The organism is Paracidovorax konjaci (genome assembly GCF_900112675.1).
GTDB classification, from domain to species: domain Bacteria; phylum Pseudomonadota; class Gammaproteobacteria; order Burkholderiales; family Burkholderiaceae_C; genus Paracidovorax; species Paracidovorax konjaci.
In genome coordinates this window covers 339,566-395,261 of record NZ_FOMQ01000003.1, presented here as the reverse complement: position 1 = coordinate 395,261, position 55,696 = coordinate 339,566, and the positions used below count along the sequence as shown (strand labels likewise).

48 protein-coding genes (1 of these 48 only partly in view) are annotated in these 55,696 nt (G+C 71.8%); 17 read left to right on the top strand and 31 right to left on the bottom strand.

What is annotated here, in order from left to right; genetic code table 11:
- The 4 genes from BM144_RS06245 to BM144_RS06235 all read right to left on the bottom strand — a co-directional run.
- Positions 1-1,430 carry the 5' portion of a T6SS phospholipase effector Tle1-like catalytic domain-containing protein gene (locus BM144_RS06245; RefSeq protein ID WP_092950423.1) on the bottom strand. 310 nt of this gene lie to the left of the window's left edge, so the window shows 1,430 of its 1,740 coding nt (coding positions 1-1,430); it begins with the start codon at positions 1,428-1,430; its stop codon lies beyond the left edge, outside the window.
- 133 nt (positions 1,431-1,563) lie between these two features.
- Positions 1,564-1,863: a 2Fe-2S iron-sulfur cluster-binding protein gene (locus BM144_RS06240; RefSeq protein WP_092950422.1), complete on the bottom strand. Its 300-nt coding sequence runs from the start codon at positions 1,861-1,863 to the stop codon at positions 1,564-1,566.
- A 73-nt stretch (positions 1,864-1,936) separates the two neighbouring features.
- Positions 1,937-2,200 carry a hypothetical protein gene (locus tag BM144_RS22640; RefSeq protein WP_139225653.1) on the bottom strand — a complete coding sequence of 88 codons (264 nt, stop codon included), beginning with the start codon at positions 2,198-2,200 and terminating at the stop codon, positions 1,937-1,939.
- 58 nt (positions 2,201-2,258) lie between these two features.
- Positions 2,259-2,540, bottom strand: a complete 282-nt coding sequence (locus BM144_RS06235; RefSeq protein ID WP_092950421.1) for a DUF427 domain-containing protein — start codon at positions 2,538-2,540, stop codon at positions 2,259-2,261.
- Positions 2,541-2,695: 155 nt separating this feature from the next.
- Here BM144_RS06235 and BM144_RS06230 point away from each other — a divergent pair, with 155 nt between their 5' ends.
- Positions 2,696-3,616: an aminotransferase class IV gene (locus BM144_RS06230; RefSeq protein WP_245783556.1), complete on the top strand. Its 921-nt coding sequence runs from the start codon at positions 2,696-2,698 to the stop codon at positions 3,614-3,616.
- A gap of 22 nt (positions 3,617-3,638) precedes the next feature.
- Here the strand turns inward: BM144_RS06230 and BM144_RS06225 are convergent, their stop codons facing one another.
- From BM144_RS06225 to BM144_RS06215, 3 genes are read right to left on the bottom strand one after another with little or no spacing between them, the layout of a single operon-like run.
- Entirely contained in the window at positions 3,639-6,173 is a 2,535-nt protein-coding gene (locus BM144_RS06225) for a sensor histidine kinase (RefSeq protein WP_092950419.1), read from the bottom strand.
- Positions 6,170-6,985 (bottom strand): ABC transporter substrate-binding protein, encoded by an 816-nt coding sequence (locus BM144_RS06220; RefSeq protein ID WP_092950418.1) that lies wholly within the window; start codon positions 6,983-6,985, stop codon positions 6,170-6,172. Before BM144_RS06220 ends, BM144_RS06225 begins: the two co-directional genes overlap by 4 nt.
- Before the next feature lie 14 nt (positions 6,986-6,999).
- Positions 7,000-7,386: a response regulator transcription factor gene (locus BM144_RS06215; protein ID WP_092950417.1), complete on the bottom strand. Its 387-nt coding sequence runs from the start codon at positions 7,384-7,386 to the stop codon at positions 7,000-7,002.
- A 130-nt stretch (positions 7,387-7,516) separates the two neighbouring features.
- Here BM144_RS06215 and BM144_RS06210 point away from each other — a divergent pair, with 130 nt between their 5' ends.
- The 3 genes from BM144_RS06210 (at position 7,517) to BM144_RS06200 (ending at position 10,791) form a co-directional block, all read left to right on the top strand.
- Positions 7,517-8,149, top strand: coding sequence for a response regulator (locus tag BM144_RS06210; protein ID WP_092950416.1), 633 nt, complete (start codon positions 7,517-7,519; stop codon positions 8,147-8,149).
- Positions 8,150-8,153: 4 nt separating this feature from the next.
- On the top strand, positions 8,154-8,918 hold the full coding sequence (locus tag BM144_RS06205) for a response regulator (protein WP_092950415.1): 765 nt from the start codon (positions 8,154-8,156) through the stop codon (positions 8,916-8,918).
- Between the two features lie 223 nt (positions 8,919-9,141).
- A complete protein-coding gene (locus tag BM144_RS06200) occupies positions 9,142-10,791 on the top strand; it encodes a methyl-accepting chemotaxis protein (RefSeq protein WP_092950414.1) in 1,650 nt (549 codons plus the stop codon).
- Between the two features lie 43 nt (positions 10,792-10,834).
- On the opposite strand, the gene BM144_RS06195 is transcribed toward BM144_RS06200, so the two are convergent.
- Complete coding sequence (locus BM144_RS06195; RefSeq protein WP_092950413.1) at positions 10,835-12,865, bottom strand: esterase/lipase family protein; 2,031 nt, start codon at positions 12,863-12,865, stop codon at positions 10,835-10,837.
- A gap of 167 nt (positions 12,866-13,032) precedes the next feature.
- Between BM144_RS06195 and BM144_RS06190 the strand changes: the two genes are divergently transcribed.
- Positions 13,033-15,318 (top strand): FUSC family protein, encoded by a 2,286-nt coding sequence (locus BM144_RS06190; RefSeq protein ID WP_092950412.1) that lies wholly within the window; start codon positions 13,033-13,035, stop codon positions 15,316-15,318.
- Here BM144_RS06190 and xopZ read toward each other — a convergent pair.
- On the bottom strand, positions 15,315-19,481 hold the full coding sequence (gene xopZ / locus BM144_RS06185; RefSeq protein WP_092950502.1) for a XopZ family type III secretion system effector: 4,167 nt from the start codon (positions 19,479-19,481) through the stop codon (positions 15,315-15,317). The genes BM144_RS06190 and xopZ overlap by 4 nt on opposite strands.
- Positions 19,482-19,750: 269 nt before the next feature.
- Between xopZ and gshA the strand changes: the two genes are divergently transcribed.
- Positions 19,751-21,310, top strand: coding sequence for a glutamate--cysteine ligase (gshA, locus tag BM144_RS06180; RefSeq protein WP_092950411.1), 1,560 nt, complete (start codon positions 19,751-19,753; stop codon positions 21,308-21,310).
- A gap of 42 nt (positions 21,311-21,352) precedes the next feature.
- On the opposite strand, the gene BM144_RS06175 is transcribed toward gshA, so the two are convergent.
- A complete protein-coding gene (locus tag BM144_RS06175; RefSeq protein ID WP_092950410.1) occupies positions 21,353-22,150 on the bottom strand; it encodes a hypothetical protein in 798 nt (265 codons plus the stop codon).
- A gap of 109 nt (positions 22,151-22,259) precedes the next feature.
- Entirely contained in the window at positions 22,260-23,999 is a 1,740-nt protein-coding gene (locus BM144_RS06170; protein ID WP_092950409.1) for a thiamine pyrophosphate-binding protein, read from the bottom strand.
- A gap of 170 nt (positions 24,000-24,169) precedes the next feature.
- Between BM144_RS06170 and BM144_RS06165 the strand changes: the two genes are divergently transcribed.
- Positions 24,170-24,796, top strand: a complete 627-nt coding sequence (locus tag BM144_RS06165) for a LysE family translocator (protein ID WP_092950408.1) — start codon at positions 24,170-24,172, stop codon at positions 24,794-24,796.
- 39 nt (positions 24,797-24,835) lie between these two features.
- Here the strand turns inward: BM144_RS06165 and BM144_RS06160 are convergent, their stop codons facing one another.
- The 3 genes from BM144_RS06160 to BM144_RS06150 all read right to left on the bottom strand — a co-directional run bounded on the left by BM144_RS06160 (position 24,836) and on the right by BM144_RS06150 (position 26,697).
- Positions 24,836-26,101, bottom strand: coding sequence for a GAF domain-containing sensor histidine kinase (locus BM144_RS06160; protein ID WP_092950407.1), 1,266 nt, complete (start codon positions 26,099-26,101; stop codon positions 24,836-24,838).
- Between the two features lie 90 nt (positions 26,102-26,191).
- Positions 26,192-26,410 (bottom strand): oxidoreductase-like domain-containing protein, encoded by a 219-nt coding sequence (locus BM144_RS06155; RefSeq protein WP_092950501.1) that lies wholly within the window; start codon positions 26,408-26,410, stop codon positions 26,192-26,194.
- A gap of 26 nt (positions 26,411-26,436) precedes the next feature.
- Positions 26,437-26,697, bottom strand: a complete 261-nt coding sequence (locus tag BM144_RS06150) for a hypothetical protein (RefSeq protein WP_092950406.1) — start codon at positions 26,695-26,697, stop codon at positions 26,437-26,439.
- A gap of 178 nt (positions 26,698-26,875) precedes the next feature.
- Between BM144_RS06150 and ylqF the strand changes: the two genes are divergently transcribed.
- Positions 26,876-27,841 carry a ribosome biogenesis GTPase YlqF gene (ylqF, locus tag BM144_RS06145; RefSeq protein WP_092950405.1) on the top strand — a complete coding sequence of 322 codons (966 nt, stop codon included), beginning with the start codon at positions 26,876-26,878 and terminating at the stop codon, positions 27,839-27,841.
- Between the two features lie 50 nt (positions 27,842-27,891).
- Here ylqF and BM144_RS06140 read toward each other — a convergent pair whose 3' ends face one another.
- From BM144_RS06140 to BM144_RS06125, 3 genes are all read right to left on the bottom strand, one after another.
- Positions 27,892-28,122 carry a hypothetical protein gene (locus tag BM144_RS06140; protein WP_092950500.1) on the bottom strand — a complete coding sequence of 77 codons (231 nt, stop codon included), beginning with the start codon at positions 28,120-28,122 and terminating at the stop codon, positions 27,892-27,894.
- Between the two features lie 184 nt (positions 28,123-28,306).
- Entirely contained in the window at positions 28,307-29,536 is a 1,230-nt protein-coding gene (locus tag BM144_RS06135; RefSeq protein ID WP_092950404.1) for an MFS transporter, read from the bottom strand.
- 342 nt (positions 29,537-29,878) lie between these two features.
- A complete protein-coding gene (locus BM144_RS06125) occupies positions 29,879-30,334 on the bottom strand; it encodes a RidA family protein (RefSeq protein ID WP_092950499.1) in 456 nt (151 codons plus the stop codon).
- A 404-nt stretch (positions 30,335-30,738) separates the two neighbouring features.
- Between BM144_RS06125 and soxR the strand changes: the two genes are divergently transcribed.
- Positions 30,739-31,257: a redox-sensitive transcriptional activator SoxR gene (gene soxR, locus BM144_RS06120; protein ID WP_092950403.1), complete on the top strand. Its 519-nt coding sequence runs from the start codon at positions 30,739-30,741 to the stop codon at positions 31,255-31,257.
- 31 nt (positions 31,258-31,288) lie between these two features.
- Here the strand turns inward: soxR and BM144_RS06115 are convergent, their stop codons facing one another.
- The 3 genes from BM144_RS06115 to BM144_RS06105 all read right to left on the bottom strand — a co-directional run bounded on the left by BM144_RS06115 (position 31,289) and on the right by BM144_RS06105 (position 33,627).
- On the bottom strand, positions 31,289-31,879 hold the full coding sequence (locus tag BM144_RS06115) for an MgtC/SapB family protein (RefSeq protein ID WP_092950402.1): 591 nt from the start codon (positions 31,877-31,879) through the stop codon (positions 31,289-31,291).
- Positions 31,880-32,118: 239 nt separating this feature from the next.
- Entirely contained in the window at positions 32,119-32,919 is an 801-nt protein-coding gene (locus BM144_RS06110) for a pseudouridine synthase (protein WP_092950498.1), read from the bottom strand.
- Between the two features lie 42 nt (positions 32,920-32,961).
- Entirely contained in the window at positions 32,962-33,627 is a 666-nt protein-coding gene (locus BM144_RS06105; protein ID WP_245783555.1) for a complement resistance protein TraT, read from the bottom strand.
- Positions 33,628-33,752: 125 nt separating this feature from the next.
- On the opposite strand from BM144_RS06105, the gene BM144_RS06100 reads away from it, so the two are divergent.
- Positions 33,753-34,727, top strand: a complete 975-nt coding sequence (locus BM144_RS06100; RefSeq protein ID WP_092950496.1) for a DHH family phosphoesterase — start codon at positions 33,753-33,755, stop codon at positions 34,725-34,727.
- A gap of 34 nt (positions 34,728-34,761) precedes the next feature.
- Here the strand turns inward: BM144_RS06100 and BM144_RS06095 are convergent, their stop codons facing one another.
- The gene (locus tag BM144_RS06095) at positions 34,762-35,085 is read right to left on the bottom strand and encodes a hypothetical protein (protein ID WP_092950401.1); all 324 of its coding nucleotides are present in this window, start codon (positions 35,083-35,085) and stop codon (positions 34,762-34,764) included.
- A 157-nt stretch (positions 35,086-35,242) separates the two neighbouring features.
- Between BM144_RS06095 and BM144_RS06090 the strand changes: the two genes are divergently transcribed.
- Positions 35,243-36,250 carry a 2-hydroxyacid dehydrogenase gene (locus BM144_RS06090; protein ID WP_092950400.1) on the top strand — a complete coding sequence of 336 codons (1,008 nt, stop codon included), beginning with the start codon at positions 35,243-35,245 and terminating at the stop codon, positions 36,248-36,250.
- Positions 36,251-36,283: 33 nt separating this feature from the next.
- On the opposite strand, the gene BM144_RS06085 is transcribed toward BM144_RS06090, so the two are convergent.
- The 7 genes from BM144_RS06085 to BM144_RS06055 all read right to left on the bottom strand — a co-directional run bounded on the left by BM144_RS06085 (position 36,284) and on the right by BM144_RS06055 (position 45,814).
- A complete protein-coding gene (locus BM144_RS06085) occupies positions 36,284-37,558 on the bottom strand; it encodes a DUF1501 domain-containing protein (protein WP_092950399.1) in 1,275 nt (424 codons plus the stop codon).
- A gap of 124 nt (positions 37,559-37,682) precedes the next feature.
- A complete protein-coding gene (locus BM144_RS06080) occupies positions 37,683-39,368 on the bottom strand; it encodes a DUF1800 domain-containing protein (RefSeq protein ID WP_092950398.1) in 1,686 nt (561 codons plus the stop codon).
- 231 nt (positions 39,369-39,599) lie between these two features.
- Positions 39,600-41,000, bottom strand: coding sequence for an ABC transporter substrate-binding protein (locus tag BM144_RS06075; RefSeq protein WP_092950397.1), 1,401 nt, complete (start codon positions 40,998-41,000; stop codon positions 39,600-39,602).
- A gap of 119 nt (positions 41,001-41,119) precedes the next feature.
- A complete protein-coding gene (locus tag BM144_RS06070; RefSeq protein ID WP_092950396.1) occupies positions 41,120-42,106 on the bottom strand; it encodes an alpha/beta hydrolase family protein in 987 nt (328 codons plus the stop codon).
- Between the two features lie 5 nt (positions 42,107-42,111).
- Positions 42,112-43,746, bottom strand: coding sequence for a methyl-accepting chemotaxis protein (locus BM144_RS06065; protein WP_092950395.1), 1,635 nt, complete (start codon positions 43,744-43,746; stop codon positions 42,112-42,114).
- A gap of 120 nt (positions 43,747-43,866) precedes the next feature.
- Positions 43,867-45,171, bottom strand: coding sequence for an MFS transporter (locus BM144_RS06060; RefSeq protein WP_092950394.1), 1,305 nt, complete (start codon positions 45,169-45,171; stop codon positions 43,867-43,869).
- A 211-nt stretch (positions 45,172-45,382) separates the two neighbouring features.
- Positions 45,383-45,814 (bottom strand): thermonuclease family protein, encoded by a 432-nt coding sequence (locus BM144_RS06055; protein ID WP_092950393.1) that lies wholly within the window; start codon positions 45,812-45,814, stop codon positions 45,383-45,385.
- Between the two features lie 210 nt (positions 45,815-46,024).
- On the opposite strand from BM144_RS06055, the gene BM144_RS06050 reads away from it, so the two are divergent.
- Entirely contained in the window at positions 46,025-46,690 is a 666-nt protein-coding gene (locus BM144_RS06050; protein WP_092950392.1) for a hypothetical protein, read from the top strand.
- A 16-nt stretch (positions 46,691-46,706) separates the two neighbouring features.
- Here the strand turns inward: BM144_RS06050 and BM144_RS06045 are convergent, their stop codons facing one another.
- Positions 46,707-47,855 carry a tetratricopeptide repeat protein gene (locus BM144_RS06045; protein WP_092950391.1) on the bottom strand — a complete coding sequence of 383 codons (1,149 nt, stop codon included), beginning with the start codon at positions 47,853-47,855 and terminating at the stop codon, positions 46,707-46,709.
- Positions 47,856-48,025: 170 nt separating this feature from the next.
- Between BM144_RS06045 and BM144_RS06040 the strand changes: the two genes are divergently transcribed.
- Positions 48,026-48,853 (top strand): DUF6250 domain-containing protein, encoded by an 828-nt coding sequence (locus tag BM144_RS06040; protein WP_217644322.1) that lies wholly within the window; start codon positions 48,026-48,028, stop codon positions 48,851-48,853.
- Positions 48,854-48,984: 131 nt separating this feature from the next.
- On the opposite strand, the gene BM144_RS06035 is transcribed toward BM144_RS06040, so the two are convergent.
- On the bottom strand, positions 48,985-49,593 hold the full coding sequence (locus tag BM144_RS06035) for a pseudouridine synthase (protein ID WP_092950390.1): 609 nt from the start codon (positions 49,591-49,593) through the stop codon (positions 48,985-48,987).
- A gap of 120 nt (positions 49,594-49,713) precedes the next feature.
- On the opposite strand from BM144_RS06035, the gene BM144_RS06030 reads away from it, so the two are divergent.
- Genes BM144_RS06030 through BM144_RS06020 form a run of 3 tightly spaced genes read left to right on the top strand, consistent with a single transcriptional unit; the run spans position 49,714 to position 53,164 of the window.
- Positions 49,714-50,655 carry an AAA family ATPase gene (locus tag BM144_RS06030; RefSeq protein ID WP_092950494.1) on the top strand — a complete coding sequence of 314 codons (942 nt, stop codon included), beginning with the start codon at positions 49,714-49,716 and terminating at the stop codon, positions 50,653-50,655.
- 2 nt (positions 50,656-50,657) lie between these two features.
- Positions 50,658-51,833 carry a DUF58 domain-containing protein gene (locus BM144_RS06025; RefSeq protein WP_092950389.1) on the top strand — a complete coding sequence of 392 codons (1,176 nt, stop codon included), beginning with the start codon at positions 50,658-50,660 and terminating at the stop codon, positions 51,831-51,833.
- Complete coding sequence (locus BM144_RS06020; protein WP_139225652.1) at positions 51,830-53,164, top strand: DUF3488 domain-containing protein; 1,335 nt, start codon at positions 51,830-51,832, stop codon at positions 53,162-53,164. The genes BM144_RS06025 and BM144_RS06020 overlap by 4 nt, the downstream gene beginning before the upstream one ends.
- Positions 53,165-53,231: 67 nt before the next feature.
- On the opposite strand, the gene BM144_RS06015 is transcribed toward BM144_RS06020, so the two are convergent.
- The gene (locus BM144_RS06015) at positions 53,232-54,089 is read right to left on the bottom strand and encodes a peptidoglycan DD-metalloendopeptidase family protein (protein WP_092950387.1); all 858 of its coding nucleotides are present in this window, start codon (positions 54,087-54,089) and stop codon (positions 53,232-53,234) included.
- 241 nt (positions 54,090-54,330) lie between these two features.
- Between BM144_RS06015 and BM144_RS06010 the strand changes: the two genes are divergently transcribed.
- On the top strand, positions 54,331-55,614 hold the full coding sequence (locus tag BM144_RS06010; protein WP_175525961.1) for a phospholipase D-like domain-containing protein: 1,284 nt from the start codon (positions 54,331-54,333) through the stop codon (positions 55,612-55,614).
- The last annotated feature ends 82 nt before the right edge of the window (positions 55,615-55,696 follow it).

The window sequence follows — 55,696 nt, the reverse complement described above, 5'->3', positions numbered from 1 at the left end:
GCGGCATAGGCGGCGATCAAGGCCCAATCCCAGGCGATGGCGCGGTGCACGGCGTTGGCCGCGCAGGTGATGCCCCATTCGGCATGCCAGTGGGCGGTGAGCTGGTGGGCCGAGGGCAGCAGGCGCACCCAGGCGGGCGCGCCATCCAGCGCGCAGGCGCCGCGGTCGGCCAGGGCGGTGCCCACGAAGAGCGCCGCCACCACCACCGGCAGCACCCAGCCGAGGGCGCGCCAGGGCTGGGTGCGCGGCACGTGGTCCGCCGGCACGGCGGCCGCCACCGGCAGCGCGCTCGCATCGATGGTGTCGTTGGGGTGGCGCTCGCGCGCGTCGAGCCCGGCCCAGACCCAGTACGGGCAGTCGTAGGCCTGGTCGTGCATGGCCGTGAGCGGATCGCCGGGCCGCAACTGGCTGCGGTCCAGGCGCAGGCCCTGGGCGAAGGCTTCCTCGGCCATCCAGCGCAGGGTGATCTGGGAGAGGCCGTCGCGCGCGTAGGAGCCGCCCACGTCGCTGTGCACGCCGCGGAACCACCGCTGCGCGAAGCTGCGCTGCGGCCGCTCCTGCGCGGTGAACTGCGGGTCGGTGTAGCGGCGCGGGGTGTAGGGTCTGCGCGATTCGTACAGCGACATGGCGTGGCGCACGTGCACGAAGCGCTTGCGTGCGAAGTCGGTGGAGTTGGTGATCTTGATGCCGCCGAGGGCACCGCTGCCGATCGATTCCACCGTGTCCCACACGCCGACGAAATGCACCAGCGGCGTGCGGCCCAGGGAAAAGTTGTCGATCACGTCCCGCGCGAACTCCTCGCGCTGCCGCGTGCCTGCGCGGTTCCTGCGGCGCGGCGGCGCGAAGTACGTGCGCACCAGGCTGTCGAGCAACGGCAGCCCCTCTGGATGGATGAGCCCGTACATGTTGACCATGCCGGCCACCGCGCGCGCCGTGAAGGCGCCGCGGGAAAAGCCCAGCAGGTAGATGCGGTCGCCCTCGCGGTAGGTCCGCACGAGGAACTCGTAGGCGCCCGCGATGTTGGGGAACACGCCGCTGCCCAGCGCCAGCCCGGCGAGCCGTTCGGCGGTCTCGCGCAGTTCCGAGCCCGGGTTGGCCGCGGGAAACACGTTGGCCGTGCCCACGCCCGGGTCGTAGTAGACCAGTTGCTCGGGGCCCTGGCCATCCGCGGCGGGGCCCTTGTCCAGCATGCGCAGGAGCTTGACGACATTGGTATCCTGCTCGTTGCCCAGGATGTTGCCCGTGCCGTCGAAGAGCAGCACCAGGTTGCGCCCCGGCGCCGCGGCCCACCGCTCCTGCGCCTCGATGCACTGCCGCAGCACCTCGTCGCGCGTGGGCACCAGGCCGCCGGCCGCCGCCTCCTGCGAGGCTGCCGCGCGCACGCCGGAAATCCGCTGCGGCGCTGCCGCCGCGTGGATGGGTTCGATCATGGTCCTCTCCCTCGTTCTTGGTGGATGGACCATTCTGGCGAACGCCCCCCGGTGCCCGCAAGGGTGGCGCACCCGGGGCGGCATCGCACCGTTGCGCGGATGAGGCACCGCCCGGCGCCGGGGCGTGCGGGCGTCAGATGGCGGGCGCTTCGAGTTGCAGGTCGCTCGTGGGGTAGGCCACGCACGGCAGGACGCAGCCTTCGGCTTTTTCCTCGGAAGATAGCCCGGGCCACTCGATGGCATAGCGCACCGTGCCGTGGGCGAGCACGCCGATGCAGGTGCGGCAGGTGCCGTTGCGGCATGAACTGGGCCAATCGAGGCCGCCCTGTTCGATGGACTGGAGCAGCGTCTGCTCGGGCCAGGCGTCGCACTGGGTGCCGTCGTCGCCGATCCTGGCGACGAAAAAGGGAATGGCGGGAGGGGGAGAAGTCATCGGCAAAGCTGCGGGGATGGGTGATTGGGATGAAAACCGGTCCATGCCGCCGGATTCATTCAATAGTTTGCTATTAATTTGGTAGCAAATTTGCGGCCGGCCCGGCAGGCTGTCCACTGCTTAATTGGCAGGCACCGGGAGACAAATCCTTGTGAATCAACGACTTGCCGCTGCCATACAGCGCTTGTCCCGGGTTATCCACATGGTTGTCCAGCGCGGGGCGGGATAACCGCATGGCCGGAGCGCGGCGGTTGCCCAAAAAACAGGCATCGGGTTGCTTCTCCATATGAATCAAGCACTTGCGGTGGCCGTACAGTGTCTTGCCGGAGTTATCCACATGATTGTCCAGTGCCCGCAGGGATAACCGCGGCAGCCCGGACCTCCCGCGGCCGGGCTCAAGGCTGGACCTTGACGCCTTTCCAGAAAGCGAACCGCCCGCGGATGTTTTCGGCCTCGGGCAGCGGGTCGGCGTAGGTCCAGGCGGCGTCCGGGTTGAGTTCTCCGGCCACCAGCAGCGACCGGTAGGTGGCCTGGCCCTTCCAGGGGCAGCTCGTGCGGTGGTTGCTGAAGGTGAAGTGTTCCTGCTTGAGCGCGGCTTCGGGAAAATAGTGGTTGCCCTCGACGAGGACCGTGTCGTCGCTTTCGGCGACGACCACGCCGTTCCAGATGGCTTTCATGGGGATGTCCGTGGATGTGTATGTCGGTTGCGGTGCTGCCCGGGAGGGCGGGGCGCTGCAGACGCGGCGGGGGCGCCTGCAGCGCCGGCCGGTGAGAGGGGTGGCTGGCGCGGCAGCCCTTGCGCGGATGCGGCGGTGGGGCTGAAATGCCCCGCATGAACACCTTACCCGACTTTTCCGACGGCGCCGCTTTCGTGCAGGGCCGCTATCTGCCCATCGCCGAGGCGAGCATTCCGATCACCGACTGGGGCTTCCTGCGTTCCGATGCCACCTACGACGTGGTGACCGTGTGGGAGGGCGCGTTCTTCCGCCTCGATGCGCACCTGGAGCGCTTCTTCGCGAGCTGCGAACGGCTGCGGCTCGATCCGGGCCTGTCGCCGGAGGGCGTCACCGCCGTTCTGGAGCAGTGCGTGCGCCTGTCGGGGCTGCGGCATTCCTATGTGGAGATGATCGCCACGCGGGGGCAGCCGCGCTGGGGATCGCGCGATCCACGCGAGGCGGTGAACCGGTTCTATGCCTTCGCCGTGCCCTATGTCTGGATCGCCAATGCCGGGCAGCGCGAGCGCGGGCTGCACCTTGCCGTGAGCGGCGTGCAGCGGATTCCCGCGGGCAGCGTGGACCCGCGCGTGAAAAACTACCACTGGAACGACCTCACCATGGGCCTGCTGGGGGCGCTGGATGCGGGCAGCGATACCGTGGTGCTCACCGATGGCGCCGGCCATGTGGTCGAGGGGCCCGGATTCAACGTGTTCTGCGTGGCGGCGGACGGCACGCTCGTGACGCCCGCGCACGGCATGCTGGAGGGCATCACGCGGCGCACGGTGATCGAGATGGCGCACTCGCTCGGTCTGCCGCTCGCGGAGCGCGCCCTGCCGGCCGCCGAACTGCGCGGTGCGCGCGAGGTGTTCCTGTCGACCTCCGGCGGCGGCGTGCTGCCCGTCACACGCATCGACGGCCAGCCGGTGGCGGACGGCGCCGTGGGGCCTGTCACCCGCAGGCTCGTGGACCTGTATTGGGCCTGGCATGCCGATGCGCGGCTCTCGCGGGCCGTGGATTACGGCCCGGCAGCGCCCTGACGCAGACGGCGGCCGGTAGGCCTTATAGCGGCGCGGGCGCCGTCTCCACCGGCCCGCGCGCAGGCAGCTCGATGTGGAAGACCGCGCCGCCTTCCACGTTGCGCGCGTGGATGCGGCCCTCCAGCGCGTCCACGATCTTGCGGCAGATGGCCAGGCCCAGCCCCGTGCCCCCCGAACCGTCCTGCGTGAGGCTGGACTGCGCGAACGCGTCGAAGATGCGCTCGAGTTCGGCCGGGGGGATGCCCGGGCCCTGGTCCTGCACTTCGATGTGGATCCTGGCGAACGCATCCACCTGCGCGCGCAGGTGGATGCAGGAGCCTTCGGGCGAGAACTTGATGGCATTGGCCAGCACGTTGCGCACCACCTGCTGGAAGCGCAGCGGGTCCACCTTGGCCACCAGCGGGCGCTCGGGCAAGTCGATCCGCAGTTCCTGCCAGCGCGTGGCGATCAGCGGCCCCAGTTCCCGCGCCACCGCGCGGATGTGCCCGCGCAGGTCGGTGCGTTCGAGGTGGATGGTGCCGATGGCGCTTTCGATCTTGGCCACGTCGAGCAGATCGTTGACCAGCGCCAGCATGCGGCGGCCCGCCGCGAGGATGTCGGTGAACATGGAGGTCAGCCGCATGTCCTGGCTGCGCCCCACGCCCAGTTCGGCAAAACCGATGATGGCCTGCAGCGGCGTGCGCAGCTCGTGGCTCATGTTGGCCACGAATTCGGAGCGGGTGCGCGAGGCCTCCTCGGCGGCATCGCGGGCCTCGCGCGTGGCGCGCTCGGCCTCGCGGAATTCGCTGATGTCCATCAGGATGCTCAACACGCCGGTGACCTCCCCGCGATCACCGTGCACGGCGGCCTTGAGCACGCGCGTGGCGCGCCGCGAGCCATCGCCGTAGGGTAGGTCCAGCTCCAGTACCATGCCGCCCCCGGTTTCCGCCAGCGCGGCATCGTCCGCGGGTTGTCGTGGGTAGAGATCCAGGCGCTGGCCGACGACGTGGCCGCGGCGGCGGCCCATCGCGTTCTCCCAGGCGCGGTTGACCAGGGTCACGCGGTGCGCGCGGTCGGTGAGCATCATCGGCTGCGGGCTGGTCTCCAGCAGCAGGTTCTGGAAGGCGAGCTGCGCGCGCAGGCGCTGGTGTGCGCCTTCGCGCTCGGTCACGTCTACCGCGCTGCCCGCGAAGGCGCAGATGGCGCCATCCCCGGCCGCCCGCAGCGGCACCGCGGCCACGTCGAGCACGCGCTCGTCGCCCTGTGGGCCGCGCATCCGCAGGCGGCGGTTGCGCAGGTTGGCGCCCGAACGCGGGTCCAGCATCGCGGCCACGTCGTCGCGGCTGTCCGGGCCGACGAGGTCCTGCAGCCGGCATCCGATGGCCTCGTCCGGCGGCTGGCCGCTCAGCGCGGTCCAGCGCGCGTTCACATAGGTGACCACGCCGTTTTCGTCGGTGCGGAAGATCAGCTCCTGGACGCTGCGCAGCAGCAGGGCCAGGTCGCGCTCGCTGCGTGCGATGCGGTCCTGCGCGGCGTCCATGGCCTGCCGCGAGGCCTCGCGGCCCCGCAGGCTGCGCCAGGCGATCCAGGTGAGTGCCAGCGCCAGCAGCACCAGGGCCAGCTCCATCGCCAGGAACGGGTAGGACTCGCCCAGCCACCGCAGGAATGCGGCGCGGTAGGGCTCTTCGACGATCACCACCAGCGGCTTGCTGCGCGATGCGCGGAACGCGAGGATCCGGTCGGGCCCCAGTACGCCCTGGCCGACATAGCTGCCATGTTCCTGCTGCGGCAGCAGGCCGCCGAACACCGGCAGTGCCGAGATGTCGCGGCTGGGCAGCTCGCGGGGCGGGATCGACGAGGCCAGCACCTGCCCGCCGTCGGTGGCGATCACCGCGTCGTAGCTCAGCGATTCGAGCGCGAGGTACTGGAAGTTGGAGAGCGAATCCGGGTTCACCAGGGCGACGAGCTGCAGCGGGTTGCCGGTCTCGTCGCGGAAGCCGTGCAGCATCGGAACGAACGACAGGCCTGGCGGCGAGAGCGCGGCCGGGCCGTCGGTCCGCAGGCTGGCCAGGCCGCGCCCCGGCAGCAGCGGCCCGATGTGCTGCCCCCCGGATTCCAGCCACGGGCCGAGGCGGGCGCGGTCGATCGTGATACCCAGGGAGGCCGCATCGGTGCTTGCGAGCACCAGGCCCGCCTGGTTCACGAGCGAGACGCTGCGCATGAAGGGGAGGGCAGTGAGCACCTGCCGCATGGCGTCTTCCGTGGCCTGCCGGTCGATCGCGCCGCGGACGGCGGCCGGGGCCTGCCCGAGCGTGGCGAGCACCACCTCGCCGGCCTCGAAGGTGCGCGTGGTCTGGTCTTCCAGTACCCGTGCCAGCAATTGGGCCTGGCCCTGGCTGGTGACCATCGCGCTGCGCATGTCGCCCACGCTCACCACGACGGCGCTCGTGATCGCCCCGGCGGCAGCCGCCAGGCCCGCCACCAGCACCAGGGTGCTGGCCGGCAGTCGCGAGAGGCGATGCGCGAGCGCACGGAAGAACAGGCGCACCGGCGCCACGCGCAACCCCCTGCCCGTCATGGGACCACCAGCGGTCCGAGTCCGTGGCGCTGCGCGGCAGCCTGCAGCCGGCCGTCGCTCTTGATGCGCGCCACGAAGGCATCCACTTCCGCCAGCCAATCGGCATCGCCGGGGCGCACCGCATAGGCCGCGGGGATCACGAAGAACGGGGTGGGTGGCTGGATCAGCCGTGCCCAGTCGGCGCTTTCCATCAGCCGGCGTGCATAGGCGTAATTGGTCATGAACACATCGACCCGGCCCGAAATCAATTCGCGTTCGCGGGATTCGGGCAGCTGCACCGGCACCACCGTCGCGTTCTTCAGGCGCTCGACCAGCACCGTCTGCATGAGGGTGCCGCTCTGCACCGCCACCGCCACGCCGGGCCGGTCGATGTCCGACCACTGCTGCACCACCGGATTGATCTTGGTGGTGATGGCGTACATGTCGCTGCGCAGGTAGGGCTGGCTGAATCGCACCTCCTGCATGCGCGGCTGCATCATGCCGACGGCGAACATGGCGACGTCGCAGCGCCGTACCAGCAGATCGTGCGCGACGGAGGCGAAGGTCGAATCCACGTACTCGATCCGCACGCCCAGGTCTTGCGCGAACTGGCGCGAAAGCTCGATGTCGATGCCGCTCAGTTCCCGCGTGCGCGGATGGCGGTAGGAGACGCCGTGGTAGCCGGGCCAGATGCACACCTGCATCTCGCCGCGGGCCTTCACCCTGTCGAATACCGCGCCCGCACCGGCCTGCCCCGGCACGAAGGCCGCCAGTGCGCCGGTGGCCAGCAGCGCGCTGCGCCAGGCACGCCAGCCCCGGCGTGCGATGGACATCCCACCCCGCGGCATCAGTGGCCCTGGGCGGGGGCGCACGCACCCAGGCGCCGCACCGTCTCCGCGATCTGTGCCGTGCTGAAGGGCTTGGCGATGTAGCTGCAGGCGCCGGCCAGCAAGCCGGCGGCGCGGTCCTGGGTGCTGTCGCGGGCGCTGAGCATCACCACCTGGGTATGGGCCAGCGAGGGGCAGGCGCGGATGCGGCGGCAGACTTCCAGGCCATCGAGCCCGCCGGGCATCATCACGTCCATCAGCACCACATCGGGGCGCTGCGCCTGCGCAGCGGTCCAGGCGGCGGGGCCGCTGTCGGCCTCGTGCAAATCCAGATCCTCGCCCTCCAGGGTCATTCGCAGGAGGCGCCGGATCTCCGCGTGGTCGTCGACGATGAGTACGGTCTTCATGGCGCGGAAGGCTGAATAAATTGAATGAGTCGGATCATATTTAGTAGATTTAATATCTGCAAGCATTTCGCATGCCCGATCAGAACGGTATGCACCGACGCCACCCTCCGCGCGCGGCACAATGCCAGCTATGCCGAATTCCGACGACGCCCTGCGCGACCACTACACCACCCTGGAAACCGCCAAATTGCTAGGGATGGCCGTGCGCTCCATCCAGCTCATGGTGGACCGTGGCGAGCTGGAGGCGTGGAAGACGCCCGGCGGCCATCGGCGCATTTCGCGGGAGTCGGTGGAGCGGTGGCTGCAGACGCGCGAAGTGGGCGTTCCGCCGCCGCAGGGGCAGGGCTCGGGACCGGCGCCGGCCCGGGGCGCAGCCTCCCGGCCCAAGGTGTTGCTGATCGAGGATTCCGTCCACTACCAGAACCTGATCCGCCTGCTGCTCGACCAGCAGTTTCCGGACGTGGCGCTGCATGTCGCCAGCGACGGCATCGCGGGCCTGGCGATGTGCGGCAAGCTGGACCCGGATGTGCTCATCGTGGACATCCTTTTGCCGGGGCTGGACGGTGCGGCGCTCATCACCAGCCTGCGCTCCCATCCCCAGTTCGCCCGGGTGCAGCTGATCGTGGTGACGTCGCTGGAAGAGTCCGAGCGGGCACCCTATGCCTTCGCGCTTCAGGGCCTCACCGTGATCCAGAAACCGGCCCTGGTGGCGCACCTGCCCCAGGCCCTGCGTGCCTGCCTCGCGGCCACGGCCCGCGGCTGAGGCCATGGGGGCCGAGCCCGGCGCCCGTCCACCTGTCGTCCTGCTGGTCGAGGACGATCCTTCCGTCGCACGCTTCGTCGCGATGGCCCTGGACACCCTTCCCGTGGTCGTGCACACCTGCCCGTGCGTCGAGTCGGCGCTGGCGTGGCTGCAGGAGCACCGGGCGGCCCTGGTGATCACCGATCTGATGATGCCCGGCGAATCCGGCACCGGCCTGCTGCGCAGGTTGCAGGCCACGCCCGCGCTGGCGGCGGGTGCGCGCATCGTGGTGCTGAGCGCAGGGCTCGACCAGGCCGTGCGCCGGGAACTGCTGGCCTGCGGTGCCTGGCGCGCGCTGGACAAGCCCGTGCCCGTGGCGGCGCTGGAGGCTTGTGTCCGCGAGGCGCTCGGAGGACTGCTGCCGTCCACGGCCCCCACGGCGCCACCGGCCGCATCGATCCATGGCGCGCCCGGCGAATCGGCCGTGGATTGGGCCATCGGCGAGTTCTTCGGCGGCGATGCGGCCCTGTTCCATGCCTACCGCGCGGAGTGCCTGGCGCAATTCGTCAGGGATGCGGCGGAAGGCGACCGGGCCGTGGAAGGCTCGGATCTCGCCGCGCTGCACCGCCTTTGCCACAGCCTGGCCAGCGTGCTGCGCACCCTGGGCCGTGCCGACGATGGCGCCCTGGCCCGGGAAATCGAAAGGCTGGCCCTGGCGGGGAGCGAGGCCGCCGCGTACACGCACTGGGCACTGCTGCGCCACCGGCTGCGGCCCTCGCCACCGCGGTAGCCAGACCCCGCGCAGGGAAGCGAACCCGCCGCCGGATGCGGGGTTTTTCCATTTCCATAGAAGGGAATGTTCCCAAAAACAACAACGATAGTTACAGCACCTCTTCGCGAATTGATAAAAGTAATTGTTCTTTCATGATGCAATTTGTATCATTTGCGCATCTCTGGTCGGCCATCCGCTGGCAAGAACAGGTTTCCCATATTTTTCAAAACGAGAGGTGAGCATGAATTTTTTCTCCCGGATGGGCATAGCGCGAAGGCTTTATGCGGTGTCGATCGCGCTCATCCTTGCGCTGTCGGCCGCGGCGTTGCTGGCCTGGACGCAACTGAGCAATGTGGGCCATCTGGCCGAGCAGACGGGCTCCACCCGGGTGCCCCAGCTCACCCGCATCGCCAGTACCGAGCTGAGCATCACCCAGATTTCCCTGCAGATCCGCCACGCCATCCTGGTGCGTTCGCCGGAGGCGCTCAAGGAGACGCTGGCCGACATCGACAGCAAGTACAAACGCATCGGCGACAACGACTCGGCTTTCCTGGCGGAACTGCGCGATCCGAAGGCCCGCGATGAATTCGCGGTGTGGCAGAAGCTGGAGAGCGAGTTCAAACCCATCGCTGATCGCAACGTGCGCCTCATTGTCGAAGGCCGCAAGGACGAGGCCTTCGACGTGCTTGTGGGCGAGACGATCCCCATGCGCAACCGCTTGCTGGCCTGGCTGGCTGCCGAACGTGAACGGCAGACGGGCCTGCTGCGCAGCGAACTTTCGGGCATCGAGAAGGAAGCCGTGAAGACCCGCACGCAACTGCTGCTGCTCGTGGCCGTGATCGCGCTCGGGCTGCTGGCCTTCTCCTGGTACATCGCGAACGTGCTGCGCCACCGTGTGGATGCGTCCCGTGCCGTGGCCGAGCGCGTGCGCGACGGCGACCTGACCGTGCAGGTCGTGGACGATGCACGTGACGAATTCAGCCCCCTGCTGGCAACGCTGCAGGACATGCAGCAGTCGCTCGCAACGGTGGTCTCGACCGTGCGCCAGGGCTCCGACAGCGTGGCCACGGCGTCGGCGGAGATCGCGCAGGGCAACAATGACCTCTCCTCGCGCACGGAGCACCAGGCCAGCGCGCTGGCGGAGACGGCGGCGTCCATGGACCAGCTCGGCGCCACGGTGCGCCAGAACGCCGACAACGCGCAGCAGGCCAGCCAACTGGCCCAGGGTGCCTCCAGCGTCGCCACGCAGGGCGGCGAGGTGGTGGCGGAGGTCGTGCGCACGATGCGGGGCATCGACGACAGCAGCAAGAAGATCGCGGAGATCATCGGCGTGATCGACGGCATCGCATTCCAGACCAACATCCTGGCGCTCAATGCCGCCGTGGAAGCCGCACGGGCCGGTGAGCAGGGCCGCGGCTTTGCGGTGGTGGCCGGCGAGGTGCGCAACCTCGCGCAACGCAGCGCCGAGGCGGCCAAGGAGATCAAGGGCCTCATCACCGCCAGCGTGGAGCGCGTGAAGCAGGGCTCCGACCTCGTGGACAAGGCCGGAACGACGATGACGGAGGTGGTGGAATCCATCCGCCGCGTGACGGACATCGTCGCCGAGATCAGCGTCGCCAGCCGCGAGCAGAGCGCCGGCGTCGGCCAGGTGGGAGATGCCATCACCCAGATGGACCAGGTCACGCAGCAGAATGCCGCGCTGGTCGAGGAAAGCGCCGCTGCAGCGAATGCCCTGCGCTCGCAGGCCGACCAACTGGTGGCCGCCGTGGCGGTCTTCCGGGTGTCCGGCCCGCAGGCCGGTGGGCAGAGCGCGGCACCGCGTCCGGCGCCGGTCCAGGCGCGCCGGGTGCCCACGGCCCTGGCAGGCGCCGTTCCGCGTCTGAGCGTCTGATCCGGCGCTCTCCGTCCCGCGGCTCCGGGCTGGCCCCTGGCGGCTACCGAGGGCCCGGTGCCCCTGCGGCGCCGGCCGGCGGCAGGCTGTCGCGCAGTATCCGGCGGATCTCCAGGATGGCCGCCGGCTGCTCCTGCACACTGTGTCCCGAAGGCACGACCCGCTCCGACACGGCGCCTTCCAGGTGCGCACTGGCATAGGGAACGATGCCGTCGCTCGATGCGGCCAGCGCGCCCTCGGGATTCTCCCGCCCCATGATCGAGTGGTAGGGCACGCGGGGCGCGATCGGCAGGCCTGCGGCCGCCTGGACGAAGGGGTCGGTGTCGCTGAGGTTGTCAATGCTGTTGGGAAGGCGCACGACATCCTCTCCTTCAGGCGATGCGGTGCGGGCCAGCCGCCGCGTGACGTCCGAGAAGCGCTCCAGGACCGCGAGCGGCAAGGTCACCAGGTTGGAGAACCAGCGGGACAGCCGCTGGTTGGCGAAGGGCGTGCCGCGGTGCGGCGCTGCGATGAAGATCGCCCGGCCAACCTGGGGCAGTGGATGGAACCGCAGGAACGGGTCCAGCTCCGGGCGCAACGCATCCTGGTCTTCGGCGGACATCGGGTGCTGGGCGAGCAATATCTTCCACAGCGTGTCGCCTGAATCCGATACCAGCAGGCGCGCGAGCACGCCGCCCATGCTGTGGCCCACCAGCACCATATCGCGCGACGCCGGGGCGGTGCCCGCCGGATCGAAATGCGCGATGGTGCGCTCCAGCGCGTCCTGGATCGCCTGCCGGTTGGCCCACAGCGGCATGTTGGTGGGGTAGTACACCTGCCACACCTGGTAGTTCTGCCGCAGGCGCTCGTCGCCCAGCACCTCGTTGGCCACGTTGATCCAGGCCTCGGGGCTGCTGGCCAGCCCGTGCAGCATCACGATGGTGCGCCGCGCGGGATCGTAGGGCTGCATGAGGTGGATGCGCGGTGCCGCCAGCCCGTCTTCCTGACCGAGCAGCGTGCGCAGCGCCTGCAACGCGAACCCCGATCGCGCGAGCCAGAGCCCATAGCCCGCCGTGAAATTGCCGGCCAGGGGCACGTGGCGCCCGGCCAGATCCACCCGTGCAGTGTGGTGGGGGTCGTAGAGCGACACCTGCACGTCGCGCGTGCGCAGCACTTCGCCCAGTGTTTTCCCGCTGAAGCGCAGCAGGGCCGTGACCGACGGGTAGGGCATCTCACGGAAGGGCAGCGTGTCCTCGGAAGCGGCCTGGATGGCCGTGCGCCGGCGGCCGGTGTCCGGGTCGGGGCCGTCGGGCGATTGCATCACCGTGACGAGTTCGGCGCCGAAACCATCGCGCCGGTAGGTGTTGCGCAGTCCTGAAAAACGCAGCGTGGACGCGGCGATCAGCGCATGCGGCAGGGGAGCGTCGCTCGGCAGGCGCAGGTCGGACGCATCGCTCTGCACGCGCCAGCCGCCCCACTGCAGCAAGGCATCCGGTGCGGGACCGTGCCCATCGTCGTCCACCGCCTTCCGGTAGCGCCGGAACATGCCGGCCAGCGCTTGCTGCGTGGCGAAGTTGTAGTAATCGCGCACCTGGGTCTGGCGGTCCTCGAAGGCCCGCTCGTCCGGCCCGCGCGGCGTGAAGAACAGATAGGCCCAGGCATGGCGTGCGGCTTCCAGCCAGGCGCCGAGCTGCTCGTCCTCGCTGGCGGGTGTATCGCTGCGGCGCTCGCCTTCGGTCTGCAGCGCGGCGAGCAGCCACAGCTCGGAGAGCGTGGACAGGCGCTGCTCCTCGTCGATGCCGGTGGATGCCATCAGGGCTGCGCGGCAGGCGGCCTCGTCCTGTTCGCAGTCGTCGCCGTCGGTTCCGATGACGCGCAGCACCTCTTCGGATGCGGGGCTCAGCCGTCCCGTGGTCAGCGCGTCCCCCCGGCGTGCGGCGAGGTAGTCGCGCGGCGAGACGGAAGACACCGTGACGCCGGCGCAGCCGCCCAGCAAGAGCGCGAGGCAGAGCAGGCCGGCGCAGTGCAGTGTCCGCACGAAGGAGGTGTGCGGGCGCAGGGGCGGGAGCAGGTCGAGGGTCGGCACGTGCGGCATCGAGGAGGTGAGAGCGCGAAAAGAAGACCGGGCAGACGGAACTCGGCCGTTCCGGCGCGCAGCATGCTACACAGCCGGCACATACACCCCCGTCTGCCAGGGGGCTTCCACACCGACGGGGCGGCACGGCGACGCGCGGGGCGCCACTGCAGTAACCTCGGCAGGCTATGAGGAGTTTTGCCGAACACCGCCTGCGGGCGATCTCGCGGGTGGCCCTGAGCCACTATGTGGCCAATGGCCTGTCCGTGGCGCTGGGGCTTCTGCTGGTCTCCGCCGCCGTCCATGCGTGGCTGGGGGCCGCGGCAGCAGCGGCGGCTTCGGTGGGCGTGATCGTGTGCGCACCGCCGGACCTGCCAGGCCCGCGGCGTGGCAAGCTGTGGCAGATGCTGCCGGCTCCGCTGCTGGGCATTCCGCTCTTCTTCGCCGTGCAGTGGCTGTACCCGGACCCGGTCCGGCTCGGACTGCTGCTGGTGCCCGGGACGTTCGTCGCCTTCCTCATCATGGCCTGGGGGAAACGGGGTATTCCCGTGGCCGTTGCGGTCATGTTCTCCATGGTGTTCTCGATGGCAGCCGCGCCGCGCGTGCCACCGGGCGGAGATCCGTTGCCGGCCGCGCTGGCGATCACGGCGCATTTCGCGCTCGGTGCCTGGCTGTACGTGGCCTATGCGCTCGCGGCAAACCACCTGTTGAATGCCCGTTACCGCGTCCAATCGGTGGCGGACGCACTGCTCTCGCTCGCAGCGCTCATGCGGGTGCAGGCGCGGCAATTCGACGCGGCTCCGTTGCAGGAGGCCGACACCGTTGCGACGGCGCCAGCATCGCTGCAGGCGGCGGGCGGCGGCGGGCACTCCCGGGCAGGCAGCGCGGACGCGCCGCCGCTGACAGGCCTGTTGCTGCTCCGGCAGGCGGCCCTGGCCGAGCAGCTGCAATCGGCGCGCAACATCGTGCTGGAGGCCCCCACGACGCCGGCCCGCCAGCGCTTGGCGGGCATGCTGCTACTGGTGCTGGAAATGCGCGACCACCTGCTGGCCTGCGAACTGGACGTGGATGCCCTCAAGGTCCATCCGGCGCATGCGCCGGTGCTGCATGCGCTGCGCGGCGTGCTGCAGCAGGTCGCGCAGGCCATGGGACAACTCTCCGATGCCCTGCTGGTCGGCCGGCGGCCGCCCGCGTTCACCGATCTGCGGCCGGTCCTGTCCGGAGTGCGCTGGAGCGATCCCCTGCCGCCCGATACCTTGGCTGGCGGACCCTCGCCCCAGGCCATGGCGCGGAGCCTGGCGGACCGCATCGGCCATATCAATGACGAAGCGCTTCGCATGGTCGCCCTGGCCCGCAACGAAGCAACGCCCGACCTGGCCGTGGTGCGTGCGGGCTGGCAGATGTTCGTGAGTCCCACGGCCTGGTCGCTGGCGCCGCTTGCCACGGTATGGCGCTGGGATGCGCCGCCGCTGCGGCATGCGGTGCGCGCGGCACTGGCCATGGCGGCCGGCTTCGTGGTGGCGCAGGCGCTGCCCTGGGGCACGCATGCGTACTGGATCCTGCTGACCATCGTCGTGGTGTTGCGCGGCAGCCTGGCGCAGACATTGGAGCGGCGCAACAGCCGGGTGGGCGGCACGCTGCTCGGATGCGCGCTGGCCGCCGGGCTGCTCGCGGCCCATCTCTCCGCCTGGCAACTGGTGCTGTGCCTCACGGTGGCCCAGGCCGTGGCCCACGGCTTTGCGGTGCGCCGCTACCTGGTCACGGCCGTCGCCGCGACCGTGCTGGGCCTGGTGCAGTCCCACATGCTGCACGGCGGTGCCAGCCCGGGCGTGGATCTGCTGGAGCGCTTGGCGGACACGCTGATCGGCACGGGGATCGCCTGGGCGTTCTCGTACGTGCTGCCGTCGTGGGAGCGGTCGCAGATCCCGGCGCTGATCGACCGCGCGTTGGCAGCGCAGGCCCGCCATGCGCGCGAGGCGCTTGCGCTGGGGCAGCTCCGGGCGGTGGACAACGCGCCCGAGCTGGCTTGGAGGCTGGCACGCCGCGAGGCCTACGACAGCCTCTCGGCGCTCGTGCAGGCCACGCAGCGGTCGCTGGCCGAGCCGCGCGCGGTCCAGCCGCCCCTCGCCGCGCTAGAGCGCCTGCAGGCACGCTGCTACCAACTGCTGGCGCAACTGACGGCGATCAAGACCTTGCTGCTCCTGCGGCGCGGCCGGCTGGATGCCGAGCGGCTGCAGGTGCCGCTGGCGCACACCGCAGACACCCTGACGCACTTGCTGGAAGGGCCGGCGGATGCCGTTCTGCCGGCCGATCCGCCAGCCGATGCCGCACCGCCCGACGACGCACAGCGCTGGCCCGATCCGCACGATGGCGATCTGGGGCCATGGATGGTGCGCCGCCTGGAACTGGCCATCCAGCACGCCGCAGAAGTGCGTGCCGCCGCGCGTGAAGCCGCCGGGCTGGCAGACCGCTAGCGCGCCGCCGATCGCTCCGGGCCCGCGGGAGCGATTTCGGAGCTGGACAGCATCCCCGTAGATGGCTGCGCTGCGGCGCGGTGCTGGGGCGAGCCGGGCACCGACCGGAACGAGTCGATGCTCTCCAGGGACGACGGTGCCGAGCCGTAGAGGCTGCCGTCGTCCTCGGCTTCTTCGCCGGCTTCCTCTTCCGCGATGGTGGGGAGTGGCCCCGCCGCCGCCCGGGGGGCGGGATCGGCATCCGGGCGCCAGGTGCGCGCGGGCCGGATGTCCTGGCCGGGCTCGCGGCGGGGCACGGGCTCGTACAGGATCCATTGCGCCACCGTGCGCATGGCCTCCGCATTGCGGTTGTTCTGGTGCTTGACGAAGAAGTCGAGGCCGCGCTCCGCCTGCAGCTTGCCTTTTTCTCTCAGCAGCAGCAGGGTGGGTTCCCACATCGATTCCTCCTGCAGCAGCGCGTCGAAGGCGGCGTCCTCGGCTTTCGCTGTCTCGGTGTTGCCCGCCGTGCGGGCCAGCGCGGACAGCGCGCGGTGGACGTCCAGCAGCGGCGCCGCCGGCGCGCGCATGGCCTTGTCGGCGAACATGGCGGCAAAGCCATTGCCGCGCGCGAAGGCGTGGGTCTGCTCCATGAAGTGCGACAGCTGGATGTCCGCCAGCAGGTGCCGCAGCGCAGGGTCCACCTCCGGTCCCAGCTTGCCGGTGCCGTACTGGGCCCAGCCGTCCCATTCGGCACGCACGTGGCGCTCGAAATCCGAGAACTTCGAGTAGTCCGTGGCGCGGTCGCTGCGCACCGGGTCGATCTCGTCGCCGAAGAGGAACAGCGTGCAGAAGTTGGTGGTGGCGTCGGCGCTCAGTTCGCGGGCGTACCCCAGGTCGAGCCCCGCCGCGCTCGCGCTGGCGCGCTGGGAGGTTTTCGTTCCGTGATCGGTCTCGGTATTTTTCAGTGCTTCGGCGAACTGCACGCTCGCGGTGGCGCGGCCTGCCACTTCCACGCGGGCGGTGGCGGTGGCGTCGCGGTAGATGGTGGTCATGTAGCCCGCGACGGTGGTGGCGGTCTGCCCGTTGTCCTGGCGCATCTTCAGTCCCAGGCTGGCGGCCACGCCCGCGCGGCGGCCCCGGTCGGCCACCTCACCGACGCGCAGGCCCACGCTTGCGGAGACGTTGGTTTCGGTGCCGGTGCTGGACCGCTGGGCATCGTCGATCAAACCCGCGCTCAGTTCCGGGTGGTGTGCGAGCAACTCGCGCATCCAGTCCCGCCGCGCCGGGGCGCCGTCGGGGCCGGGCGTGGCCATCTGCAGCAGGTGCTCGTAGGCGTCGATGAATTCGACGTTCAGTTCGGGTTCGCGGCCTTTGCCCAGGCGCGGCAGCCGCAGCTGGATGCCGTTTTCCACGCCGCGTTCGCCGCGCCAGCGCCAGTCGGCGGCCGCGGTCAGGCCCAGCGACGCCTTGTCTCCGCCCAGGTCGATCCCGTAGCCGGTGCTGGCACCTGCGCCGAGCTGGGCCTGCTGGGTTGTCTGCTCGCCGACCTGCAGGTACATCCCGGTGCGGCCCATGTAGAACTCCATGACCGAGTCCACATTGCGCTGCGCGGCCGCGGTGAGCCGTAGGCCCAGGCCCAGGGCCGATGCGGCCACCGCCACCGCGGCAGACAGCGGTCCCGCGTTGACACCGAAGGTCTGCTGGCCGATGAGGCGCAGCCGGTCGCGCCATTCGAGCTGGCCGATCATGTCGCGCGTCAGGTCCAGCAGCGCCTGGCCGTTCGTCACCTGCTGCGGATCGCCGTCCCGCAGCAGCCGGCCGGCGGCCTGCACGGCTTCCTTGAACTGCGTGGTGCGGCGCTGGGCATAGGTGTCCCAGGACACCTGTGTACCGCCCGGCGTGGCGCCCGGGGCCGGCCCGGACGCCTCTTCTGGCGCCACGGTGGGCATCCGTTCTGCCAGCAGGGCCATCGCTTCCGGCACAGTGTGCGGCCGGCTGCGCAGGTGCTTCCAGGCTGCCTGCAGCGCAGGATGTTCTTCGCCCTCCGTCGGCGCGACTCCACGGCCGCGTGCCACGCCGAGGGCATGATCGTGCAGCGCCTGGGCACGCTCGCGGATGCCGGCAATGGCCGGTTCGTCCAGCACCATGGCTGTGCGGTCGGTGCCTTCGGGGGCCCATCGGATGGCCTCCGCAATGGCCTGCCAAGCACGTTCCGCGCCCGACGGAATATGGCCGGCCGGCCGGCCGGCGCGCAGGCCGCCGAGCATCTCGCCCAGGTGTTCTGCCGCCTTTTCGAGGGCTTCGCCGGCGCGGCGCCGCGGCGTGGGCAGCGCGGTGGCTGCCCCGACCTCCAGCGCCTCGGGCAGCGAGCGCAGTGCGTTGGGTTGCCCGCCCATGGGCTTCGGAGCCGTGCCGTGGGCACCCACGTCGTGCAGGGCATCCGCGATCTTCTGCAGGTGGCCGTTGGCGCGGTCGTACGCGCTGCCCGGTGCGTTGCTCTCATAGCCGTTGCGCAGCGCATGGTAGGCCGCCCGTTCATCGACCGTGCAGGCAGCCAGGGCCTTGGCGGGCTCGGCCGCATGTGCCGCCGTGCGCGCCGCGGACTGCGCATGCCCGAGCCAGGTGCGCAACGCGGCATCGCCGGGCGGTGCCGCGCGCAGCAGGCAGTCGGCGCGCAAGGCCAGCCGCGCCGCCGCCAGGCGTTCCGGGGCGGCAGCCAGGCGGTCCGAGGGTCGCAGCAGGTGGACCAGCACCTGCATGCCGCGGGGGATGTGCGCCAATTGGTCCACTGCGCGCTGTGCGGCGGCGGGCAGGTCGGCCTCGGGCGCCGAAGGGCCGGGCCGGCCGGGCGCCGGAATGAGGTCGCTCCAATCCAGGCGGCGCAGTGCCTCCAGGGCCTGCAGGGCTTTACCGGCATTGCCGTCAGCGGCGACGGCGAGGGCCTGGAGCCCCACGGCCAGCGCCCCGGCGGCGCCGATGGACTGGTCGCCGAAGAGGGCAGGGTCCACGGAGTCCACGAAGCCTCTCAGCGCGATACGCAGCGCCGGCATGTCGGCGGTGCCGCTCTCCCTCAGCCCTGGCAGCGAGGCGATCTGTGCATCCACCATGTCGCTGCGGCGTTCGGCCAGCTCCGTGGCAGCGGCCTCGCTGGCCGTGCGGGCCGCATTGCATGCGGTTTCCAGGCCCTCGCGCCGCTGTGCGAGGCCGCCCTGCAGCGACCGCAGTTCGTGGGTATCGCTTTCCGCCTTGAGGAGATCGCGGGCAAGCGCGGCGGCGGTGCGTTCCAGTTGCGCCAGCGACCGATCGATGCTCTTGCGGCGCTGCTGCAGCGACTTCTGCAGTCCGAGCTGTTCGGCCAGCCGGGTCTTCAGCACCTCCCTCTGGTCCTTCAGCTCGTTTCTCCGGTCTCTCTGCATGACATCGCGCAGCGCATGGCCCTCCGGCTCGGCGCCCTGGCGGCTCCGGGTGCGGCCGATGCGGACGTCGCGGTCCGCGATGGCCTGTTGCAACCCTTCGATCTTTTCGGCCACGGGCGACAGCAATGCGTCGATTTCGGGCTGCAGGCGCCTGCGCAACTGGGCCATGGCGCTGGTGTGCTCGCCCCGCTTGCCGGCCTGGCAGGCGTCGTCGTCCCGTTGCTCGATGTGCAGTTGCACCAGGCGCTCCAGGGCCTTGGCTTTGCTCACTGCCACCTCGGCCTGGTGCAGGCGTTCGGCCGCCACGAAGGCCCGCGCCTGGGCGGAGCCCACGCTGCGCCAGGTGCCTTTGTCGCGGGGGTCGTCCTGCCCGATCGGGCGTGCCGTGGCGGAGTCGCTGCCCCGGTAGCGCGTGAGTTCGGCATGGGACACGGGCTTGCCGGCCCGCATGCCGAGCACCGTTCCGGCCTTGCCGAGGAAGCGCCGCAATGCTTTGGCGGACGTGCGGGGCCGTTCCGTGGCGGACGGCTCGGGCGGTGCGTCGGCCGCAGGCGCTTCGGGGGCGGGTTGGGCCAGGTAGCTCCGCACGCGTGCCGCCACGCCGAACTCCGGCGCGAGCGCCTCGCGCTGGGCGCCCGCGGCGTCGATCTGGTGCAGCTTGTGGTGGGCCTGCTTGTGGGGAGAGGGGGTGCCCGCGTGGGCGATGTTCTGGGAGTTTCCGGGAATGAGCCGGGTGAAGGTGCTGGGGCGCAGTGCGAATTTCGACATGGTGTCCGTTGGGTCATCGGTGTCGTGCGCGCTCCCGGCCGGAATGTCCGGGACGAAGGTGGCTGGACGGCCGCTGCTCTGCAAAGCGTACCGTTGGCTGGCCACGACACACCCATGATGGCCATGGGGGTGACTGGGCGGGGCTGGAGATGCGAATCGCCGTGCGGCCGCCCGAAGCAGGGGCTTGGACGGCGGGGCGAGCGCGAGTGTGGCCGGCGTGCTAAGTTCCGGGCCGACACAGATAAACCGGTAATAAGAAAAGACGCACCATGACGAGCCATCTGCAGCAGAAAATCCGCGCGCTGTCCGCGAGCCGGCTGACAGGCATGCGCCGCGGCATCGAGAAAGAGGGCTTGCGCGTGCTGCCCACGGGGGGACTGGCGCTCACGCCGCATCCGCTGGCGCTCGGCTCTGCGCTCACGCATCCGCACATCACCACCGATTACAGCGAGTCGCAGATCGAACTCATCACGGGCGCGCGGCTGTCCGTGCAGGAATGCCTCGAGGAATTGACCGAAGTCCACCAGTTCGTGCTGCGCACCTTGTTCGCTCAGGGTGGCGAGATGCTGTGGGTGTCGAGCATGCCCTGCGGCCTGCCGACCGACGAGACGATCCCGATCGCGCGCTTCGGCGCCTCCAACGTGGGCCGCGCCAAGAGCGTCTACCGCATGGGGCTGGGGCACCGCTACGGGCGCCGCATGCAGACCATTTCCGGCATCCACTACAACTGGTCGATGCCGGGGGTGACGAGCGATGAGTATTTCGCGCTCATCCGCAACTTCCGCAGGCAGGCGTTTTTGCTGCTCTATCTCTTCGGCGCCTCGCCGGCGCTGTGCGATTGTTTCGTGCAGGGGCGCGAGCACGGCCTCCAGCGGCTGGGTGCCGACGCGCTGTACCTGCCGCACGCCACGTCGCTGCGCATGGGCCGCCTGGGCTACCAGAGCGATGCGCAGGCCACGCTGGCCGTGAGCTACAACGGCCTGGAAGGCTACGCCGATTCGCTGCACGAAGCACTCACGCGGCCCTATCCGGCCTACGAGGCGCTGGGCGTGCGCAATCCCGGCGGCGATTACAACCAGCTCGGCACCAGCCTGCTGCAGATCGAGAACGAGTTCTACGGCACCATCCGCCCCAAGCGCACGGTGCGCCCCGGCGAACGCCCCCTGCATGCGCTGCGCGACCGCGGCGTGGAGTATGTGGAGGTGCGGTTGATGGACCTCGACCCGTTCGCGCCCGTGGGCATCGATGCGCCCACCATGCGGCTGCTGGATGTGTTCCTGCTGCATTGCCTGCTGAGCGAAAGCCCGCCGGACACGCCGGCCGAGATCGCCGCCCTGAAGCGCAACCAGCACCTCACGGCCGAGCGCGGACGCGAGCCTGGCCTGTGCCTGGAGCATGGCGGCCAGCAGGTGCCGCTGATCGAATGGGGCGCGCAGATCCTCTCCGAGTGCGCGCCCATCGCCGCTGCGCTCGACGCGGCCGGTGGCACCCAGGCGCATGCCGCGGTGCTGCAGGCGGCCCAGGCCCTGCTGCGGCAGCCGGACACCACGCCCTCCGCGCGCGTGCTCGCCCGCATGGCCGAGGTCCACGACCAGAGCTTCACCCACTTTGCGCTGACACAGTCCGCCGCTGCCCGCGATGCCCTGGCCGGGCTGCCCTGGTCCGGCGCCCAGCAGACTCGCTACGAACGCATGGCCGCAGAGTCCCTGGCCGAGCAGAAGGCCATCGAAGCGGCGGACTCGCTGGATTTCGAAACCTGGCGCGAGCGCTACATGGCCATCGATGCCTTGCCCACGCCCGGCGATGCCCCGGTGGCGCAGACGGTCTGAGACCTAAGACCGGCGAGCCGGCAAGGCGCCTTCTGCGGGGGCCTACAGGCTTTTCAGCAGCTTGGCATAACTCTTGTGGGTGGCCGATTCCGTGAAGTCGTCGGCCACGTAGGCCTGGTATTTCGCGTTGAGCGCATGGCCGCTGGCCAGGTCGCCGAACTTGACCTGATCGAACACGTCTTTTTTCATCGCGCGGAGCATCTCTTCCGACATCCCCCGCTCGCGCAGTGTCCGCAGTGCATCTGCCTGCTCCATGCCCACCAGCCTGGCGGGAGCGGCCTCGGGCGCCTTCGCGGGAGTCAGCAGGAAGTCCAGCACCTGGGATGTCTTGCCCGTGAGCAGCGCCCGTATCTCATGGTCGTTGAAGCTGCTGCGCAGCCGCTGCCAGTTCTGGGACAAGGGGGCCTGGACGGCACTGCCGGGGCGCTCGCCCAGGAAGTCGACGACGCTCTGGAGCTGTGCGTCGGTCATGCGGTCGAGGTCGGTCAGCTGGAATTCCTTCAGCAGCTTGCCTGCGGGCGTGGTGGGCGCCTCGGGTGGCGCGGCCGCCGGCCGGAAGGCGCCAGGGCGCGGCCCGTTCGCCGTGCGCAGCGGAGTGCTCCGGGCCGCACCGGCAAAGGGGCCGCCGGGCGCGGGGCCGCGCCGGTCGGTGGCCCGGGCGCTGGCATTCGCCTGCTGACCCGTGGCCGTGCGCCGCGGTGGGGCGCGTCCCTCTTCCGGGGCTGCGCGGGCGCCGTGCCGGGACATGGGAGGCGGCGCTGCTGGTGGCGGCGCCTTGGAACGCAGGCCGAAGGCATTCCGGATGTGCGAGAAAGCGAGCTTGGGAAGGTGGAACGACATGGGGTGGGGCAGGCAGTGGGCAATGACCTGCACCCATGGTGCGCGCGGCATGCATGGCCGCTGCCGGGCACCCGAACCCGTTGCGGCCTGGCCGAAGCTGGCGGCCGGATCAGCGGCCCGCAGCCCGCGCCGCGCCGCGGATGCCGGCCAGGGTTCCCGTGGGCGTGATGGCCTCCGGATCCAGCAGGCAATGCAGTACGCTGGGCAGGCCGCTCGCGCGGGCGCGCGCCAGCGCGGGTGCGAAGTCTTCCGTGCGTTCCACACGCTCGCCATGCCCGCCGAAGGCCTGGGCGCAGGCCTTGAAATCCGGGTTCTTCAACTGCGTGGCACTCACGCGCCCGGGGTACTCGCGTTCCTGGTGCATGCGGATGGTGCCGTACATGGCGTTGTCCAGCAGCACGACGATGAGCGGCAGGCCGTATTGCACGGCGGTGGCGAATTCCTGCCCGTGCATCAGGAAATCGCCGTCGCCCGAGAAGACCACCACCTCGCGCTGCGGCCACAGCCGCTTGGCGCCCACGCCCGCCGGCAGCCCGTAGCCCATCGAGCCGCTGGTGGGCGCGAGCTGGCTCGCATAGGCGGTGAACGGCCAGAAGCGGTGCACCCAGGTGGCGAAGTTGCCCGCGCCGTTGCAGAAGATGGCATCGGCGGGCAGCACCGCGCGCAGGTGCTGCATCACCTCGCCCATCTGCAGCGGGCCGGGAATGCGGATGGGCGCCGGGTCGCTCCATGCGAGGTACTCGGCATGGGCCTCGGCGGCCTGGCCTGCCCCGTGCGCCGCCGTGGCGGGCCGCACGCCGGCCAGCGCGGCGGCGAAGGCCTGCGGCGTGGCGTGGATCGCCTGCGTGGGGCGGTAGAGGCGGCCCAGCTCGTCCGCGTCGGCATGCACATGCACGAGCGGCTGCGCGGGCACGGGGATGTCCAGCAGCCCATACCCCTGCGAGGGAATTTCCGACAGCCGTCCGCCCACCAGCAGGACGAGATCGCTCGCGCGGATGCGGGCCACGATCTTCGGATTCACGCCCAGCCCCAGGTCGCCGCCATAGCTGCCATGGCTGGCTGAAAACAACATCTGCCGGCGGAACGAGCAATAGACCGGCAGCGACCACGCCTCGGCGAAGGCTGCGAAGTCGCGCACCGCGGCTTCGGACCATCGGCTGCCGCCCAGGATGGCCACCGGCCGCTCGGCGGCGGCGAGCCGCCCGGCCAGCTCCCGCAGCGCGTCGGCGCCGGGGTGCGTTTCGGCCACGGCGTAGGGCAGGGCGTCGGCCACCTGCACCGCATCGGTCAGCATGTCTTCGGGCAGTGCCACGACCACGGACCCCGGACGGCCGGAGGTGGCGGCATGGAAAGCGCGGGAGACCAGCTCCGGCAGGCGCTTCGCATCGTCCACCTGCACCACCCATTTGCACAGCGTGCCGAAGACGGCCGGGTAGTCCAGCTCCTGGAAGGCCTCGCGCCCGAGCGCGCCGCGTGCCACCTGCCCCACGAACACGATGAGCGGCGTCGAATCCTGGTGTGCGATGTGGATGCCCGCCGCGGCGTTGGTGGCGCCTGGCCCGCGCGTGACGAAGCAGATGCCGGGCTGCCCGGTGAGCTTGCCCTGTGCCTCGGCCATCATCGCCGCGCCGCCCTCCTGGCGGCAGACGGTGACGGCGATGTCGGCATCGTGCAGCGCGTCCAGCACGGCCAGATAGCTTTCGCCGGGCACGCAGAAGAGCTGGCGCACGCCGTGCAGGATGAGCTGGTCGACCAGCACCTGGCCGCCCGTGCGGGAGGCGGGGGAAGGGTGCGCCGGAGCGGGGCTGGCGGCGGTGAGGGCGGAGGGATGGGACGGCAGGGAAGTCATGGAGCGTGCGGATGTTGCGCCGCGGCAGCGTCAGCGGCAGCAATGGAGCGATGGTCGTGGTGGTGCACCCGCCACTATCGCCCAGCGCGCTGCCGCTGCATAGAGGGCCGTGTTCCTGTGCGCGACAGGTGCGGCGCCGGGCCGGCGCGGGTCGCCCGTATCATCGCGCGATGTTGACCACCGCACAGATCCTCTCCTTCCTCCTGGCCGCCATCCTGATCACTGCGACGCCGGGGCCGGACAACCTCATGGTGCTGGGAATGGGCATGTCGCGTGGCCGGTCGCAGGGCATCGCTTTCGGGCTCGGCTGCGCACTGGGGTGCCTCAGCCACACGGTGCTGGCGGTGGTGGGGGTGAGCGCGATGATCGCGGCCTCGCCGGTGGCCTTCACGGCGCTCAAGTGGCTGGGCGGCGCCTACCTCGTGTGGCTCGGGATCCAGGCACTGCGCCACGCGGGAAGCGGGCGCCTGGAGTCGCAAGGCCTGCCGGGCCAGCCGCTGCGGACGCTGTTCGCCAAGGGCATGGTGGCGAATGCCGTCAATCCCAAGGTGGTGCTGTTCTTTCTCTCGTTCCTGCCGCAGTTCGTGGTTCCGTCGCAGGGCGCCGTGGGGCTGCAGCTCGGCGTGCTGGGGCTGCTGTTCACGCTGCAGGCAGCCGTGCTGTTCGGGCTGCTGGGTTGTTTCGCGGGGACCATCGGCGGCTGGCTGAACCGCCGGCCAAGAGCGGGCCTGTGGCTGGACCGCATCGCCGGCACGGTGTTCATCGGGCTCGGCCTGCGGATGGTGGCCGCGCGCTGAAGCGCCGGCGCGCAGGCACGGCGCGCGCAGTGACCCCGCTCAGGCGCGGGGCAGGGCGATGGTGACCGCAGTGCCCTGGCCCGGGCTGCTTTCCAGGCGGACCTGCCCGCCATTCGATTCCACGAGCGATTTCACGATGCCCAGGCCCAGCCCCAGGCCGTCGTTGCGGGCCTTGGCGGCTTCGCTCTGCCAGCCGGGCTCGAACGCACGGGCGATTTCTTCCGGGCCCATCCCGACGCCGTTGTCGGTCACGGTCAGTTCGACCGTCGGATGCGCCTCGGTGCCGCTGCAGGCCCCGGTCAGTCGCACGGTGCTGCCCGCGGGCGAGTATTTCAATGAATTGCCGATAAGGTTGCCCAGCACGCGCACGAGCTGGCCGTAGTCCACGCGCACCACGGCCTCGGGCAGCGGGCCGACGACCAGCGCGGTACGGCATTTCTCGGCGATGGGCGCCATCATGTGCACCGCATCGGCAGCCAGCGACGCGACCGCGATGGCCTGCACGGTGGATGCGGAGTCGTCGGGCTTGAGCAGGCCATCGACCATCGTGGCCATGATGCCGACGGCCGAGAGCATGCGCTGGATGATGGCCTCGTTCGGGCCCTCGCTGCCGCGCTTCAGGCGCGAGGCGCTCAGTTGCAGCACCTGCAGCGGCGTGCGCAGGTCGTGCGCGACGACGGCGAGCACCCGTTCGCGTGACAGCGCCTGGGCGCGGGCCATGGCGGCCGCCTGCTGTGCGGCGACCAGGGCAGCGCGCAGGTCCAGTTCGCGCGCGGCGGAGACGGCAAGCTGCCGGATCGTCTCCAGCTCGTCGGCCGTCCACGCCCGCGGAACGGTGTCGATGACGCAGAAACTGCCGATGTTCTGCCCCTCCAGCTTGAGTGGCACCCCCACGTAGGCACGCACTCCCAGGCTCTGTACCGTGGGCACGGCCTTCCACTGCGGATCGGCATGGGTGTCGGCGATGGTCAGGGCTTCGTCGCGGTCCAGCGTGAAATGGCAGAAGGTGGGGCCGCCCATCTGCCGGGCTTCCGCCAGCGGCTCGGGAAAGCCGGACTGGCTTTTGTAGAAGTCGCGCTGCTCGTCCACGATGGAGATGAAGCACGCGGCGGCGCCCAGCAGGCGGGCTGCCGTGGCGGTCAGGCTGTCGAAGCCGGGCTCCGCCGGCGAGTCCAGCAGCCCGGAGGCCCGCACGGCCCGCAGGCGTTGCAGGGAGGACTGGGCCTGTGCTGCCCTGCTCTGCGCCTGCAGGGGAGCGGAGACGGTTTCTGCCTGCTCGGTCGAGCGGTGGTTGAGGGCTTGCATGCGCGGAGGATAAGGGGCGGCAGTGAGCCACTCTGCAGGACAGGGGATATTTCTGTCGAGCTGGGAGGTTCGGTGGGGCCTGGACGCCGTTCAGCGGCCCGGTGCCGGCCCGGGGCCTGCCAGCGCCTGGTCGGCGTCTTCGCACCACCAGGTGGCGGCGGCATAGAAGCCCTCCCACACGCAGCCGTTGCAGCCGCGCCCGCAGCAGGTGGTGGGCGCTTGCGGCGGCTTGCGCAGGGCGATGCCGCGGGACTGCGCCGCGGCCTGCAGCAGGGCGAAGACCTGCGCTGCCTGCGCGGCGGTGCGCAGGGGCGCCCGCGGCACCGCCGCCGCGGTCACCGCGGAGCGCCCGGCCGGCGCTGCCAGCCCCAGCGCCCGATGAAGGCCAGGCCCAGCACGAGCGCGAACCACCCCACCACGGACGCCTGCGCCATCAGGTCCCGCACGCCCAGCGAGCGCGCATAGTGGGGCGCGAGCAGGATCACCGCGCCGATCAGCGCACAGGTCACGCCCTTGAACAGCAGCTCGGAGGCCCGCTTGCGTTCGGCGGCGGACAGTGGCGGGGGCGATGGCGGCGGGGATGGAGGGCGGGTCATGGCGGCGTGGGTGGCGAGAAGGCGAGGGCGGCTGGCGGCGGGCTCGGCGGCGGGGCGCGCCGGAAGCCGATTATCCTTGCGCCCTCGCGGCCGGCGGCTGCGGTGATCCCGTATCCGCTCCGCCGCCGGCCCGGCCCTCCGCCGCCCCGTCCCGCACAGCAGAAAGAACCCCCTTCCCATGGCCATCCAGTGGTTCCCCGGTCACATGCATTCCACGCGCAAGGCGATCGGAGAGCGCATCAAGGACATCGATGTAGTGATCGAGCTGCTCGACGCGCGCCTGCCGGGCTCCAGTGCCAACCCGCTGCTGTCGGAGCTGACCGGCCACCGGCCCACGCTCAAGGTGCTGAACAAGCAGGATGCGGCCGATGCCGCGCGCACGCCGGACTGGCTGGCCTGGTACAACGCGCGGCCCGACACGCGCGCCATCGCGCTCGATACGTCCGAGCCCGCGCCCGCGCGCCGGCTCATCGATGGCTGCCACCAGCTCGCGCCCCAGCGCGGCGGCATGGCCAAGCCCATGCGGGTGCTGATCTGCGGGATCCCGAACGTGGGCAAATCCACGCTGATCAACACGCTCACCGGCAAGACGCAGGCCAAGACGGGCGACGAGGCCGGCATCACCAAGCTGGAGCAGCGCATCACGCTGGCCGACGATTTCTACCTGTGGGATACGCCCGGCATGCTCTGGCCCCGCATCACGGTGCCCGAGAGCGGCTACAAGCTCGCCGCGAGCGGCGCCGTGGGCAAGAACGCCTACGACGAGGAAGAGGTGGCGCTGGAGCTGCTGGCCTACCTGCAGCGGCACTACGCGGCGCTCCTGGATGCGCGCTACCGGCTGGGACTGGATGCGGCCGCAATCTCCGCCCTGCATGACGATGAGCTGCTGACGCTGATCGCCCGCAAGCGCGGCGCGGTGATGTCGGGTGGCCGGGCCAACCTGCAGAAGGCGGCCGAACTGGTGCTGACGGATTTCCGCGGCGCGGTGCTGGGCCGCATCACGCTGGAGACGCCGCCGGAATTCGAGGCCTGGAGGGCCGCGGCCGACGTGCAGGAAGCGGAGCGGGCCGCGAAAAAGGCCGAACGCGAGGCCCGCCGCAAGGGCCGGCCGCTGCCCGGGGCTTCCGAACGGGACGGCGCCTAGACCCCGGCTTGCCGCTGGGGGCCGATGGGCCCGCTCGGGGCGGGCAGAGGTCAGGTGCGTTCGCCCTGCACCACGATCTTGCCCTCCTTGGCGTAGCGCTCGAACTGGTCGCGCGGAATGGCCGCGAGACCGGCGGCGTTCTCGCCGTGCTCCTTCCAGCTCAGGGTCACGCTGTCGTCCGCGTGCGTGAGTTCGACGGGGCCCTCCGGGATGCGGATGGGCATGCCGTCGCCCTCGCGGTAGGTCACCTCGCCGTGGATGGTGGCTGATTCTTCGTGCATGGGGCGGTCCTCCTCGCTGTGGGTGGTGGGGTGGGGCCGGCCGCGCGGCATGCGGGCCCGGACGCCCCATTACACCGGTGCCTGCCGGGCAGCGCCTGTCGGACCGCGCCGCCACTTGATACGCGGTGTTTTTGGCTCCATGCCGCCGGATCCATTCAATTGTTTGCTATGCAATTGATAGCATTCAATGCTGCACTGCGGCATGGCGCGCCAGGCGCGCGTCGTGCCGCGCCGCCAGGCCATTGGCCACCGCGATGGCAATGCCCACCGTGCAGGTGGCACCCCAGCCGCCGTGCTGCCACGCCGCCGAGCCCAGGCCGGAGCCCAGCGCCGCACCGGTGAAGTAGCTGGTCATGTACACCGCGTTGAGGCGCGACCGCGCCTCGGGCGCCAGGGCGTAGATCACGTTCTGGTTGCTGATGTGCACGCCCTGCAGCGCCAGGTCGATGGCCAGCACGCCCGCCAGGAACCATGGCAGGCTGGCGCCGCCCAGCCACAGCGCCGCCCAGCTCGCGAGCAGCAGGCCTGCCGAGGCGCGGGTGGTCCATTGCTCGAGCCCCTGATCCGCCAGCCGGCCGGCCCAGTTGGCCATGAGGGCTCCGGCCACGCCGGCCAGCCCCACCAGCCCGATCTGCGCATCGCCCAACCGGTGCGAGGGCCCCGCGAGCATCAGCGCCATGGTCGAGAAAAGCACGCTCACCGAGCCGAACGAGAGCCCGCCGAGCAGCGCCCGGCTGCGCAGCCGCGGGTGCCGCGCCGCCAGCGTGCCCAGCGACCGCAGCACCTGCGCGTAGCTGGGCGGGTTCGGCGTGCGCAGCGTGGGCAGCGCGAACCACAGCGCCAATGCCACCGCCAGGATGGCGACGCCGCCCACGCGGTAGACCAGGCTCCAGCCACCCAGGCCCGAGAGCAGTCCGGCCACGCTGCGGGCCGCGAGGATGCCCACCAGCAGGCCGCTCATCACCAGGCCCACCGCGCGCCCGCTGCGCCCCGGCGCGGCCAGCGTGGCCGCCATCGGCACCAGCACCTGCGCCGCCACGGAGAACAGCCCCGTCATCAGCGTGCCCGCCGCCAGCAGGCCGAAGCTGCCGGCGAACCCGCTCAGGAAAAGCCCGCAGGCCGCCAGCACCATCAGGCCCACCACCAGCCGGCGCCGCTCCAGCTTGTCACCCAGCGGCACCAGCAGCAGCAGGCCCGCGGCATACGACACCTGCGCGATCGTCACCGTGAGCGCCGCGGTGCCCTCGCCCACGCCCAGTTGCACCGCGATCGAATGCAGCAGCGGCTGGTTGAAGTAGTTCGCGCCGGCGCACAGCCCGCAGGCCGTGGCCATGAGCAGCAGCACCGGGGTGGACAGGCCGGCGGAGGACGGGGAATCGGGGGCGAGGGCGGGGGCGGGGGTGCTGGATGCCATGGAGCGGGCCGGCGTGCCGGCGGACAAGAGGGTCGATGGGACGGGGCGGGGTGGAGTGGATGCGGGCGCGGCTCAGAACGTGTTCACGATCTCGCAGGGGTCGCGTTGGAGCGCAATCGGGATGAGTGGATGCTTCGGATGCGCCGCATGGGCCTGTGCCCATGCAAGCAGCCGGGGCGTCCAATCGCCCGATTTCGCTCCAACCCGAAGGGCAGTGGAGTGTGCGGGCGGTCTGCGGCGTTGCGGCGCTTGCCAATAGCCGAGCTATTGGCGGCGCACCGCGCCTTGCATCCCATCCCGCACACTCCACTGCGCGACCCCTGGGAGATCGTGAACACGTTCTCAGGGCACGGGCAGTACCGCGGTCGCGTCGATCTCGAAGAGCATGCCGTCGAGCGCCAGCCGCGGCACGGGGATCAGCGTGCAGGCGGGCATGGGCACCCCGTCGCCCCAGCAGGCGCGCAGCGCGCCGCCCAGGATGCGCAGCCGCTCTTCGGTGTGGTCCACCACCAGTACCGTGAGCTTGGCCACGTCGTGCGGCGTGGCGCCCGCGGCGGCCAGCGCCGTGCGCAGATTGGCGATGGCCAGGTGCACCTGTGCGGCAAAACCCTCGGCCAGGCGGCCCGAGGCGTCCTCGCCGCCCTGGCCGGCCACATGGACCGTGCGCACCGGTCCCTCGACGATCGCCACGTGGGAGTAGCCGTTGGGCGCGGGGTCGTAGAGCCCCGGAGGGTTGATGAAGGACAGGGCGGAACCTGCGGCGGAAGGAGCGGCGGACGAGGGCGTGGCAGTGGTCATGGACGTGAGGGAAGGATGGGAATGGCGGGGGCGGCCCGCCGCGCGCTGCGGCGCGTGCAGCGCCGTGGCGCGCGGCTGCGTTGCGGAAGGCGCGGCAAAAGGCGCGGCAAAAGGCGTGCCGCCATAGGCTCGCAGGACACACAGGGACAGCATGGTTCGCAAGGCGTGGACGGGGCCGGCGCACCGGCCGGCCTGGGTGAGAAAACGCCGCAGGTGCCTGGGCACCGCGGCGGCGTGGGGCGGAGCGCCGGCCACCGCACTTGCCAGACAGTGCCCGGAAGGCGCGGAACAGGCTGGTGGCAACCGCGTGCTGCGCAGTATCGAACCTCAACTAAACTTGAGGTCAATCCCTTTTTTCGGCCGGCCTTTCTCCCGGGCCGGTTTTCTTTTCAGGACCCCACTGCATGCCGCCTCGTTCCGCCCGGCTGGGCCCCGCGACCGGTGAGCCGCCGGCCCGTCCGTCCCGCGCCGCCACGCCCGACCTCACCGTGGGCGACGTGGCCGCGCGCAGCGGGCTGGCGGTGTCGGCGCTCCATTTCTATGAATCGAAGGGCCTGATCGCCAGCGTGCGCAGCGGCGGCAACCAGCGGCGCTACCCGCGCTCGGTGCTGCGGCGCGTGGCGGTGATCAAGATCGCCCAGCGCATGGGGCTGCCCCTTGCCACCATCGCCGAGGCACTGCGTGCGTTGCCCGAGGGCCGCACGCCCACCGTGGCCGACTGGCGGCGGCTCTCGGCCGCGTGGCGGGACGAGCTGGACGAACGCATCGCCACGCTGGCGCGGCTGCGCGACCAGCTCGATGGGTGCATCGGCTGCGGCTGCCTGTCGCTCAAGGCCTGCCCGCTGCGCAACCCCGACGACACGCTCGGAGACACCGGCGCGGGGCCGCATTTCACCGCCGACAAGCCCGCGCGCAGGCGTTGAGCCGTCCGCCCTGCCGCGGGGCGCGCCCGGGTCAGGACAGCGGGGGCGGGCCGCCGCCGGTGGAGCCGGTTTCGGTGCCCGGCTCGGAAGAAGAGCGCACGTTCTTCAGACGGCTGCGGGGATCTTTCTCCGCTGCGCGGCGGCCGTGCAGCAGCCGCTGCGCGATCGGCTCGGCGCCCAGCACCAGCAGGGCCATCACCGTGCTGAGCACCGCGGTGGCCTCGCGGCCCAGGCCGGCGGCCACACCGATGGCCGCTGTGAGCCAGATCCCGGCGGCCGTGGTCAGCCCCCGGATCTGGTGCTCGCCATCGCTTTTCAAAATCGTGCCCGCGCCCAGGAAACCCACGCCGGCGATGATGCCCTGCAGCACGCGGCTGTTGTCGGCCGGCGAGATGCCTTCCTGCTCGGCCACCAGCACGAACAGCGCCGCCCCCATCGACACCAGCATGTGCGTGCGCACGCCGGCCGCCTTGCCGCGCTGCTCGCGCTCCCAGCCGAGCAGGCCGCCCAGCAGCCCCGCCATGCCCAGTCGCACGACGATGCGCGTTGCCTGCTCCAGGTCGGGCAGGTCGGAGAACTCCCCCGCCACCGTGCTGGCGATCACCGACCACCATTCCGTCATGCGGGGACTCCATGGCCGGTGGCGCTGGGCCGGAGCAACGGGGAGGTGGCGGGGCGGGGAGGCTGGGGCATGGGGCGGGGCGGGTAGGGTCGGATGAAACGCGACGACTGTGCGCCAGCACCTCGGAACGGCGCGGCGGCGCCGGGCGCGACCGTGGGTAGGACGCCGCCGACGGCCATGCGGCCCGGCCACCGGTGTGCGTGGGGCGGATCGACCGGCCGCCCGATGCGCGTGGGGTGTCAGTTCGCCGGGCCGGGGCCGGGCTGCCAATCCATCGGCAGCACGCGCTCCAGCCAGTCGCCCAGGTCCGCGATGCCGTGCCCCGCGGGCACGGGCGCGCCGTCCAGCACCGGATGGTGCAGGCCGCTCTCCAGCACCAGCGGCTGCCCCGTGGCCGGGTGCGGCAGCGCGAGCTGCCAGGCATGCAGCCAGAGCCGCTGCAGCCCCAGGCGCTCCGCCCACCAGCGGTTGAGCGGGCCCTTGCCGTGGGTGGCGTCGCCCAGGATCGGGTGGGCGATGTGCTTGAGGTGCCGGCGGATCTGGTGCCTGCGCCCCGACTCGGGCCAGGCCTCGACCAGCGCCGCGCGCGTGGTGGCGAACCGCGCATCGCTCGGCTCGGGCCGCTCCAGCCGAGCGAGGCAGCGCAGGAGGGTGCGGGCCGGCTGCGCGGGCGCATCGGGCGGTGCATCGTCCGGGCGCAGCGCGTGGTCCACGCAGGTGGTGGCCGGTGCATGCCCGCGCACCAGTGCGAGATAGCGCTTGCGCACGCGGTGGTGCTCGAAAGCCTGCGACAGCGCACGCGCCGCATCCGCATGCAGCGCCATCACGAGCACCCCGCAGGTGCCCTTGTCGAGGCGGTGCACGGGGTACACGTGCCGGCCCAGTTGGTCGCGCAGCGCCTGCATCACGAAGCGCGTCTCGCCCGCGTCCAGGCCCGTGCGGTGCACCAGCCAGCCGGCGGGCTTGTAGACGGCGACGAGGTCATCGTCGTGCCAGAGGATCGGCAGGGGCGGGTGGCGGTCGGGCGGGGGCGTGGTCATCATCGGGCGCGCAGCATACCGGGCGCGCGGCCCGGGAGGCGGTCAGCGCAGCACGCGGCAGTTGCCGAATTCGCAGCGGATCGCCAGCGCATCCCCGCTGTCGCACGGCACGGTGTAGGTCTCGAAACCCGGCCCCTTGGCCGCCAGTGCCGCCCGTGGCTGCACGCTGCACGACTGCGCGCGCGCCAGCCGCTCGGCGCTGAAGGTGTCGGTGCCGACGGCGATGCTGGGCACCGGTGCGCGCGGGGGCGGCTCGGCGGGCAGCGCAATGGCCTGCGCCACGGGGTAGCCCGGAGCGGCGACGTACGGCCCGGCTGCATGGCCGCGGGACTGCATGCAGTTCTCGACCGCGCGGCGCCGGCGTTCCAGCGGCTGCAGGCCCTGGGTGGCCCCGAGCGCGCCGCCGGCCACGGCCCAGCCGCCCACGGTGCCGCGGCTGCCGCCCGCCGACCAGGCGAGCGAGGCCAGCACCAGCGCTCCGGTCACCATGCCGTCCAGCGTTTCCATCACCACGTCGATCTGCTGCGCATAGCGCTGGCAGGCATCCAGGTCGGCCGCGTGCTGCGCGGGATCGGCGGGCATGGAGGCGGCGGCGCCCGGCCGGGGGCCCTGCGCGGCGCAACCGGCCAGCGCCAGGGCCAGCGCGGCCACGGTCGGGGCGGCCCGGAAAGGGCGCGGGGCGCGGCGGCCGGTGTGGGGGAGGGGCATGGCGGGCTCCTGGGGCGGAAGGACGGCGGGAGGGTGCTGGACGGATGCCGGGGCAGCGCGCATTGTTCCGCGCCTGCGCGTCCGGCGCCAGCCCCGGCGGCCGCGTGGCCGACAATCGCGCACCTATGACCACGAAGAACATCGCCACCGACGCCCCCGCGCCCGCGTCCCTTCCTCCGCGCAGCCTCCTGCCCCATACGCTGCTCATGGCCCCCTCGCCCGGCGACCCATCGCCCCTGGTGCTCTACCACGGCCGCTGCGCGGACGGTTTCGGCGCCGCGCTGGCCGCGTGGCGCTACTACGGCGGGCAGGTGGAGTGCGTGGGCCTGGCCCACGGGCAGGCCCAGTCCGTGGACGATCTGCCGCCGCTCGAAGGCCGCTACGTCTACGTGCTGGATTTCTCCTTCCCCCCCGAACTGCTGCGCGCCATCGACGATCGCGCCGCGCGCCTCGTGATGCTGGACCACCACAAGAGTGCCGCCGAGCAGCTCACGGGCTTTTCCTGCCGCTGCGGCGTGGTGCATTTCGATATGGACAAGTCGGGTGCCCGGCTGGCCTGGGATTTCTTCCATCCCGATGCCCCGCTGCCCGACCTCGTGCGCTTCATCGAAGACCGCGACCTGTGGGCGTGGAAGTATCCCGATACCGCGGGCTATGTCGCGGCGCTCGACATGGAGCCCTTCGACTTCGCGCGCTGGGACGGCATCGCGCGCTTCTCGCCCGAGGCCACGCAGGCCTTCGTGGCCCGTGGACAGGCCATGGACGAGAAATTCCGCCACCTCGCCGCCGATGTGGCCGGCGGCGCGCAACCGCTCGTGTTCGACGGCGAGCAGGGCCTGATGGTCAATGCGCCGGGCGCGTTCCACAGCCTCGTGGGCGAAATGCTGTCGCAAAAGAGCGGCACCTTCGCGCTGATGTGGGCCGTGGGCAAGGACGGAAAGATCAAGATCGGCCTGCGTTCGCAGCGTGGCTACGACTGCTCGGTGCTCGCCACGCGCATGGGCGGCGGTGGGCATGCGCAGGCCTGCGGGTTCCGCATGGAGGCGGAGCGGCTGCCGGAGCTGCTGAGTGGCGTGCTGGTGTCCCGCCGGGAGGGCTGAACGCCCGGCGCGGCCCCGCCGCGCCGGGGGGAGGTCAGTGTTCGCTTTCGTACGCTTCCACGACCGCGACCTGCGTCTTGCCGACCTGGAATTTCAAGCGGTCGCTCTTGCCCAGACCCGTGGTGCCGGCCGGGTAGATCTCGATCAGGTCCTTGCTGCCTCCCCATTTCTGGACTTTGGGGAATGCCTTGGAGAGCAGCCCCAGCCACTGCGACATGGGGTCGGCGGTGATTTGTGTCTCACCGGCCAGCGTGTGGATGGTCACGAGCGCCTGCTCGGCAGCTTCCACGTCCTGGATGTTTTTGTTGATCTGTTTCTCGATTTTTGCGGTGTCGGTGACGTCCTGATAGGTCGGCATATCGGTTTCCCTCCCGGATGAATGGATTGTGTTTTGCCAGGCGCATCGGATGGTGCGCCCCGCGGGCGGATCGTAGAAGCCGCAGCGGGACCGTGGCCTTGAAAAGACCTGAATCGTCCTGAAGGCCGCAAGGGCCGCGCCCGCTACCATGCCGGCCATGCACGTCGCCATCTTCAGCAGCAAGCCCTACGATCACGCCAGCCTGGACGCGGCAAATGCTGCCCATGGCTTCCGGCTGACCTACCTCGACACCCGCCTGACCGCACAGACGGCCCTTCTTGCACGGGGCGCGCAAGCCGTGTGTGCCTTCGTCAACGACGTGCTTGATGCCCCCACACTGGAGCAGCTCGCGGCGCAGGGCGTGCGGCTCGTGGCACTGCGCTGCGCGGGCTTCAACAACGTTGACCTGGCCGCTGCGGGGCGGCTGGGGATCGTGGTGGGGCGCGTGCCGGCCTACTCGCCGCATGCTGTGGCGGAACACACGCTCGCGCTGATCCTGTCGCTGAACCGCCGCATCCACCGGGCCCACAGCCGTGTGCGCGAAGGCAAGTTCGCGCTGGACGGCCTGCTCGGGTTCGACCTGCACGGCAAGACGGCCGGCGTGGTGGGTACCGGCCGCATCGGCATCGAGGTGGTGCGCATCCTGCGCGGCTTCGGCTGCGAGGTGCTCACGCTCGATCCGCAGCCCAGCGCGGAGTGCGTGGCGTTGGGGGCGCTGGCCGCATCGGGCAAGGCCGAACTGCTGGCCCGGTCGCACATCGTCACATTGCACTGCCCGCTCACGCCCGCCACGCACCACATGATCGATAGCGAGGCCGTGTCCGCACTGCGGCCGGGTGTGATGCTCGTCAACACCAGCCGGGGCGCGCTGGTCGATACGCGGGCGGTGATCGAGGGCCTGAAGGCCGGTCGCATCGGTGCGCTGGGCTTGGACGTGTACGAGGAAGAGGCCGACCTGTTCTTCGAGGACCTGTCGGGCAGCGCCATCCAGGACGACGTGTTCGCGCGCTTGCTGACGTTTCCCAATGTGCTGGTCACCGGCCACCAGGGATTTTTCACGCGCGAGGCGCTGAAGGCCATTGCCGAGACCACTCTCGCCAACATCGCCGCGTTCCGGCAGGGCGGGCGGCCGCTGTACCCGGTCGAGGCGCCGCCGCAGGGTTGATGCGGTTGCGCCAGCGCCGAAGCCGAAGGCGCGTCACGCCAGCCGCAAATCTTTCGCCTTCGCGCCGGGAAACACCCGCGCGAGCGATGCGCCGTTCAGCCCGTACATGCGCCCGAAGATCCCGCCCAGCACGCCGCGGTAGTCGTTGAGCACGGGGTAGTCGCGGTTCTGGAACAGCGTGGTGGCCGTGAGCGCCTGCTGCTCGCCCGCCACGCGGCCGCCCGCGATGCCGCCGCCCAGCACCCACATGACGCTGCCGTGGCCGTGGTCGGTGCCGCGGTTGCCGTTCTCGCGGAAGGTGCGGCCGAATTCGCTGATGGCGACCACCGTGGTGCGGCTCCAGGCGGGGCCCATCTCGTCGGCGAAGGCGGCCAGGCCCCGGCCCAGTTCCTCGAAGCGGTTGGCGAGCGCGCCGGTGGCGTTGCCCTGGCCCACGTGCGTGTCCCAGCCGCCCACGTCCACGAAGCCGAGGTTGTAGCGCGTCTGCATGAGCCGGGCCATGCGCCGGGCGGTGCCCTCGAAGCCCTTGGTGCTGAGCGCGTTGCGGCTGGCCGCGTCCATCTCGCCCTGCATGGTGCGGGCCACCTCGTCGCGGGTCTGGAAGCCCTCGGCCACCGGGCCGGCGAGCGGCGTGCCCTGGTACATGGAGGCGATCAGCCCGGCCTGGCGCTCGTCGATGCCGGGCTTGCCCGCGCCCGCCGCGGCCAGCGCGGTGTTGGGCACGTCGTAGCCGCCGCGCAGCACCAGCGGCAGCGTGTCGGTGAAGGCCAGGGGCGAGAGGTGGTCGTGCCAGCGCGGCTGGGCTCCGAGTTCGGTGGCCAGGCGGTTCAGGAAGCCCGAGCGGTAGTCGCGCCGCCCGCCCACGGGCTGGCCCAGCTCGATGCTGTCCTGCGTGTCGAAGTGGCTGCGCGTGAGGTCTTCGGTGCCGGAGAACGGCACGAACGCGACCTGCTTCTTCGCGTAGAGGGGCTGCAGCGACCCCGCGAGCGCGGGGTGCAGGCCCCAGTCGGCGGTGAGGGGCAGCGCGCTGCCCTCGCCGCTGCCCGGGCGCGCGATGGCGATGTTGGGGCGCGTCTCGTAGTAGTAGTCGCTCGCGGTGGGCACGAGCAGGCTGGCGCAGTCGTAGCCGCCGCGCAGGAAGACCAGCAGAAAGCGCGCGTCGGTGGCGCCCTGCGGCGTGGCGGCCAGGCTGGCCTGCAGCACGCCGGGCGCGGCCAGGGCGGCGAGGGCCTGCAGGCAGTGGCGCCGCGTGGGCGCGAAGCCGCCGGCAGGGGACGGGGCATGCGGGGGGACGTGGGGGTGTGTCATGGCGGGCCTTTCCTGGACGATGGGGCGGGCGCGGTGCGGTAGGGGGCCGGGTGTTGCCGCGGGGCTGGCCCGGCGTGGGCGGGTGCGCCGCAGGAGCGCACGGACCCAACGCCCGGCCCGGACCTCAGGCGTACATGAATTCCGGCGCAGAAAGCAAGAAAGTGTTCCATTCCGCCGGCGAGGCGGCGCGGGCCAGCGCAACGCGCGTGGCGGGCGCGAGCTGCGGCTCCAGCGCACGGAAGGCGGCGCTCTGCGCGATGGCGGGCGGCGGCACCTTCGGCGGCGGCGCGCCCTCGGCGCGGTAGAGCGCGCCGGTGCCGGCGCCGCCCAGGGCGCGGGCGATCTCGAAGCGCACGGCCATCTGGCCCGAGCTGGTCCAGGCCGCGGCGTCGAGTGGGTAGCCGTCCGGCGTGGCGCGGCCATAGAGCGGCTGCGCGAGCCGCTGGAGCCACGAGAGCGCCGGGTCGGGGTTGGCGAGCACGCGCTCCGAGTAGCCCAGGCGCAGGCCGGCCATCACGTACTGCACGGGATCGCGCAGCCGCGTGCCGAGCGATGCCTGGAACGCCTCGCTCGCGAACAGCGTCTGCAGCACCGCGCCGATGTGGCCGTCGCTGCGCGTGAAGCTTTCGGCCAGGGCCTGCACGAGGGTGGGCGGCGGCGCATCGCCGACGAGGTAGGCCGCGAGCTTGCGCGCCACGAAGCGTGCGGTGGCCGGCGCGCGCGCCAGCCGGTCCAGCGCTTCATCGAGTTCGGCCATGCCCTGGCCCTGCAGCGGCTGGCCCAGCAGCTCCTTGGGCTGCCAGTCGTGGCGCTGCGGGTGGAATTCATAGAGGCCGTGGCGCACGTACTGGCGCGTCCATTCGGGCTTGAGCCGGGGCGGCTGCTCGTCCAGCGGCCGCAGCGACACGCCGTGGCCCGTGAGCACGCGCGCCATTTCCTGCACGTCGTGCTGGGTGTAGCCGCCGTCGACGCCCAGCGTGTGCAGCTCCATCAGTTCGCGTGCGTAGTTCTCGTTGATGCGGCCCGCGGCGTTCTGCGCGTTGTCGAGGTAGCGCAGCATGGCCGGGTGGCGCACGGTGGCGCCCAGCAGGTCGCGGAAGCGCCCCAGCGCATGCGGGCGGATGGCGCGGTCCTCGTAGTCGCCCACCATCGCGCGGATGTCGGCCTTGCCCGCGAACACGCTGAAGTGGTTCATCCAGAACCAGGTCATCTTCTCCTGCAGCTGCGCGGGCGAGTACACGGCGCGCAGCACGAAGCGGCGCTCGGCCTCGCGCTGCAGTGTCCGCAGATCGCGCTGGTAGGCGTCCTGCGCGGCCTTGCGGGCGTCTTCGGTGGTCTCGTTCCTGATGGCCTGCTGGCGGGCCTGCAGGTCGATGGCCAGCGTTTCCATCGGCGTGCGCGTGATGGCCATGGCGTCGATCTGCGCCTGCGCCTCGGGCGGCAGCGGCGCATTCGGCGCCGGGCGCAACAGGGCGGCCAGGGTGGCGGCGGTGCCGGTGCGCTGCAGCGTGGCCAGGGCGGCGGCGTCGGCGCCCCAGGTCAGCCGGTCCAGCAGCCGCACGCCCTCGGCGGCCGTGGTGGCGGGCCCCGGCGCGGGCTCCGCGCCGCCGGCGTCGCTGCCGGCCGTGGCGGCGAAGGCGCCGGGCGGGGCGGCCAGCGTGAGCCCGGCGGCCCCGCACAGTCCCACGGCGGCGGTGGCGAGCCACTGCCGGCGGCCCGGCGAGGGCAGCGCGGGGCCCGGGCCTTGGTCTTCGTTTCCGGGGCCGCGCGGAGACGCGGCGCGCACTGCGGCGTTCACGAGGGACAGCATGGTGTTGGAGGAGGAGTGGCTGTGGGGCGCATGGTGCGCCGCCGTGCACTCGGCCGCAAGGGGCCCGGACAGGTTTTACCCGGCCGACACAGATGTATCGCCACGTGCATTCCATCTCATCAGGAGAAATGGCTCCATGCCGCCGGATCTATTCAATAGTTTGCTACTAAAAATATAGCAAATGCAGGCGCGCGCAGCCTGCCGGCCCGTGCACCGGCAGGGTCGCGGGCCTCAGCGTTCGGGGCCCACCGGGCCGGTGCCCAGGATCAGGTCCTTGAGCCGCGCGGTGGCGCGCTCGTCGTCGATGCGTCCGTGCAGGTGTTGCGTGACGATGTCGTTGATGTGCTGCTGCACCGAGCGCGGCGACAGCGCCGAGAAGGCCGCCAGCACCGTGCGGCGCATGTTGGCGCTGCGCAGGTCGCGGATGGCCTGGCGGCCGCACAGGTCGGCCCCGGTGTCGGGCACGTCCACCCGCGCCGGCGCGGCGCCGCTCGCGATCGCCATCTCGCGCTGGAAATCGATGTCCATCACCATGCGCATGAAAGCCTGCTGCGCGGCCGGCGCCACCGGCGCGTGGCGCACGAAGCCCACCTGGTCGCCGATGTAGAGCACCATGCCCTGCGTGTCCGGGAAGCGCGGGCAGAGGTAGTCGCGGCCCGCCTCCAGGCCGCGCTGGCGCAGTTCGCCGTTCAGCCAGCTGCCCTGCATCTGCAGCAGTGCCTTGCCCTGCAGCGCGAGGCTCGCGTGGCTCCAGTCGCGCGAGGCCGCGTTGGCGCGCAGGTAGGGCCGCAGTTGCGCCATGCGCGCGAAGATGCGGCGCACCACGGCCTCGTCGTAGGCCTGCCGGTCGTGCTCCAGGAAGAAGCGGCGGTAGAACTCCGCACCGCCCGCGCCGGCCGCCACCGATTCGAACCAGAACGAGGTTTCCCAGGCGTCGGCGCCGATCCCCACGGGCACGATGCCCTCCGCCTGCGCGCGCTCCAGCAGCGCGATCAGTTCGTCCCAGGTGTCGGGCACGGTGCCGCCCAGGCGGTCGAGCAGGGGTTTGTTGAACCACAGCAGGTTGGTGGAGTGCACGAAGAGCGGCGCGGCGATCCAGTGCCCGCGAAAGCGCGCCCAATCCTGCAGCGCGTAGGGCACGACCTCTTCCCAGCCCTGCTCGCGCGCCACCGCGTCCAGCGGCAGCAGCAGGCCCTTGGCGGCCAGGGGCGGCGCGCCTTCGCCGGCCGTCATCACCGCGGCGGGGCGCGGCTGGCGGTGCTGGAAGCGCTGGGTGAAGGCCGAGAGCGCCCCGTTGCCGCTGCCGCAGACCGGCTCTTCGATGGTCCAGTGCAGGCCGCGTTGCGCGAGGTGCCGCGCCAGCACCTTGCTGCGCTCGTGCTCGCCGGGGGAGGCCCAGCAGTGCCAGATGCGCAGGGGCGTGTCGGCGGGCGCCCGGGCGGCCGCGGGCGCCGCAGCGCGTGGCGGCGCCGCGGTTGCGCCAGCGTTCCAGCCGATCGCCGCGAGCAGCACGGCAACCGCGCGGGCCGCGCGCCAGGCAGGCCGCGCACCCGGCGGGTGCGGCCGGTGCGGCGCGCGCAGGAGGCCCGGCGGTGGCGTGGCGGGGGTGCCGTGGCAGGGGGCTTCGGTCATGGAGAGGCGGGCGCGGCAGGGCGGCGGCAAAAAATTGGCGCCGATTCTAGGCGCTCGCCTTCTGCGGGCCGTCCGCGGGCGGTCCGCGGCCTGCGGCGGCCCGGACCGGACGGCGTGGGTCAGCGCGGCCCCGGCGCGCCGGCCAGCGCGCGCTGGAAGAAGCCCGCCACCTGGGCGTTGAAGTCCGCATGGAAGGCCACGCGGTCGAAGCCGGGGGCGTCGCGGCAGAGGTCGGGGGCGGCCTCCGCCATGGCGGCCGGGCAGGGGGCCAGGAACGCGAAATGCCCGGCCCCGGCCACCCGGTGCCACTCCACGGCCACCGGCAGCGCGCGGCGCAGCGCCGCCACGTCGGCCGGCTCCACCCCGTCGCCGCCGTGCGCCGATGCCCACAGCTGCAGCGGCACCGAGACGGCCTTCAGCCCTTCGGCGCCGAAGAGGTTCAGCGGATCGGCCGCCACCACGGCCCGGACGCGGGGATCGCGCACCGGCGGCTGCGGCCATTCGCGGCGGCGCAGCTCCCCGCACAGCGGCACCGCCGAGCCGGGCGCGCACAGGCGCCGTGCTTGGGTCCAGTCTGGAACGGCGCCGGCCGCCACCAGGGCCGTGTAGCCGCCGCGCGAGAAGCCGAAAACCCCGACCCGGCCGGCATCGAGCACGCCGCGGCCGGGCCATCCGCCGAGCAGGTAATCAAGCGATCGCCGCAGATCGGCGGGCCGCGTGGCGAATGCCGACAGGTGGCCCTGGCGGCCGAGGTCCTGGAAATGGTCGCCCGGGTGGTTGATCGCCGCCACGACGAAGCCTGCGTCCGCCAGTGCGGCAGCCGTGTCGTGGTGGCCGAGGAACGAGCCGCCCGAGCCGTGGGAGAGCAGGATCAGCGGGAGCCGTTGGCCGGCCACCGGGCAGTTCTCGGTGCCCTGGAGGGTGATGGGCCCGAGTGGAATCGGCCCCGGGGGCGCTGCGCAGGGCGACCAGACCGCGCCCCGCAGCGCGGGGCCGTCCGTACCGGCCGGCACGCGGATGAACTGGAACCCCGCCGCCTGGCACAGGCCTGCCGCGAGGCACGCGGCGGCCAGCAGCAGCGCGCGGAGGCGGTGGGTGCGTGCCATCCGCCTCATCCCAGCGCGAGCGGGCGGGCGCCCGGCAGCGCGCGGGGCGCCACGGGCGCGTCGCCGCCCAGGGCCAGCGGGATGCGGAACACCGACACCGAGGTCTCCAGCCGCCGCGCCTGCTCATGCAGGCTGGAGGCCGCCGCGGCGCCTTCCTCGACCAGCGCGGCGTTCTGCTGCGTGGCCTGGTCCATCTGCGCCACGGCCTGCCCCACCTGGAGCACGCCGTCGCTCTGTTCGGAGCTGGCCACGCTGATCTCGCCCACGATCTCGCTCACGCGGCGGATCTCGGTGACGATTTCCGTCATGGTGGCGCCGGCCTGGGCCACCAGGCTCGCGCCCTTGTCCACCTTTTCCACGCTGCCCACGATGAGCCCGCGGATCTCCTTGGAGGCCGCCGCGCTGCGCTGCGCCAGCGTGCGCACCTCCGCGGCCACCACGGCGAAGCCGCGGCCCTGCTCGCCGGCACGGGCCGCCTCGACGGCTGCATTGAGCGCGAGGATGTTGGTCTGGAAGGCGATGCCGTCGATCACGCTGGTGATCTCGGCGATCTCGCGGGAACTGGCGCTGATCTCCTGCATGGTGCTCACCACCTGGTCGACGATCCGGCCGCCGCGGCCCGCCACCTCGCTCGCGCCGGTGGCCAGCTCGCTCGCCACGCGGGCGTTGTCGGCATTGGTGCGCACCGTCGCGCTGAGCTGCTCCATCGCGGAGGCGGTCTCCTGCAGCGCGCTGGCCTGGGTCTCGGTGCGGCGGCTCAGGTCGGCGTTGCCCGTGGCGATCTCGCTGGAGCCCGTGGAGATGGAGTCGGAGGCCAGCCGCACGTCGCTCACGATGTGCGCGAGCGTGGAATGCATGCTCGCCAGGGACGCCAGCACGCTGCCGGGCACCACCGGGCCCTGCTGGCGCATCGGAGAGAGGTCGCCGCTCGCCACCTGCTCGGCGATCTCGCGCAGCTCGGCCGGCTCGCCGCCGAGCGAGCTGGTGAGCTTGCGCGTGATGAAGATGCCCGCCAGCGTGGCGGTGACCAGGGCCACGAGCGCGCAGGCGATGAGCGCCGTCCGCTGCCCGTTGAGCCGCGTGGCCGCCTCGTCCGTGAGGCGGTGCGCCGTCTGCTCGGACAGCTGGGTGTAGGCATGGGTCGCGGCGGAGAAACGGTCCAGCAGCGGCCGGCATTCCTTGTTGAGCTTGACGATGGCCGGTTCGCGTTCGCCGCGCACCCCCATGTCGATGATGGACAGCGCCACCGGCGCATAGCTCTGCTCGATCCGCTCCATGTCGGCCACCAGCGTCCGGGCGGGCTCGGACGCGTCCGTGGCCTGGGCCGTGAGCTGCTTGAGCGAGGCCAGCGTCTGCTGCACCTGCGCGTGCGCCTGCTCTGCGCGTGCTTTTTCGGCCTGGGCGTCGGCGGGCGAGGTGGCCAGGACGATGTTGCGCGCGGCGATCGCCCGCGCCTCGACGGCGGCCCGCAGGTGCGACGCCATCGCGGTGCGCGCATCGATGCCGTGCACGTAGTCGTCGAACCGCAGTTTCGCGTCGCTCAGCGCGACCAGCCCGAACAGCGACATGAAGAAGATCAGTACGGCCATAGCGCCAAATGCAGCGAGCAACTGCGTGCGCACCCTTGCGTTCTTCATCATGGGAAACCCTCCGTAATCCGTGGAATGCGCCACCGGCCGGTGGCTCATCCATTTCATAGCCGAACGCTATGGAGAGGGAAGATCTTTTCTATGAATTTGCGCAAATACCACTGCGCGGTTTCAGCGGGGCGTGGCCGCACCCTCGGGCGCCGTGGCCTGTGGCGTGGCCTCTTCGAACCGGTCCACGCGCCGCAGCGGCTTGAAGATCCAGGCCCAGGCGCCCACCACCCCCAGGGTGCACACCCCGCCCAGCACGGCGGCGGGTACGGCACCCAGCCACGAGGCGCTGGTGCCCGCGCGGAATTCGCCGAGTTCGTTGGAGGATCCGATGAAGAGCATGTTGACCGCGCTCACCCGGCCGCGCATCGCATCGGGCGTGGAAAACTGCACCAGCGAGCCGCGGATGTACACGCTCACCATGTCGGCCGCGCCCGCCACGATCAGTGCGGCGAACGACAGCCAGAACACGGTCGAGAACGCGAACACGAGGTTGGCCAGCCCGAAGACGGCCACGGCGATGAACATCGTGGCGCCCACGCGGCGGTTGAACGGCCGCATGCTGAGGTAGAACCCCATGCCCACCTCGCCCATGGCCATCGCGCTGCGCAACGCGCCCAGGCCCTCGGGGCCCACGTGCAGCACCTCGTGCGCGTAGATGGGCAGCAGCGCCACCACGCCGCCCAGCAGCACCGCGAACAGGTCCAGGGAGATCGTCCCGAGGATGATCGGCCGCGAACGGATGAAGCGGATGCCCGCGCCGAAGCGCTCGCGCATGGTGCCCAGCACGGGCCCGAGCGGCGCCGCATGGGCCACCGGTACGCGCAGCAGCAGCGCCGCGCCGGCCGTGAACGAGGCGAAGCAGATCGCGTAGGTCAGCTCGCCGCCGCCGGCGGCATACAGCAGCCCGCCGATGAACGGGCCCGCGATGGTGGCGGTGCGCATCAGCATGGTGTTGGCCGCGATGGCCGAGGCGAGCTGCTCGCGCGGCACCACCTGCGGCAGCAGGCTCTGCATGGCCGGGGCCGAGAACGCACGCGAGGCGCCGAAGAGCACCAGCACCGCATAGATGCCCGCCACACCCGCGGCGCCGTGGCCGGCCAGCCACCACAGCAGCGCGCTGCAGACGGCGCCCACCGACCAGCTCGCGCAGAGGATGCGCTTGCGCGGCACCCGGTCGATCAGATCGCCGGCCGGCAGCAGCAGCGCCAGCATGGGCAGGAACTGCGCCAGGCCCACATAGGCGAGCGCCATCGGTTCGCGCGTCAGGTCGTAGACCTGCCAGGCCACCACCACGGCCTGCACCTGCGTGGCGAACATGGCCACCACGCGCGAGACGATGAACGACAGGAAACCGGCGTGCCGGTAGATGCTGGGGGGGCGGGAGGAGGCGGGGGCGGGCTGCGGAGCGGACGGAGGAACAGGCACGGCGCGGGGGCCCGAAGGCGCGGAACAACGCCGGCACGGCCCGCACCGGTCAGGCAGACCCGGGGCGCGGCCGCGAAGGCGATGGAAGAGTCGGTGGAAGGAGCGGTCCGCACGGGATGCGGACTGCGGGCGAGCCCCGGATGCTACCGCCTCGCCCGCGGCCGCGCCCGGAATGTGCCGCCGGCGGGTCGGCAGGGGGCGGTGGGCGGCGTCAGCGTCTGGCGCGGCGCCGGTAGTCCCAGGGGGCCTGGGGACGCGCCTGCGACCACAGTCCCGCGCGGCGCGCCTGGGCCTGCCGCTGCAGCGCCGCCAGCCGCGCATCGGGCCGGGAGCGCGGCGCATATACCCAGGCGAGCCCCGAGCCCACCTGCGCGCCGGCCACGTCCTGCCCGGCGCAGCGCACGTGGGCGACCGTGCGGCCGTAATCGTCGCGCGCCACGGTGCGCAGTTGCGCCGTCTGGCGCAGGCACAGCCGCAGCAGCGCCGCGCGGGCGCGGTCGCCGAAGGCCTGGCGGCGCTCCGGCGCGTCGATGGCGGCGATGCGCACCCTGACGGGCCGATGGTCTCCGCAGCGGGCGGTGAGGGTGTCGCCATCGCTCACGGCGATGACGAGGCAGAGCAGGGCGGAAGCGGCGAGGGGCATGGCGCAGGAAAAAAGCGGCGAACTATACGGCCCCGCGGCGCACGCCCGGGGCGCGGTGTGTCGTTTCGTTCGGCCGCGGCACGCCATGCCGCGCAGGGCGCTGCGCCGCGGCCACAGCTGGATACACTTGCCCGCGCTTTCGCGGCTGCCGGCGCCCGCCGGGCTGCGTGCCAGCCGCCGATCCCCCTTCTTTTCGTGCCGTTCCATCCCATGCCTTTTTCTTTCCTGCAACGCGCCGGCTCCGGCGCCCGATGGGCCGCCGCCGCGGCCATGGCGATCGCCGGCATCGCCTGGCCGCTGCTGTCCGCCGCCAAGGACGAGCCCTGGGGCAAACGCATGGTGGAAGTGGTCGAGATGCCCACCGAGGCGCTGGTCCGGCTCGCTCGGTTCCAGGAGAAGAAGGGCGAGGTCGCGGCGGCGGGTCTGCCGCCGGGTGGCATGGTGTTCGCCGACACCCAGGCCTACACCGGCCCGGAGATCGACCTGCCCGCAAGCGGCAATCCCTACACCCTCGTGCTGAAGGTCTCCGGCGTTGCCCTGAACGACGGCGACGCGGGATCGCGCTGGATGGCCGGCTGGTCCATCGACGGCAGCGCCCGGGTGAACATCGTTCCGGAAATCGTGCGCAAGGGCGTGCGCGCCGGGCAGGCGGTGGAGATGGCGGGTGCGGCGCCGCCGGTGAGCTTCAAGGCCGACCGCCGGCTCGCGCCCGTGGCCGAATTCGCCGCCGCCCGCAACCTGCGCATCGACCGTGTGCGCATCGAGGTGTGGTCGGGCATGCGCGCCTCCTCGCCGGTGGAGATGGTGATGGCCTGGGCGCCGCTGCTGACCGGGGTGGTCTTCCTGGCGCTGTTCTTCTGGTGGCGCCGCCGCTGAGCCGCGGCGCTGCCCGTCAGATCCCGAGCGGCTGGCCGGGCTTCCAGGCGTCGGCGCGGCGCTTCGCTTCCGCGGTGTCGTGGGTGCCCAGCGTGGCGGTCAGCCGGGCCTGCGTGGATCGCGAGGCGAAGGCGCTGTGGCCGGCGGGCAGGAGCGGGTCTTCCGGGCCCTGGGCCGCCTGGGCGCGTGCGGCCAGCTCCAGCAGCATCCAGGCATCGATCGGGCGCTGCAGCACGGCATCGCCGCCGCGCGCATAGAGCGCGCCCAGGCTGTAGAGGGCGGACGCATCGCCCTGCCGCGCGGCGCGCAGGTACCAGTGCTCGGCGCGCGAGAGCTGGCGCGGCTCGCCGTCGCCGGCCTGCTCATAGAGCGCGCCCAGGCGCACGGCCGCCAGGGCAGAGCCCGACCCGGCCGCCTGCTCCAGCCAGCGCACGGCCTCCGGCCGGTTCCGGGGGATGCCGCGCGACTCGGTCAGCATCGTGCCCAGCAGCACCATCGCGCGCGCGTGGCCGGCCTCGGCCAGCGCCTGCACGGCGGGCAGTTCGGCCATGCCCTGGCTGCTGCGCCAGGTGCGATGAAGGTCGCTGATGCGCGTATCCAGGTCCTGCGCCTCGCGCACCTGCGCCACCTGGGCCGCGCGGGCATCGGCCTCCTGGCGTGCGGCGCGGTCGGCAGCGCGCTGCCGGTCGTGGCCGGACTTCCAGACCAGCAGCCCGCCCAGCACCGCGGCCGCGCCCAGCAGGGCCAGCCAGATCCAGGGCCAGTCGCGCATGGTCTTCGCGCGCCGCGCCGGCATCCCTGCCGCGGCCACGGGCGCTTCGCTGCGCTGCCGCCGCGAAGCGCCGGCCGCCACCGTGCCGGAGGACTCCGGTGCCGTGCGCGGCGAGACCGGCGCGGGTGCCCTGGCCTTGCTGTAGGCCACGCCGCAGCGCGGGCATTGCCAGGCCGCGGCGGTGTCGGACGGCTGCCGGCGGTAGTGGCAGCGCGGGCAATCCTGCGCGGCGGCATCGGCCGCAGCGGGGGCGGGGGCCGCGCCGGCCGGGCCGCCGGTGTCCATCGGTACCAGCGACAGGTTGTCCAGCGCCAGGGCGGCCGGTGCGGTGGATGGGCTGCGGGGGGCGCCCGGGCCGGAAGGTGCGGCCGTCGTTCGTGGTTCGCCGGTCATGGCTGTGCGGTAGGGCGGATGCGGAAGAAGGGGCGGTGGGGTCGGGCGGTGGGCACGGCGGGAGCGTGCGTGCGGGCGCGATTGTCACCGAGCGGCGGGCGCCGCATGGCCTTGCTCGAAAAACGCGCAAGGCCATGCGGTGCCCGGGGGCCAAGATGGCGCCTTTTGCCATGGCCCAGACCCTGCGGATGCCTTCCCCGAACCCTTCTGCGCTTTCGCCCATTCCCCGCCGCGCCGTGCTGTGCGCCCTCGTGGCCGCGGCCTGCACGGGCCTGGCGGCCTGCGGCGGCAGCGACGGCTCCGACCTGATCGCGCGCGACGATTTCTCGGGCGGCACCGCCCGCTGGAAGATCGAGCAGCAGGATGCCGCCGGCACGGTCACCGCCACGGGCGGCGTGCTGGACATCGTCCAGCCCTCGGGGGCCACGCTGTGGTTCCGCCAGCCGTTCGCGGGCGACTACGAGATCCGCTTCACCGCCACGCCGATTCCGGCCACCTTTGCCGGTACGCGGTTTGTGGACCGCATCTCCGACCTGAACATGTTCTGGAACGCCACCGATCCGCGCACTGCGGACGGCGACCCCACGCGCGGCACGTTCGACGGCTCCCTCAACGCCTACAACCCGGTCCGGCTCTACTACGTGGGCTTTGGCGCCAACGGCAACACCACCACGCGCCTGCGCCGCAACGACGGCACCGACAGCCGCCCGCAGATCACCGGCTATGCCGCGCCCGGCAGCGCCACGGCCGACGACCGCGCCGGCGCCATGACCGCCGCCACCACGCTGGTGGCCGGCCAGCCGACGCGCGTGCGCATCGTCTCGCGCGCCGCCACCGCGGGCGACCCGGCCACGCTGCGCTGGTATGCGAACGACGCGCTGGTGTTTTCGTACGCCGACCCATCGCCCTACCGGGAAGGCTGGTTCGCGCTGCGCACCACCACCAGCCATTTCCAGATCCGCGATTTCGAGGTGCGGCGCCTGGCGCCAGGGGCCTGAGCGCGCCGCGCTCCGGCCAAGAGCGGCCAACAAAACTCAGCGAAGCGGTTCTGGCCAGGCGCTGCGTCGCAGGCAGTACGGGTAGTACGACAAGACGCGGCAACAACGCCAGAAGAGTTTTGCTGGCCGCTTCAAGGGCGTGGCAGTACGGGCGCCGCGTCGGCCCAAGTGCCCGGCGCGAGCCCTTCCAGCGCATACGGCCCGATGGCCGCGCGCACCAGCCGCAGCGTGGGGTGCCCCACGGCGGCCGTCATGCGCCGCACCTGCCGGTTGCGGCCCTCGCGGATCACGAGTTCGATCCAGGTGTCGGGGATGTGCTGGCGCACGCGGATCGGCGGGTCGCGATCGCCCACGGGCGGCGCGGCCTCCAGCCGCCGCGCCTGCGCGGGCAGGGTGGGCCCGTCGTTCAGTGGCACGCCCTGCCGCAGCGCCTGCAGCGCGGCCTCGTCCGGCACGCCCTCCACCTGCACCCAGTAGGTCTTGTCCATCTTGAACCGCGGATCGGCGATGCGCGCCTGCAGCGCGCCGTCGTTGGTGAGCAGCAGCAGGCCCTCGCTGTCGGCGTCGAGCCGGCCCGCCACGTACACGCCCGGCAGGTCGATGAAATCCTTCAGCCCGCGCCAGCGGCCCTCGGGCGTGAACTGGCTCAGCACGCCGTAGGGCTTGTGGAAGCGCAGCAGGCGGGTGGGTGCGGCCGGGCCGGGGCGGGGGGCGGAGCGCAGGGAAGAATGGCGGGGCATCGGTGCAGGAGAGGGCGGAGACGGGGTGGCTGCGGCGAGTGTAGGGACAGATGCGGCGCGGGCCGGCGGAAAGGCGCAGCGGCCAACCTAGAATCGCCGCCTTCTACAGGGATGGACAGCATGCAGGACAAAGACCAGGCCGCCGCGTTGGCGCAGCAGGTGATTCACAACATCGAACGAGTTCTCAAGGGCAAGCGCGCGCAGATCGAACTGGCCCTGGCGGCCATCGTGGCCGGCGGGCACGTGCTGATCGAGGATGTTCCCGGCCTGGGCAAGACCATGCTGGCGCGCGCGCTGGCGGTCTCCATCGGCCTGTCGTGCAAGCGGATCCAGTTCACGGCCGACCTCATGCCGTCCGACATCCTGGGCGGGCCGGTCTACAACCCCAAGGACGGCAGCTTCACGCTGCGGCCCGGGCCGGTCTTCAGCCACGTGGTGCTGGCCGACGAGATCAACCGCGCCAACCCCCGCGCGCAGTCCGCACTGCTCGAATGCATGGAGGAAGGGCAGATCACGCTGGACGGCCAGACCCTGCGCCTGCCCGCGCCCTTCGCGGTGATCGCCACGCAGAACCCCATCGACATGGCGGGCACGTACCCGCTGCCCGAGGCGCAGCTCGACCGGTTCCTCGTCCGCCTGTCGCTGGGCTATCCCGATGCGCAGACCGAGGCCGGGCTGATCCACGACCAGCAGTTCGCGCACCCGATCGAGCAACTCCGGCCGGTGTGCGATGCCGCAGGGTTCGCGCGGCTGGCGGCGCAGGCGCATGCGGCGGCGATCACTCCCGAGGTGGCGGCGTTCATCGCCGGCATCGTGGGGGCCACGCGGCAGCACCCCGGCATCCGGGCCGGTGCCAGTCCGCGCGGCACGCTGGGGCTGGCCCGGGTGGCGCGCGCGTTGAGTTGCATCCGCGGCCGCGACTACGTGGATCCTGCCGTGGTGCGCGAGGTGGCGCCCGCCGTGCTGGCCCACCGCATCGTGCCGCACAACCAGGGGGCTCCCGCCCGGCCGCCGGCCGCGCTGATCGAGGAGATCCTGCAGAGCCAGCGCACGCCCCGTTGACGATGGAACGGTGGCTTTCACGCCCGCGCGTGCTGATCGCGCTCTCGGCGGTGCTGCTGGCGGCCGCGCTGAACCGGCAGGACCCGACTTTCTACGGCATGTTCCTGTTCCTGGGCATGGTCACGCTGCTGGGCTTTTTGCTGCCCTGGCTGTCGCTGCGCGGCACCACCGTCCACCTGCCCGAGGCGCAGGTCCGGGTGCTGGAGGAAGGCGAACCGTGCCCCCTCGGCCTGCGGCTGGAGCGCGCCGTGCCCTGGCCGGCCTTCATGGTGGAGATCGAGACCGAGTGGGAATGGGCGGGCCGGCGGACCGTCCGCCGCCACGTCGTGCCCCTGCTGCGTGCCGGTCGGCCCGTGGATGGCCTGGAAGCGGGCTTTGCCTGCCGGGGCCACTACCGCCTGACGGCGGTGCGGCTGTCGAGCAGCTTCCCGCTGGGGCTGGTGCGCGCGGGGCACCGCGCCGCGGTGGGCGACGTGGCGGTGCGCGTGCGGCCCCGTGCGGTGCCGCTGCGCTGGCCCGTGCCCTGGATCGCCGTCGAAGACCCGTTGGGCGAACGCACCACGCGGGCCGTGGGGCCGTCCTACGAGCTGGGCAGCCTGCGTGCCTGCCAGCCGGGCGAGGCCGTGGCGCGCGTGAGCTGGCCGGCCTCGGCGCGGGCCGGGCAACTGATCCTGCAGCAGTTCCTGCACACGGGCTCGGTCCGGCTGCGCCTGCTGGTGGCGCTTTCGGCCGGGCACGGCGTGGGTGATCCGGACAGCGAGGCGGAGCAGGCGGTGCGCATGGCGGTGGGGCTGTGCGACGCGGCCCTGCTGCAAGGCGTGCAGGTGTGGCTGGGCAGCGGCCCCGGCCGCAGGGTGCTGCAGACACCGGGCGAGGTGCGCGACGTGTTCTCCGGGGCAGTGGATGCGGAGGGCGGCTGGATCCCCGCCGCCTTGGCCCTGGCGGCAGAGGTGCGTGCCGGCGAGCAGGTCGCCGTGGTCCTGCCGGCCGGCACCGCGCCCGACGTGGCGGTGCGTGCGCTGCAGTCCTTCGCCGCAGTGCGCTGCCCGCTGGTGGTGTGCATCGCCACCGCCCCCCGGCCGGAGGGCGCCAGCGCGCCCGGAGGGGCGGCGTCCACGCGCCTTGGCGATGCGGTGCTGCGCGCGGGCTTCGGCGTTGCGCTGGCGGAGGTCGCATGAGCCGCGCACCTACCGCTGTGAAAGCGTCCGCGGCCCCGGAATCGGCGCCGCTCGCAGGGGCCGGGCCCGTGCTCCTGGCAGGTGGATGTTTCGTCTGCGTGGCCTGGGCCTTCGCCTACCTCGACCGGCGCCACCACGGCTTCGGTACCGAGTCGCTCCTGTGGCTCGGATGGGCGCTGTGCGGCTTCGGCGCGGGCGCATGGCACCGGTCGCGCGGCGGCCGCACCGCATCGGCCGTGGCGCGCGGCATGGCCGTCCTGGGCGTGCTCGTGCTGCTGGTGGGCCCGCTGATGTACACGTTTCCCCGGTGGGTCTGCCTCGCCCTGCTGGTCGCCACCGGGGCGCGCGCCCCGCGCATGGCCACCGAGCGCGACCTGCACCTGGCCCTGGTGGCCGTCTTCGCCGTGAGCTTCATGGTGGCGTCCCACTGGAACGCCAACTGGACCCTCTGGCTCTACCTGGGCCCCGCCTGGTGGCTGGGCGGCCTGGCGCTGGCGTGGCAGCACGCGGCGCGCGGCGGGCTGTCCTGGCGGGTGACGCTGCCGCTGACCGGTGCGTTCATCGGCACCGCCCTGGTGCTGGCCTGCGCGCTGTTCCTGTTCGCGCCGCGTCCCCCGGTGCTGGGTTTCGGGTTCCTGCCCCCGGGCGCCGACAGCGGGCTGTGGAAGCCGCCTGCGGGCTCCGCAAGCGCCGGGCCGTCTGGGCCCCAGGCACCGTCCGGAGGCGGCGGCGCTGCGGCAGCGTCTTCGGGTGCCGCCGATCCGTGGGAGCGGATGCTGGGGCAGATGCGCGCCGAGCTGGGCCGCGATTTCACGATGCCGGCCTGGCAGCGCGAGCTGCTCCAGGGCCTCGTCGATGGCGCGCAGCGCGCCATGAACGCGGCCCGCGCCGCGGCGGCGGCCGTTCCGCCCTGGCTGCTGGCGCTGGTGGTGTTGCTGGCGTGGTGGCTGTGGCGGCAGCGCAGGCGGATCGCGTGGACGGCATGGCTGGTGCTGGCCGCGCTCCTGGCCGGATGGCGGCCCCTGCGGTCGATGCAGTGCACGGTGCGGGCCATGGACGCCTGCCTGCGCGGCACCGGGCATCCCGAGGCCCCGGGGCAATCGCTGCGCGAGCACTGGCTCGGTGCGGCGACCGATTCCGCGGTGGCGCGCCGCTGGACCGAAGAGGCCCTGGAGCGCTACGGCGCCGTCCGGTTCGGCCGCAGCCGGGCGACGGCCCGGGACGCGCGTTACCTGTACCAGGCCGTGCAGGCCGTGGGCGACATCCGCTGGCGCACGAAAACGCCGCGCCGCGCGAGGGCCCGACGACCTGCGGGCACACGGGAGGTATGAAGTGTTTTGTGCTCCATGCCGCCGGATTCATTGAATAGTTTGCTATCAATTAGATAGCGGATGGCCATCATGCCGGCAGGAACAGCGCCGGGTCCACCATCGTGCGGTTGAGCATCACGCCCCAGTGCAGGTGCGGCCCGGTGACGCGGCCGGTGGCGCCCACCTTGCAGAAGGCCTCGCCGGTCTGGAGCGTGTCGCCCACCTGCACGTCGATGGCGCTCAGGTGGCAGACCATGGTGAGCAGGCCGCCGCCGTGGTCCAGCCAGACGGTGCCGCCGTTGAAGAAGTAGTCGCCGGTGTCGATCACGCGGCCCGGCAGCGGCGCCACCACCGGCGTGCCCGTGGCCGCCGCGATGTCCATGCCGCTGTGCGGATTGCGGGCCTGCCCGTTGAACACGCGGCGCAGGCCGAACGAACTGGAGCGCCGGCCCGGCACCGGCTGGCGCATCGCGAGGCCGTCCGCCGCCGGCAGCGGCGTGCTGAAGGCTGCCACCACCTGCTGCTGGTGGGCGCGCTCGCGCTCGAAACGCGCCGTGTCCTGCTCGGAGAGATCCACCGTGCGCGGGGCCACGGTCAGCCGCTGCTCCCGGTACTGCTTGGGTGCCACGGTGTAGTGGATGGTGCGCGGTGCCTCGCCCGCCACCTGCACGCGGACCGATGCGGTGCCCACGGGCGCCGACAGCGGGATGCCGACGATGGCCGTCCATTCGATCATGTCGCCCACCACCAGGACCGGCACGTCGCCCGCATGCGCCTGCGGCCGCTCCGCCGCGGGCCCGAGCGAGAGCCGCGCCACGCCGCCCGGCACTGCCAGCGCGCGCGGCCAGACGCCGGCCGCCGCGGCGCGTGCGCCGGATGCGGCACGGTCGGCGGCCCGAGCCGGCCAGGCCTGCGCGGCCACCAGGGCCGCGCCGGCACCGATCATCCGGCGGCGCGACAGCGGCCGGGCCGCCTCTGGCCGGTGGGCGGTGCCTGCGTCTGCAGTGAAGGAATCGTGGGCGGCAAGAAGGGACGTCGAAGGCATGGGAGGTGCGGGCGGAACGGACGGAGCTGGCGGCGCGGGAGAGGTGGCCCTCGGAGCTGGGCAGCCCGCGCCGCCGCCAGTGTAGGCGGCTGGAGGCGTCCGCCTACAGCCCCTGCAGGGGCCGCCTTCGACAATCGCCGCCATGCAAAAACATGGCCGCATGCTGCGCGTAGCGCTGCTCACCTTCCTCGCGACCGCTGCCGCCGCGCTGCTGGTGCTCAATTTCACGGCTGGGGAAAAGCAGGTCCAGCAACAGCTCCCGCGCCTCTACACCACCGCCAGCCCGCAGTTCGACCGCGCCATGGGCAACCTGCTCGGCCCCGGCGTGCTGGGCGGCAACGAGGTGACCGACCTGCAGAACGGCGACCGCATCTTCCCGCCCATGCTGGCGGCCATCCGCGCGGCAAAGAAGACCGTCACCTTCGAGACCTACATCTACTGGTCGGGCGACATCGGCAAGCAGTTCGCCGATGCGCTCAGCGAGCGCGCCCGCGCCGGGGTGAAGGTGCACGTGCTGCTCGACTGGGTGGGCAGCTCGAAGATGGAAGACAGCTACCTGGACGAGATGAAGGCAGCGGGGGTGGAGATCGAGAAATTCCACAAACCGCACTGGTACAACCTCGCGCGCCTGAACAACCGCACGCACCGCAAGCTGCTCATCGCCGACGGCGTGGTGGGCTTCACGGGCGGCGTGGGCATCGCGCCGGAGTGGACCGGCGACGCCCAGGACCCGCAGCACTGGCGTGATTCGCACTACATGGTGCGCGGCCCTGCGGTGGCGCACATGCAGGCCACCTTCCTCGACAACTGGCTCAAGGTGACCGGCCAGGTGCTGCACGGCGACGCGTACTTTCCGGCCCTGGAGCCCGTGGGCCCGCACCGCGCGCAGATGTTCTCCAGCTCGCCGTCGAGCGGCAGCGAGAGCATGCAGCTCATGTACCACATGGCCATCACCGCGTCCGAGCGCAGCGTGGACCTCTCGGCCGCGTACTTCGTGCCCGACGACCTGACCTTGAGGCTCCTGATGGATGCGCTGCAGCGCGGCGTGCGCGTGCGCATCGTCACCCCCGGCGAGCACACCGACACCGAAACGGTGAAGGCCGCCTCGCGCGGCACCTGGGGGCCGCTGCTTGCGGCCGGCGCCGAGATCTACGAATACGGGCCCACCATGTACCACTGCAAGGTGATGATCGTGGACCAGCGCATGGTGTCGGTGGGCTCCACCAACTTCGACAACCGCTCGTTCCGGCTGAACGACGAGGCCAACCTCAACGTGTACGACGAAGCGTTCGCACGCCGCCAGACCGAAGTGTTCGAGCAGGACATCCAGCGCTCGCGCCGCGTGACCCACCAGGACTGGCTGAACCGGCCCTGGACGGAAAAGCTGCACGAGAAGGTGACGGGACTGATCGGGTCGCAGCTCTGAAGAAACGGGCGACGGTGGGCCGGCAGGAATGGCGGGCTGACCCAGTAGAGGAGCCCGCCATGGCGTTGCCTGGATAGAGAAG

Excerpts from the sequence above, each read along its gene's own strand:
- BM144_RS06240 (WP_092950422.1), bottom strand. The coding sequence starts at position 1,863 with ATGACTTCTCCCCCTCCCGCCATTCCCTTTTTCGTCGCCAGGATCGGC.
- BM144_RS06235 (WP_092950421.1), bottom strand. The coding sequence starts at position 2,540 with ATGAAAGCCATCTGGAACGGCGTGGTCGTCGCCGAAAGCGACGACACG.
- BM144_RS06230 (WP_245783556.1), top strand. The coding sequence starts at position 2,696 with ATGAACACCTTACCCGACTTTTCCGACGGCGCCGCTTTCGTGCAGGGC.
- BM144_RS06225 (WP_092950419.1), bottom strand. The coding sequence starts at position 6,173 with ATGACGGGCAGGGGGTTGCGCGTGGCGCCGGTGCGCCTGTTCTTCCGT.
- BM144_RS06220 (WP_092950418.1), bottom strand. The coding sequence starts at position 6,985 with ATGTCCATCGCACGCCGGGGCTGGCGTGCCTGGCGCAGCGCGCTGCTG.
- BM144_RS06215 (WP_092950417.1), bottom strand. The coding sequence starts at position 7,386 with ATGAAGACCGTACTCATCGTCGACGACCACGCGGAGATCCGGCGCCTC.
- BM144_RS06210 (WP_092950416.1), top strand. The coding sequence starts at position 7,517 with ATGCCGAATTCCGACGACGCCCTGCGCGACCACTACACCACCCTGGAA.
- BM144_RS06205 (WP_092950415.1), top strand. The coding sequence starts at position 8,154 with ATGGGGGCCGAGCCCGGCGCCCGTCCACCTGTCGTCCTGCTGGTCGAG.
- BM144_RS06200 (WP_092950414.1), top strand. The coding sequence starts at position 9,142 with ATGAATTTTTTCTCCCGGATGGGCATAGCGCGAAGGCTTTATGCGGTG.
- BM144_RS06195 (WP_092950413.1), bottom strand. The coding sequence starts at position 12,865 with ATGCCGCACGTGCCGACCCTCGACCTGCTCCCGCCCCTGCGCCCGCAC.
- BM144_RS06190 (WP_092950412.1), top strand. The coding sequence starts at position 13,033 with ATGAGGAGTTTTGCCGAACACCGCCTGCGGGCGATCTCGCGGGTGGCC.
- xopZ (WP_092950502.1), bottom strand. The coding sequence starts at position 19,481 with ATGTCGAAATTCGCACTGCGCCCCAGCACCTTCACCCGGCTCATTCCC.
- gshA (WP_092950411.1), top strand. The coding sequence starts at position 19,751 with ATGACGAGCCATCTGCAGCAGAAAATCCGCGCGCTGTCCGCGAGCCGG.
- BM144_RS06175 (WP_092950410.1), bottom strand. The coding sequence starts at position 22,150 with ATGTCGTTCCACCTTCCCAAGCTCGCTTTCTCGCACATCCGGAATGCC.
- BM144_RS06170 (WP_092950409.1), bottom strand. The coding sequence starts at position 23,999 with ATGACTTCCCTGCCGTCCCATCCCTCCGCCCTCACCGCCGCCAGCCCC.
- BM144_RS06165 (WP_092950408.1), top strand. The coding sequence starts at position 24,170 with ATGTTGACCACCGCACAGATCCTCTCCTTCCTCCTGGCCGCCATCCTG.
- BM144_RS06160 (WP_092950407.1), bottom strand. The coding sequence starts at position 26,101 with ATGCAAGCCCTCAACCACCGCTCGACCGAGCAGGCAGAAACCGTCTCC.
- BM144_RS06150 (WP_092950406.1), bottom strand. The coding sequence starts at position 26,697 with ATGACCCGCCCTCCATCCCCGCCGCCATCGCCCCCGCCACTGTCCGCC.
- ylqF (WP_092950405.1), top strand. The coding sequence starts at position 26,876 with ATGGCCATCCAGTGGTTCCCCGGTCACATGCATTCCACGCGCAAGGCG.
- BM144_RS06140 (WP_092950500.1), bottom strand. The coding sequence starts at position 28,122 with ATGCACGAAGAATCAGCCACCATCCACGGCGAGGTGACCTACCGCGAG.
- BM144_RS06135 (WP_092950404.1), bottom strand. The coding sequence starts at position 29,536 with ATGGCATCCAGCACCCCCGCCCCCGCCCTCGCCCCCGATTCCCCGTCC.
- BM144_RS06125 (WP_092950499.1), bottom strand. The coding sequence starts at position 30,334 with ATGACCACTGCCACGCCCTCGTCCGCCGCTCCTTCCGCCGCAGGTTCC.
- soxR (WP_092950403.1), top strand. The coding sequence starts at position 30,739 with ATGCCGCCTCGTTCCGCCCGGCTGGGCCCCGCGACCGGTGAGCCGCCG.
- BM144_RS06115 (WP_092950402.1), bottom strand. The coding sequence starts at position 31,879 with ATGACGGAATGGTGGTCGGTGATCGCCAGCACGGTGGCGGGGGAGTTC.
- BM144_RS06110 (WP_092950498.1), bottom strand. The coding sequence starts at position 32,919 with ATGACCACGCCCCCGCCCGACCGCCACCCGCCCCTGCCGATCCTCTGG.
- BM144_RS06105 (WP_245783555.1), bottom strand. The coding sequence starts at position 33,627 with ATGCCCCTCCCCCACACCGGCCGCCGCGCCCCGCGCCCTTTCCGGGCC.
- BM144_RS06100 (WP_092950496.1), top strand. The coding sequence starts at position 33,753 with ATGACCACGAAGAACATCGCCACCGACGCCCCCGCGCCCGCGTCCCTT.
- BM144_RS06095 (WP_092950401.1), bottom strand. The coding sequence starts at position 35,085 with ATGCCGACCTATCAGGACGTCACCGACACCGCAAAAATCGAGAAACAG.
- BM144_RS06090 (WP_092950400.1), top strand. The coding sequence starts at position 35,243 with ATGCACGTCGCCATCTTCAGCAGCAAGCCCTACGATCACGCCAGCCTG.
- BM144_RS06085 (WP_092950399.1), bottom strand. The coding sequence starts at position 37,558 with ATGACACACCCCCACGTCCCCCCGCATGCCCCGTCCCCTGCCGGCGGC.
- BM144_RS06080 (WP_092950398.1), bottom strand. The coding sequence starts at position 39,368 with ATGCTGTCCCTCGTGAACGCCGCAGTGCGCGCCGCGTCTCCGCGCGGC.
- BM144_RS06075 (WP_092950397.1), bottom strand. The coding sequence starts at position 41,000 with ATGACCGAAGCCCCCTGCCACGGCACCCCCGCCACGCCACCGCCGGGC.
- BM144_RS06070 (WP_092950396.1), bottom strand. The coding sequence starts at position 42,106 with ATGGCACGCACCCACCGCCTCCGCGCGCTGCTGCTGGCCGCCGCGTGC.
- BM144_RS06065 (WP_092950395.1), bottom strand. The coding sequence starts at position 43,746 with ATGATGAAGAACGCAAGGGTGCGCACGCAGTTGCTCGCTGCATTTGGC.
- BM144_RS06055 (WP_092950393.1), bottom strand. The coding sequence starts at position 45,814 with ATGCCCCTCGCCGCTTCCGCCCTGCTCTGCCTCGTCATCGCCGTGAGC.
- BM144_RS06050 (WP_092950392.1), top strand. The coding sequence starts at position 46,025 with ATGCCTTTTTCTTTCCTGCAACGCGCCGGCTCCGGCGCCCGATGGGCC.
- BM144_RS06045 (WP_092950391.1), bottom strand. The coding sequence starts at position 47,855 with ATGACCGGCGAACCACGAACGACGGCCGCACCTTCCGGCCCGGGCGCC.
- BM144_RS06040 (WP_217644322.1), top strand. The coding sequence starts at position 48,026 with ATGGCCCAGACCCTGCGGATGCCTTCCCCGAACCCTTCTGCGCTTTCG.
- BM144_RS06035 (WP_092950390.1), bottom strand. The coding sequence starts at position 49,593 with ATGCCCCGCCATTCTTCCCTGCGCTCCGCCCCCCGCCCCGGCCCGGCC.
- BM144_RS06030 (WP_092950494.1), top strand. The coding sequence starts at position 49,714 with ATGCAGGACAAAGACCAGGCCGCCGCGTTGGCGCAGCAGGTGATTCAC.
- BM144_RS06025 (WP_092950389.1), top strand. The coding sequence starts at position 50,658 with ATGGAACGGTGGCTTTCACGCCCGCGCGTGCTGATCGCGCTCTCGGCG.
- BM144_RS06020 (WP_139225652.1), top strand. The coding sequence starts at position 51,830 with ATGAGCCGCGCACCTACCGCTGTGAAAGCGTCCGCGGCCCCGGAATCG.
- BM144_RS06015 (WP_092950387.1), bottom strand. The coding sequence starts at position 54,089 with ATGATCGGTGCCGGCGCGGCCCTGGTGGCCGCGCAGGCCTGGCCGGCT.
- BM144_RS06010 (WP_175525961.1), top strand. The coding sequence starts at position 54,331 with ATGCAAAAACATGGCCGCATGCTGCGCGTAGCGCTGCTCACCTTCCTC.